Source organism: Alkalihalobacillus sp. MEB130 (genome assembly GCF_032335535.1).
Classification (GTDB): Bacteria; Bacillota; Bacilli; order Bacillales; family Bacillaceae_D; genus Halalkalibacter.
The window spans coordinates 1-55714 of sequence record NZ_JAOANA010000001.1 but is presented as its reverse complement, the minus strand read 5'-3'; the positions used below and the strand labels follow the sequence as shown (position 1 = coordinate 55714).

The following is a 55714-nucleotide window of genomic DNA, read 5'->3' as shown; positions in this document are numbered from 1 at the left end:
TTTGGCAGCGATTGGTTCTGCTGTTGGGCTTGGAAACATTTGGCGTTTTCCTTATGTCGCGTATGAAAATGGAGGAGGAGCTTTCTTTTTACCGTACTTATTTGCTCTTATAACTGCTGGTATTCCTCTTCTCATTATGGAGTTTACGCTTGGCCACAAATATCGTGGGTCTGCACCGTTATCGTACGCAAGAATGAATAAAAAAGCCGAATGGATTGGTTGGTGGCAAGTAGCCATTTCTTTTGTCATTGCCACGTATTATGCCGTTATAATTGCGTGGGCGGTGTCTTATACGTATTTTGCCTTCAATCAAAGATGGGGCGAAGATACTGGTGGGTTTTTAATGGGAGACTATTTGCAACGAATTGATGTTGTATCGGGTGGAGCACCTGGTGACATCGGGGCACTTGTTCCAGGAGTTTTTATTCCGCTTGTGCTCGTATGGATCATCACATTAGGTGTCTTATTTAAAGGGGTAAAACGAGGCATTGAAATAGCGAATCGAATCTTTATTCCGCTTCTTGTAGGGATGTTCTTGCTTATTGTTATTCGTGCAATTACGCTGGATGGTGCTTTAGCTGGGCTTGATGCTTTCTTCAAGCCGAACTGGAGTGAGATTATGTCGCCGGGCGTTTGGGTAGCGGCATACGGTCAAATATTCTTTAGTTTATCGATTGCTTTTGCGATTATGATTACGTACTCGAGTTACTTAAATCGGAAATCAGATATAACGAACAATGCGTTTATTACTGGATTTAGTAACTCGAGTTTTGAATTGTTAGCTGGGATTGGGGTTTTTGCAGCACTCGGATTCATGGCCAATGCTTCTGGCGTAGGTGTGGCCGATGTAGCCGATGCAGGAATCGGCTTAGCTTTTGTCGTGTTCCCTGAAATCATCAACACATTCCCTGGAATGAATGGTTTGTTTGGCGTGTTGTTCTTTGGATCGTTGGTTCTAGCGGGGCTCTCGTCACTGATTTCAATCGTGGAGACGTTTATAGCCGGAATCCAAGATAAATTTAAGTTTTCACGTGGTAAAGCCGTTGCGATCGGTGGCGGTTTGTCCGCGCTTATTTCTTTATTGTTTGCGACTCAAGGCGGGTTGTTCTTCTTAGATGCTGCAGATTACTTTATTAATCAATTCGGGGTTGCTTTTGCAGGTCTTGTTTCAGTCATTGCCGTTTCATGGTTCTTTAAGAAGCTACCAGAATTACAAACTCATGCAGACGGGGTGTCTGATTTTAGGTTAGGGTCATGGTGGAAAATTTGCTTAAGCATTGTAACTCCGATTGTTTTGGGTTTCATGTTTATTCAAAACTTAATTCAGAATTTGACAAATAACTACGAAGGATACTCAACCAGTTTCTTGGTTGGATCGGGATGGCTTGTAGCAGTGGGAGCCATTGTGGTTGGTTTTATCTTTGCAAAAGTAAAGTGGAAAAAAGGGGACTTAAACATTCCAAAATAAAAGGAGGAGGATAACATGAGTGGTGGAGCGGTAACGATGATGATTATTGGAATGCTTATTATTTGGGGAGGATTAGGATTAAGCATCGCAAATGCAGTGAAAGTTTCAAAAGCTAGGAAATAAAGGGTGAGGGTCTGTCATCTCGGGCAGACCCTTATTCCATTTCTGTTTGAGTAGCTGTCTTCTTTAGATGAATAAATACTTTCGTAATGATAATCGCCATTCCGACGATTACAATGTATGCTAGAAAAAGGAGAAAATAATTTGTACCTTTATGGAATTGAAACATTTTAAATACCACTAAATAAGGTTTGAAAATAAAAGAAAGACCTAAGCTCATTGCTAGTGCATAAAGATAGAAATTTTTCTTGTTATTTAATGTCCACTGATACAGTAACATGAAAATGACGGGAATAAGAGAGACATCAAGTCCAAAATTAACAGGCATAAACGGAATCAGTTGATGAGGATAACTCCAAAAACCGAACCTAACTCCGAATGTGTCGATGTAGGTGAACCAAACATGTATATTAAATCCAAAAAAACCGATATGAAATGCTTTTGTTCGGTCAATTTTAAAATATACGTAAATTAACGGAGCAACAAACATAAATAGGTTTATCCAAAAATAAATCACATCTGGGCCAGAATATTGTACCCAATAGTCAAGCCAGTCTTTTGCGACTTTCTCTTGTAGTTCTCTTAATGAATCTAATGCTTCTATCTGTTTCTTTGTCATGTCCAAATTCCTTTTTTAAGTTAATTAGTTAAATCGAAATTATTGCAAATGCTCAGGAGGAGATGTGGTATGAGATTCTTTATCGACTTCTTCGAACAGATCACCTTCTTTAGGTTTTTGCATTTTGGTGATTTGATCGTTTAAATTTGAAATTTGTTTCGTTAAATTTGAAATCATCTTTGAACTTTGATCCTGATTTAGGGGAGAGGATATTCCCACTGTTTGTACAGCGTCTGAGGGAAGCAATTGTTTCATTAACTGTTTCATCTCTTGTATATCCTTTTTCAGCTTATCAATATCTGCTTTTGTTGAGTTTTTTGCTTCTTCTTTTAAAAGAAATCCAAGTTGTCCATTTGGTTCAATTGTGGCCCATTTAACATCACTAATTTTTGATATTTTGTTCAAACGCAATTGCGTTTCTAATTGGTCGACAGTTAAGCGTACTTGTCTCAAGTTATCAAGATTCAAATTCCCATCTTCAATTAAAATTTTAGACGTTCCTGTAATCAATTTTTCTAATGGGTTGAACTTTAACTGACTGTATTCAATAACAATAAGTGTTATCACAAGCATAGATCCTACAAATAAGGTGGACCATATGTTTTCACCTGCAAGTGGTTGAATTAATAGGGAGCCAATTCCAATCATAATGACGGTTTGTGCGAGTGTCATTTGTGATATTGACTTTCTTCCTGCCACTCGTAATAAAACAGTACCAGCAATGACAATAATGATTGATTTCCAAATCCATTCTGTAACATCTATGCCGAAGATTTCCGTACCCATAATTGTGCTCCTTTTTTTGGAATCGTTTTTAGACTTTCCTAAAAAAAGAAAGATATCCTCTATAAGGAAAAGAACCTACACTAGTGTTTACACCTAGCATAGGTTCATCTTTATTATTTTTTCTTTCGATCTTGATACGCCTTTCGTTCCCATTGTTTTAATGATGGATAAGGATCAAACGACCATTCTGTAATACCGTTATCTCGGTACATTCCGTAATGCAAATGAGGTGGGAACTTACCTTGCGTGCCTGGTTTTCCGTATCCAGAACTTCCACAATACCCAATTACTTGTCCAGGCTCTACAATTGTCCCTTCTTCAATTCCCTTTTCAAATCCACTTAAATGGGCGTAATAATGGTAAATGTTATCCAAGTCACGTATACCAATACGCCAACCACCATACTTATTCCAGCCTTTAATTTCTACTCTCCCATAAGCGGTTGCACGTATAGGGACATTATATCCAGCAAAAATATCTGTTCCCTCATGGATTCTACGACCTCCCCAACCACGGCGATCTCCCCACGTATTTTTATAGCTATAGTTATAATTTAAAGGCATTGGAAACGCATGCTCTCCAAGGTCTAGCGTTTCATATTTCTCATAAACTTTCGCATGACCATGAACGATTCGAACCGATTGATCTCGTTTGTATTTCTCCCAAAGAGCAATACGAAAATCCTCTTCATCAAATCCATAGCCTTCAATATGATGAGCCAACGTATAGAGAACATCCTCATCATTCGTACGCTCAGCTCGTCCATCTCCATCCCCGTCTAACCCTTTTCCTCCAAACATTTGGATAGAAAGTGGGTGTGTATCTTCTTTATTTGGGTTTAGCTTTCCAGCCCATTCCTCTTCAGAGAAATAAATGGCTATAAAACCATCTTCTTTTGGGCGGTCTTTGCGAGCGCGACGTAACCCTCTTTCGTACGTGTCAACAGCAGCTAAATACTGCCAAGGTACATTTGTGAGTGTTTCTACTTTTTTGTAGAGATCCATTCTCTTTTCATAAATCTGTTCATTCGTTAAGTCGTCTTTCTCCGCTGCATGTGAGAGACAGGGAAGAGACACAAACATTGCAATAAGTGCTAAGATGATGATCCTTTGAAATCTCATGTCAGTCTCCTTTCTACCTTTGCCAAACCTGCTGGTAACTCGTCCGTGATTTCTCTTTATATAGTGTGGGAAAAAAAGCTTGAAAAATTGGAGAGAATGATTGGAAATTTTGTGTCTTCGTTTGGTTATTTTTCTAAAATCATGATAAAGTAGAGGAGGGAAAAGTATTTGAACGAGTGATAAATAGGAAGACTGGATGGAGTTGAAATAAATGGCAAAGAAAGAAGAACATTTACGTAAACCGGATTGGTTGAAAATAAAATTAAATACAAATGAATCTTATACAGGCTTAAAGAAGATGATGCGCGAGAACAAGTTAAACACCGTTTGTGAAGAAGCTCGTTGCCCGAACATTCATGAGTGTTGGGCTGTTCGAAAAACAGCAACGTTTATGATTCTTGGTGATATATGTACGAGAGCTTGTCGTTTCTGTGCAGTGAAAACAGGCTTGCCAAATGAACTTGATTTACAAGAGCCTGAACGCGTAGCTGAGTCAGTTGAAACGATGGGCTTAAAACATGTTGTTATTACAGCTGTTGCTAGGGATGACTTAAAGGACGGCGGATCGGCTGTTTTTGCTGAGACGGTTCGTGCGGTACGTAGACGAAATCCATTCTGTACGATTGAAGTTTTGCCTTCTGATATGTTAGGTAGCATGGAGAACTTACAAACATTGATGGATGCTCGTCCTAATATTATGAACCATAACATTGAAACAGTTCGCCGCTTAACACCGAGAGTTCGTGCGCGTGCTACATATGATCGTACGCTCGAGTTTTTACGTCGTGCCAAAGAGATGCATGCTGATATTCCAACAAAATCGAGTTTGATGATTGGACTAGGGGAAACGAAAGAGGAAATTATTGAAACGATGGATGATTTACGCGCAGCTGACGTAGATATTATGACAATCGGTCAATATTTACAGCCGACGAAAAAGCATCTAAAAGTTCAAAAATATTATCATCCTGATGAGTTTGCTGAGCTAAAAGAAATCGCACTAAGCAAAGGATTTAGCCATTGTGAAGCAGGTCCACTTGTTCGTTCTTCTTACCATGCTGATGAGCAAGTTAATGAAGCTCAAGTTCGAGCAGAAGCAAAAAAAGTAACGAATCAATAAGAGCAAAAGAGGCTGTTCCAAAGGTTAAAAATCAACCTTTAGGACAGCCCTTTTTATTAGTTTATCGGTCCATGAGACGTCTTTGTTTAGACTGCATAATGTTAATATTATCGTCAGTATTTTCGTTATATTGGCCCTGAGGTGACTCAAGTTGCATCATTTGAATTGTTTGCTCAATTGTTCTTTCAATATCAGAAGTAGCGGAAGTCAGATGTTGGAATCGTTCAATTTCATCAAAATGATCATGATTATCTGAAATGTAAACTTCATAATATCTAGGAACAATGGAGAGCGCACTACGTTTCACTTGGTCGGCAACATATTCACGATTATCTGCTTGAGCATCATACGCAACAAGAACATATTTATCTGTTACAAGAGTACCGGCTTCACTAATGACATCATTTGTTAAAACCATTCGTGTAACGGCATCGGATAAACGTTCACGATCAATGACTGGGATCACTTCTTGATTACCACGCATCACAAGCTCTCTTTCATAGCGTGAATAACCAAAATGATTATAATCGTCTGTTGCATTAACTTGGTTGATAGGAGAATAGCCTCCATTTGGTTGATGACTGTCATAATTAGAGGTGCGTTGCAATGTTTGACCTTGTTCAGGTAACTGACAACCTGTCACAAGCATCATCGTTGCAAGACCACCGACTAGTAACGATTTTTTTAACATAATCAAACCCCCTCTCTTTTCAGATTGACCAGAAAGAGGCTCTTTTAGAGCTAGTAAATGATGGTGCTTTTTAGGGAGATGGAAAAGCTCTTGCAAGAAGAGCGGCGTTCTATGCTATAATTAGGACAGTAAAAAATAAAGAGGTGAGCCACATGGTTCGCATACAAGGGATGCAATTTGAAATTGTTGAAGATGTAAAAAATGGCTGGAATGAAGAAGCTTTTAAAGCTCGATATGCTGACGTGTTAAATAAGTATGATTACATCGTTGGAGACTGGGGTTACAATCAGTTAAGACTAAGAGGCTTTTTTGAAGACAAACATAAGAAATCAACACATGATACAAAAATTAGTACATTGCCGGATTACTTATACGAATATTGCAATTTTGGTTGTGCTTACTTTGTGATTAAGAAAGTAAAAGAAGAAAAAAAAGAAAAGAATTAAAGAGGACACTGAAAAGGTTGGTTATGACCATCTCAGTGTCTTCTAGGCATTCGCTCTGTGAAAGAGAGGGCCTAAAAAGTCGCTTCGAATCCGCTACCGGGATGGGGGGCACGCTTTCCGCAGGCGGGCGTGGAACTAACCGGCTGCGCCGGTGGATTTCCACTTGCCCTTCCTCCTGCAGGAGTCGGCCCTCCCATCCCGTCCGCTTTGATGAGAGGGAGGAGAGGAATTTTCTTCTCTTCAACGATCAACAGAAAATTAGAATAGGCCATTTCTCCTCCAAGTAGCGGAGGGGAATGGCCTATTCTTTATTCAAATTTCCAAATCAGTTAGGCACTTTAGTTATTTGACAGCTTCGCACAACGTTGGAGCCATTATAAGCACTAAAAGGTTGATTTACCCTTTTCAGTGTTTTTTAGTCATTCGTTGTGTAAGGAGGTTCCTCATTTTTGTTGGGGTCATCATGAGTAGGGTGAGCCCCAGGGAATTGCCTCGGTAAATTTTGGTGTAATGATTTAAACTCATAGTTAAATGCACTATAGTAGCGTTGACCTGGTTCCCATGGTGTAGATTTATTGGAAACCGGTTTGTCCTTATTGATAGGTGAACCGTAGGGCCCCTCAGGAAAGTCTTCCGCAGCAAGGAAATTTCGCTGTGTTTCAACATTGGAAAAGTCGAAATACTGTTGTTCCTCTTTGTCTGTCATAAAAAAGACACCTCCTATTCATATCGTAACCGAAAGAGGTGTTTTTTATTTTCCTGTACTTTAAGACACAATTTCGTACAAAAACGAACGCAGTTCTGCTGCCTCTTCTTCAGATAAGTGAAAGGCATGCTCGATATATCCAGGCTCATCTAAGTCATCTGATCCGATAATGGCAAAGCGGTTGGACTGTACATCTAGAACAAGTTGTTTTCCGTAATATCGACTAGAGTTAATGATAGCAAGGTCAAAACGTTGTTGTTCTCCCATGAAACTAACAAAACGAGTACGTGTTTCTTCGACATCATCATATAAAAAAAAGCGTTCAGACATCCTTGGTTGCCCCCTTTAGTATGTATGTTAAACATCATATCATGAGTTGTCGATCTGTTGAACAAATCATTGCCTTAGGATTTTATGCCGTTGTCCTCCTGTTGTTGTATACTATGGGTAAGGATCAAGTAAACATCTAATGGAAAGCGGAGGGGTTACTATGTATTTTGTAGATCGAGATAAAATTGAACAAACGCTTGTTTATATGGAATCATTACAAGGTCAGTTGGCAACACTGACATCATATAGCAACTTGACTGAAAAGCTTGCGATCGAACGGATTGCATATGTTGTGATTGAATCAATAATTGATGTTGGAAATAGCATGATTGATGGATTTATCATGAGAGATCCTGGTGGGTATGAAGATATTATCGATATTCTAGAAGATGAAAAAGTTGTCAATTCGGACGATGCAAAAGCGTTAAAAGCAATTATTGGTATGCGTAAACAACTGATAGCTAATTATGACACTGTTAATCATGAGCAAGTCGTGAAGATTTTGCTACAACACGATTCTGCTTTGTCTCAATTTCCTCTAGAGGTTAGAAGGTATTTAACGGAAGAATTAGGACCAGTGAGTGCGTTTTTACCGGATAAGAAATAAGAGTACATAGGACTATGAAAACGGATTCAGGGAAGAGTGCAATGGCTCCGCACACCTTGCGCCAGTTAGGAGAAGAGCGCTCCTATTTGGCTTAAAAGAAAGCAGCGGGTTCACGTTGCTACGATCCTTGAGAGAGCGGGGAAGAAGCTTATTCGTTGGAGAGTGGCAATGGCTACGCACGCTGCGCGCCAGTTAGGAGAAGAGCGCTCCTAACTGGCTTAAAAGATGGCAGCGGCTTCGCTGTTGCTTCGAACCTTGAGAGAGCGGGGAAGAAGCGGATTCGAGGAAGAGTGGCAATGGCTACGCACGCTGCGCGCCCGTTAGGAGAAGAGCGCTCCTAACTGGCTTAAAAGATGGCAGCGGCTTCTCAGTTGCTCGATCGCTTAGAGAGCGGGGAAGAAGTCGATTCAGAGGAGAGTGGCAATGGCTGCGCACGCTGCGCGCCCGTTAGGGGAAGGGTGCTCCTAACTGGCTTAAAAGATGGCAGCGGCTACGCAGTTGCTCGATCGCTTAGAGAGCGGGGAAGAAGTCGATTCGGAGGAGAGTGGCAATGGCTGCGCACGCTGCGCGCCCGTTAGGGGAAGGGCGCTCCTAACAGGCTTAAAAGATGGCAGCGGCTTCGCTCAGCTCTGAATGTTGAGAGAGCGGGGAAGAAGTCGATTCGGAGGAAAGTGGCAATGGCTACGCACGCTGCGCGCCCGTTAGGAGAAGAGCGCTCCTAACAGGCTTAAAAGATGGCAGCGGCTTCGCTCATTGCTTCGATTGACATTAAAGGGGGAAGGGCGTCCCCTTTAAGGTCAATCTCTTGCTTTTTATTGTTCTTTGCATACAATGGGGGTAAGGATGGTGATCGTTGTGAGGAATGAGGCGAACTCTACACGTCAAGTCATCTTAACGTTGTTAAAACGAAATCAGGAGTTGACGGTTTCTAGTTTGGCTACGGAGTTAGAAGTGACAGAGATGGCTGTTCGCAGGCATTTACGTGAACTTGAAAAGGATGAGTTGATTGACTCTAGGCTAGTTAAACAAGCAATGGGGCGGCCTATACACAAATACTTTTTAACTGAAAAAGGAAGCGAGACGTTTCCACGTAATTACAGCGATCTTTCATTAGGAATTCTTCAAGATGTAGAGCAAGTAAGTGGAAGTCAAATGGTTGATCTCTTGTTTAAACAACGAAAAGACCGGCTTTTTGAAAAGTATGAATCCGTCATTAAAGGATCTTTCGCTGAACGAGTAGAAGCTCTTGCTCGTGTTCAAAGTGAAGGTGGATACATGGTTGAGTATAAAGAGCTTGAGGATGGGGAGTACGAATTTATTGAGTACAATTGCCCGATTGCTCAAGTGGCAAAAGAGTATCCGATTGCTTGTACATGCGAACAACAGTTGTTTAAACAATTGCTTAATACAGAGCACGTTGAACGAACTTCATGTATTGCAAAAGAAAATACGGCTTGTTGTGTTTATAAAGTGAAAAAGCCATAGGAGAGGGATCATGAAAGGATACAAAGGATTTTTAATAGACTTAGATGGAACGATGTACCGTGGAACTGAAAAAATTGATGAGGCCGTTACGTTTGTAAAGGAATTGGAAAAAAGAGGTCTTCCGTATTTATTTGTTACAAATAATTCCACGAAACGTCCAGACCAAGTTGCGGAGCATTTACGAGAATTCGATGTACCAGCAACAACGGAACATGTTTTTACGACAAGTATGGCAACGGCAACCTATATTTCTGAACAGAAAAAAAAGGCTCGTGTATGCATGATTGGAGAAGAAGGGTTAAAACATGCTCTTGAAGAAGAAGGACATCAGATTGTTGAGTCAGATGCTGACTTTGTTGTAATGGGGCTTGATCGTGCGATTACGTATGAAAAGTTAGCAACGGCTGCTCTTAATATTCGAGCGGGGGCAACGTTTATTGCGACGAATGGGGATGTAGCTCTTCCAACTGAACGAGGGTTGTTACCAGGTGCTGGTTCTCTTATTTCTGTTCTTTCTGTGACAACAGGGGTGACACCTAAATTTATTGGGAAACCAGAATCCATCATTGTTGAACAAGCCTTAGAAGTGATTGGCTTAACAAAGGAAGAGACAATTATGATTGGTGACAATTATCATACTGATATTTTAGCTGGAATTCGGGCGGGAATGGACACATTAATGGTTTACACAGGTGTTTCAACGAAAGATCAAGTTGAAGGTTTTGAAGACAAGCCTACTCATGCCATTGATACACTTGCTGAGTGGACGTTGGAGTAGTAGATAGAGTATGTAAAGACGAAAATCACATTGGTTTTCGTCTTTTTGCTGTACCTGCGGTTACAATTTTGTTTTTTTAGAGTTATCAAATAATGGGTGATAACAAATGTTGACATTTCGTATACAATTGTATACATTAAAGTGGTGGATGACTTGTATACATATGTATACGGAGGAGGATGCTTGATGAAAACGGAAAAATGGAAAGACTTTAAGAATGAAGGAGACTATCGAAGTGGACGTCATAAGGGCAAAGGTCATAGTCGACAACATGGACCAAAGACCTTTCGTAGAGGAAGAGCCATTGCCTTTTTAGAGATGATGAATCTTAAGCGTGCAACGATTAAAAAACAACTAGACGAACCAGAATTTCAATCGATTCATCAAATCTTAATTGGAGAATTAAAAGCGATAGACTTGGTGATTAATGAGTTTAGGCAATTATTTGAGATTCATGAAAATGAAATTCTAGATCCTTCTATGGTGGAGAGTAATGAGTCACAAATGGATGAGAAAGGGGAGGGAATGAATGAAGAAAATTAATCAATATATTGATTCGGTGTTTTATAGTGAAGATTCTCTCTTAGAAGAAGTCATTTCATCGATAAGAGAGAACGGAATGCCCTCTATATCTGTTTCTCCCTCATCAGGGAAATTTCTCACCATGTTAGTATCCATTTCAGGGGCTAAAGATGTGTTGGAAATAGGAGCTCTTGGAGGCTATAGTGGCATTTGCCTAGCTAGAGGATTTGGCAGTGAAGGAAGATTAACCTCTTTAGAATTAGAGGAAAGATACGCTAGCTTAGCAAAAAGCAATGTAACGAAAGCTGGATTTGGTGATCAAGTAACCTATATGACGGGGGAAGCGTTACTAAATCTTGAAACATTACTAAGCAATGAAAAACGATTTGATCTATTCTTTATTGATGCAGATAAAGAAAATTATGAAAATTACGTAGAATATTGCATTAAATTGGCGTTACCAGGTGCTTTAATTGTGATGGATAATGTACTTGCGAATGGTAGTGTAGCAGATGAGGAGATTAAACCGAAACGTTATACAGAATTAATGAAGAAATTTAATGAAACGGTAGCCAATCATCCTAAGTTAGAATCGTTACTAATCCCCATTGGTGATGGAATGACGATAGCGAAGGTGAAAATATAGAGGAATGCTAGCCATCTGAAATAAAAGAAAAGTGCTGTCCGAAAAGGTCAAACTCACCCTTTTTGGGACAGCACCTGTGCTAAGCAGCCTTTTTCTGATTTTGAAGAAACAGGCGAATATCGCGGTTTCCGATAAACTTATGGCTCTGATCATCCCACAGCTTAAATTGTAACGATTTCAAGCTAGTTCGTAACGTCAACGTTGGAACATCTTGAAGCTTTGGATCACTATAATGGGCTGCTTCAAGGTGATAATTGGGAACGCGTGAATTTAAATGATGAACATGATGATACCCAATATTACCTGAGAACCATTGTAGGATTTTCGGCAATTTATAATACGAACTTCCTTTTAATGCAGCTTCTACAAAATTCCAATTTTCATTATGTTCGAAGTAGCCATCTTCAAATTGGTGCTGTACATAAAATAACCAAACACCAGAAAATGTAGCAATGTAGAAAATCGGCAATTGTACAAGAAGATAGTTTGTCCATCCAAGAGTCGTTCCTAAAACAACAACAATAGAGGCTAAGACAATATTCGTTCCCCACACATGTCGACGTTCTTTATTAGAAGCCCCTTTTGTGTTAAAGCGATAATCGATTAAAAAGATATATAATGGCCCGATAAGAAACATCACAATTGGGTTACGGTATGTTCGATACATAAAACGTTTAAATGGAGATGCTTGAGCATACTCTTGTAAAGTCAGTGTCCAAACGTCACCGACACCACGTTTTTCTAAATTCCCATTTGATGCGTGGTGGGTCGTATGACTTCGCTTCCACTGTTCAAACGAACAGAATGTAAACAGTCCAGTGAAGATCCCAACCATTTCATTTGCTTTACGGCTCTTGAAAAAAGAGTAGTGTGTACAATCATGAAAAATAATAAAGGTTCGGACTAAAAAACCAGCTGCTGGAACAGCAAATAACAAAGTTAAAAGAAACGATATTTCTAAACTCAAATAGGCTACGATCCATAAACCTATAAATGGTACGACAGATGTAAGTAACTGACGCACACTAATGGAAAGACGTGAATGTTCAAATGGAGCTAATTTTTTCTTCCATTCACGAATATCATGATTTGCTTTTTCACTCATTATTTCAATCACCTCAGGCTAATTTTATCAGATAACTAGAAAAAAACTATGTTAATTTACTGGAAGTTACCGTGTGACATGATTAAGGAAAAGGAGACCTCTGAAAAATTAACTCCAGATGAAGGACAAAAGAGAGAGAAGGAAGCATGAGAAATGTCCTTCATAAAGGTGATGAAGGACAAAGAAGAGCAGAAAAATATAAGAAATGTTCTTCATGAAGCGAATCTCTCTATACTAAACCTTTGTTACGAATTCAAAACAGGAAGACGAATCGTGACCTGGGTTCCTTCGTTTACCTTACTGCTAAAGTGAATATGGCCTTGGTGAGCTTCGATAATTCGGTAACTTACGGTTAACCCTAAGCCTGTCCCTTTTTCTTTCGATGAATAAAAAGGTTCACCTAAATTAGCCAGACGCTCCGCTTCAATACCATTACCATCATCATCAATTAAAATGTGAAGCATGTTTTCCTTAACTCCAACATGAATCGTAATGTGTCTTGATTCCGCTTCAATGGAATTTTTAATGATATTAATAAATAATTGCTTCAACTGATTTGGCTCACAGTTAATGAAAGGCAAGGCGGCATCATTGCTATAATGAATTTGAACATTATAGAGATTGGCTTGAGATTCTAATAACCATTTTACGCTAGCCATAATTTCGTTAATATCACATTGTTCAAATTGGACTTCCCGTGGTTTCCCTAAAGCTAATAGTTCACTTGAAATTTGATTAATTCTTTCTAGTTCATCGAGCATAATGGGGTAGTACGCTTGATTTTTATCGTCCTTTGATTGCATAAATTGAATAAAGCCTTTTATCGATGTTAAAGGATTTCGAATTTCGTGAGCCACACTTGCCGCCAGCTCACCAACAACGGATAATTTCTCTGTTTTTCGCAAACGCTTCTCTGTTTCTATTTCCTTTGTCACATCCATTGCATATCCAATGGCCCCTAATACCTCATCATCAATCACAGTTGGAACAGCAGTGCAGCGGAAGATCCGTTTCGTCCCATCTTTGTGGTTAATCGTTAGTTCTTCATTTACCCAATTTTTCTTGTTTTTTAATATGTTTTTAAAAGCGTCGATTGCTTTCGCTTTGCTGTCTTGATTAATGAGTGGTAACAGAGAGTTTCCTAAGAATTCGTCTTGAGAAAAGCCTGTCATTTCCTCAAATTTAGGGTTTAATTCCAACACGTCGCCTTGACGGTTGACGATGAAGACCAATTCAGGATTAAATTCTACAAGGGATTTGTAATTTTGACGGCTTTTCTTTAATTTTCTTTCTGCTTTCACTTGTTCGGAAATGTCCCTTCCCATGACGACTAACTCTTTACGAGAACCATTTTCGTGAAAAATAGGAATTTTTATTGTATCAAATGTTTTGGTTGTACCATCAGGAACAGGGACTTGCTCAATACACCGAGAAACTTTACCATATCTCCAAGCTTCTTCATCAGACTGTTCACAATAATAAAAGGCTTCTCGGTAAAATTCACTGTACTCAGCTAGTTCTCTATCCTTTTTCCCGATATAATCCACATGTTCAATTTTAAATAGTTTCAAAGCAAAGTCATTCGCTTGTGTCCATCGACCTTGTCCATCTTTAAAATTGACAAAATCAACCATTGAGTTAATAAGAACTTCTAGTTTTTCTTTTTCCGCTTTGACATTTTCACTTTCTTCTTTTTTATTAAAAGCATAATAAATGAAACAGCCAGATAATAAAACAAAAATCATTCCTTTAATTTGTTGAAGCATTATATAAACATTCACATTAATGGCGAATAATTGACTGACGATATAGTCTGTACTAAAAATCCAAATCATACCTAAAGTCAAATAAAGCAAGACTTTTCTTTTTTTATTTATCATTATAATCCCCCGACATAACAGTCTATCCTTATTTTATCATCAACAGGTAGTTTGTGGGTTAACAATTTATTCCCATTTTTCAATGTTATAGCGAGGTAAAAAAATAATGCCCCAGAAGGTTTCCATGAACCTTCGGGACATCATTTGAAATAAAATAGATGCGATATTACTCTGTGTTGGCAGCACGGTGGGCAAGTCGGCTTGAGGCAGCTGCCGCAATTGCACCAACAATATCATCTAAAAACGTGTGACAACTTCCTGATTGTTTGTCATTTAATTTTTCTAAAATTCCAGGTTTTTGTTTGTCGATGTAACCATAATTAGTAAAACCTATCGAACCATAGACGTTTACGATCGATAAGGCAACAATTTCATCAACGCCATACAAGCTTTCATCACGATCAATAATTCCTTGCAATGGTTCATCCAGTAATTTTTTCTCAGCAAGAACATCAAGTTGGATCCCCGTAATAATCGCGTTTTGTACTTCACGCTTACGAAGTACTTTATCCACATTATCTAAACAAACATCCAATTGTAGATCTGGGTGGTATTTTACTTGCAGAAAATAGACAAGCTCGGCGATGTCGTCCAGTGTTACTCCTCGTTCGACTAACCAATTCCTTGCTTTCGTTTCTACTTCGTCCATTACTCTTTTTGTCATCGAAACACCTCCGTCGGCATTGCCTGAATCTGACTTTAGGCTACTACTAGTCTACTGTCCTTATACACATTTTATTCATTTGGGTCATAGACTAGGTAAAGGAATATGGTTAGGGAGGGAAATCGATGTTTGAGAGAAATCTCTATGATGGTTATGGGATCTACTGTGAGAGACGGTTCTCCATTGGGCCATACGAAGGGTTTGAGGCCAACGGGAAATCGTATATTCTTTTGCCAAAAGAAGAATGTATGTCACAAGAAGATGAGATGACGGCATTTACCGATTACATGCGTTCTGTAGGAGATTTATCTGTACTAGAACCTCTATTTACGTTACAGAGAAGAAGGGCGGCATTGATTGATGGCCAAGAGGTGTATGTGTGTCCATTGCCTAGCACAGCAGAGCACAGTGAACGTGGCTTTCGTTTTCAAACACCAGAGGAAAAAGGGGCTCACTTAGCTGCAGTCCATCATTACGGAAAACAATTCTCGTATCAGAGGAAAGGGTTTGATTTCTTTGGGCAATGGCCTAAGTTGTGGGAAATGAGATTAGAGCAATTAGAAGGATGGTATCAGCAAGTGTTATTTGAGCGACCGCAGTCTTATGTTGATGAGGCCTTTTTGTTTTCCTATCCATATTATATGGGGCTAACGGAAAATGCGATACAATATGCTGTTGATGCGACACTAGATGATCCTTCGCGTGATCAGGAAAAGCCTACAATTTGTCACAGGCGCTTTAGTGACCGGTCGTGGATTGTGTTATCTGAAGCTGGCGATATTGTCAAAAGACCAACTGAATTTGTCTATGACCATCCATGTCGCGATTTGGCCGAATGGACACGTGACCAGCATTGGAATGAAACCGAATTTCCTTGGGAAAAGCTACAAGCTTTTTTAAGTGGGTATGAACAATATGAGCCACTTTCTACGTATTCTTGGAAGCTTTTATACTCTAGATTAGTGTTTCCTCTTCATTATTTTGAGGCGATTGAATCGTATTATCGGAGTCAGATGAAGGAAGAAAAAATGCAACTTGGGCAATCTTTTTTTACCATGCTTGATGCGGAACATAAAAATGAACGCTTTTTAAAAGAGTTTGCTTCGTCTGTACTTACTACTAAAGGAATTGGAACGAAACAAGTGCCACCAATTGATTGGTTATAACGACAATTAAACATGCTGAAAGCCATCTTGGAGGTGTTCTATAGGGCTTTGAAGAAGGAAGAACGACCTTTTTCAGTACCCCTTTTAGAACACCTCTTATTTTTCTGAATTTTATCAAATTTCCTATTGTACTTCATGAAAAAGAGGTCTATAATGTCCATTATAGATAAACAAATGTACTTTTTAGGTAAACGTGAATAGAGTATGGAAGAAGGAGTGGAGAGAGTATGTCAGCAGCGGAAGTTCGCGTCGGATTACTGGGGTTAGGAACAGTGGGAACAGGAGTTGTTTCCATTATTAGCCGCCACCAAGATGAATTGCGTCACCAAGTCGGCTGTCCCGTTACGGTGAAAAAAGTTCTTGTTCGTGATAAAGAAAAGCAACGTCCGGTGGATCTAGATGATTCGCTTGTGACGGATCAAATAGAAGATGTTCTTTTTGACCAAGAGATTGATGTGATCATTGAAGTAATGGGAGGGGTCGAATCTACTCGCGAGCACTTACTAACTGCTCTTCGAAACGGAAAACATGTTGTAACAGCAAATAAAGATTTAATGGCGTTATATGGGGCAGAACTATTACAAGTTGCGGCTGAAAATGGATGCGATTTGTATTATGAAGCAAGTGTAGCAGGTGGAATTCCGATTTTACGCAGTTTAAGCGATGGTTTATCTGCGGATCGTATTACAAAAATGATGGGTATTGTAAATGGAACGACCAATTACATTTTAACGAAAATGACGCAAAATGGGAGTTCTTATGAAGAAGTACTAAAAGTAGCACAAGAATTAGGATTTGCTGAAAGTGACCCAACTGCAGATGTAGAAGGTTTAGATGCAGCAAGGAAAATGGCGATCCTAGCAACACTAGGGTTTTCGATGAATGTTAGCTTAGATGATGTCTCGGTAAAAGGGATTTCATCTGTGACGAAAGCAGATCTAGATTACTGTGACCAACTTGGTTATACTATGAAGTTAATAGGACTTGCAAAGCGTGATGAAGGTCGTGTTGAAGTAAGTGTAGAGCCAACCTTGCTTCCAAAAGAGCATCCGTTAGCATCGGTCCATAATGAATACAATGCTGTTTATGTATACGGAGAAGCAGTAGGAGAGACTATGTTCTATGGTCCAGGTGCTGGATCCTTGCCAACAGCAACTGCTGTTGTCTCTGATTTAGTTTCTGTGATGAAGAACATGCGCTTAGGTGTGTGTGGCAGAGCGGTCCAAAAGCCTTTACACGAGCGAGTGCTAAAGAAAGACTCTGAGATTGATTCAAAGTATTTCTTACGGTTACGTGTAGTCGATAAGGCGGGGACGTTCCAAGCTGTTACGAGTTTGTTTGCTACTCACGAAGTAAGTTTTGAAAAGCTTTTGCAGCTTCCAGTTGAAGGTCAAGAAGTAGCGGAAGTGATTGTGATTACACATCATACTACAAAAGAAAATTATAACCAGTTATATAAAAAATTATCTGAGCTTGATGTCATTGAATCGATTGAAAGCTGTTATCGTGTTGAAGGAGGACGCTAGAAATGAGTCGTTGGAAAGGGTTAATTCAAGAATACAAAGAATTTTTGCCGGTTACAGAGGAGACACCTCTTCTTACATTACATGAAGGAAATACACCACTTATCGAGCTTGAGCAATTATCGAAAGAGTGGGGCGTAAAGGTTTATGTAAAATATGAGGGATTAAATCCGACTGGTTCGTTCAAAGACCGTGGGATGGTGATGGCTGTTGCGAAAGCAAAAGAAGAAGGTAGCAAAGCGATTATTTGTGCTTCGACTGGAAACACATCAGCTGCTGCTGCGGCATACGGAGCAAGAGCAGGACTAAGATGTATTGTGGTTATTCCAGAAGGAAAAATCGCGTTAGGAAAGCTTGCTCAAGCTGTTATGTACGGAGCAGAAGTGCTAGAGATTAAAGGGAACTTTGATAATGCACTTGATATTGTTCGTGAAATTAGCAAACAAGAGCCAATTACGCTCGTGAACTCAGTAAACCCATACCGTATTGAAGGTCAAAAAACAGCAGCTTTTGAAATTGTTGATGCGCTTGGAAAAGCACCAGATGTGTTAGCAATCCCAGTCGGTAACGCAGGAAACATTACAGCTTACTGGAAAGGATTCAAAGAATACCACGAGAAAAAAGGAACAGGGCTTCCTGAAATGCGTGGATTCGAGGCAGAAGGTGCAGCTGCAATTGTTCAAGGGAAAGTCATTGAAGAACCTGAAACCATTGCAACAGCGATTCGAATTGGAAATCCTGCAAGCTGGGATAAAGCTGTAGCAGCGAAAGAAGAATCGAACGGTGCGATTGATTTTGTAACAGATGAAGAAATTTTAGAAGCGTATCAATTGCTTGCAAAAACAGAGGGAGTTTTTGCTGAACCGGCATCTTGTGCGTCAATTGCTGGCTTGAAAAAACAACTTGCTTCTGGAGAAATTAAAAAAGGATCGACGGTTGTTTGTGTCTTAACAGGAAATGGACTAAAAGATCCAAATACTGCGATTGATACAGTGTCGGTGAAACCAACGGTCTTACCTAATGATAAAGAAGCATTTCTTGCCCACCTTAAAGGTGGTGTAACATCATGAGCCAAGAACCATTTGTCATAACGGTTCCTGGTAGCTCAGCCAACTTAGGACCCGGCTTTGATTCTGTCGGGCTCGCTGTGAATCGTTACTTGACTCTTGAAGTTCACCCTTCAGATAAATGGTTTTTCGAATCTTCTTCTGTTGAATTACAAGGAATTGAAGAGGGGGAGGATAATTTAATTTACCTTGTGGCAGCACATGTTGCCAAAGAACTTGGTAAAGACCTTTCCCCATGTCATGTTGTTATGACAAGTGATATTCCGCTAGCTCGCGGACTCGGAAGCAGTGCAGCGGCGATTGTCGCTGGAATTGAGCTAGCCAATCAACTAATCGGAGAACCACTCTCTGTCGTTGAAAAAGTAAGATTTGCTAGCTTATGGGAAGGGCACCCCGATAATGTCGCAGCATCTGTATATGGGGGGCTTGTGATTGGGACTCATACAGAAAACAGTACCCATGTATTATATGGGGGAGTTCCTGAAGTCGATCTTGTTCTGCTAGTTCCTTCAGAAGAATTAAAAACAAAAAAAGCACGTGGTGTGTTGCCATCAGAACTGTCCTATAAGCAAGCTGTTCGCGCAAGTAGCGTAGCTAATGTTCTTGTAGCTGGTTTGTTGCAAGGGGATTTTGAATCTGTTGGGAAGATGATGAGTGAAGATTTATTTCACCATCCATATAGAAAAGAGCTTGTTCCTCACCTTGAAGAAGTGATCCGTGTAGTACAAGAAGAAACGTCGGCTTTTGGTGCGGCTCTAAGTGGTGCCGGTCCGACGATGCTTTGTTTAGCACCTTTGCATCAAGGTGAGGAAATTCAAAAGAAGTTGCAACGTCATTTCCCTAGTTTTGAAGTAGCTGTTTTAAGACCAGCGAAAGAAGGAATCCAAGTTAAAAAAGGAATCCAAAACAAGGAAACGTCGGCTCAAATTAGTTGAATAATCGATAATCATGGCGGGCAAACCAACAAAAAAAGAGGCCCGCCATGATTGATATTCAGCAACTAGAAGAAGGACAGCAAGTCTATATTATTTATCGCAATCCTCATACCCAAACCGTATCGAACGTTCAAGAAGCAACCATTGCGAGAGATCCCATGGATCCAAGTCGCTTATCGTTGTTGCTTTTTGACTTTTATCATCCAATTGAAGAAGATGATGCGATTTTTGCTTCTTATGATGAAGCGGAATCGATGTTTGAGGAATTTTATTTGTAAGGTTAGTTAGTGCCCATCCTAAAAAAAACCGCCCGACTTTATTTAGCCGGGCGGTTTCCTATTAAAAGACTTGCTCGATTTCCTTTACTCCAGGTACTTCCTCAAGAAGAGCACGCTCAATACCTGCTTTTAGTGTGATTGTTGAACTTGGGCATGAGCCACAAGCTCCAAGAAGACGTACTTTTACAATTCCATCTTCTACTTCTACGAGCTCAACGTCTCCACCATCACGTAGCAAGAAAGGACGGAGCTTATCTAATACTTCACTAACTTGTTCAACCATTTCAGTACTTGTTGACATTCAAAACAACTCCTTTCTACTATCTATTATAATGGTGTTGAGAAAAAAAATCCACGTTTCTGCTTGATTTTACGCATATGTACTAATGAAATATTGGAATGTAAAGAAAAAAGAGAGAAGCCAAAAACGTACCGTTCGTGTCCTGTTTGTTTTATAATAATGTTATGGAAAGTGGAGCGTGAAAGGCGGGGGATTTATGAAAATAAGTGTTTATGGGGCAGAAGAAAAATGCGCAAGTTGCATTCATCTTCCAAGTGCAAAAGAGACGATGGAATGGCTAGAGGCAGCGATAACGAGAAAATTTCCGTTAGTATCGTTTGATTTTGAATACGTGGATATAGAAGAGCCGCCTAATGATAAGACTCACATTCATTATTCTGATGCAATTAAGGATGAGGAGTATTTTTACCCTTTAGTCGTATTAGAAGGGGAAGTTGTTGCAGAAGGAAATCCGAATTTAAAAGAAATTTACGGGAAGATTGAGGAGTTAACGGAAAAGGATAAATAAAAATGAGTCAGATCTTTTATGGAGATCTGACTCATTTTTATATTACGATCCAGAATGGTATTTATACATCCAAAGAACACCGCTTTTTAATACACGAGGAACTCGACCGAGAAGGGTACGTTCACCCATTAACCCAAAGCCGTGTTTTTTTCCTAATGAACCTAACACGCCTTTTAGCTTAATGCGAGGTAACTCTTCAGGAAGTGGCTCGCCATTCCATTGTTTTTTTAGGATCATGACAATTTGTTCTGCTTGACCCTCTGCTAATTGAGCGCTTGGAGCATGAGGGAGGCTAGCACAGTCACCTACAATAAAAACATCTTCATCATTTGGTAAGAAGTGCTGTGGTGTTAAAATGACTCTCCCTTGTTTGTCTTTTTCGACATCCAAGTTTCGAACAACTTCAACAGGTTGAACTCCTGCCGTCCAAATAATGGCATCACAATGAATAGCTTCGTCATGATTATATAAAATGCCTTCTTCGACTTTTGTAATGTTAGCCTTATTAATCACATCAACTCCATGGTCGATGAACCAGTTTTGAACATACGTACTAAGTTTGCGTGGGAACATAGAAAGAATAATCTCGCCACGGTCAAACAATTTGATCGTTAAGTCAGGACGGCTTTCTCTGAGTTCACTTGCTAGTTCGACACCGCTTAATCCAGCACCAACAATTGAAACGACACCATTAGGACGAATATTGTTTAACGTTTCATAAGTCCTACGTGTTTTATCCATTGTTTGAATGCTATGAGTGAATTCTGGAGCACCTGGAACATTATGATATTTATCTTCGCAACCTAACCCGATAATTAATTTATCGTATGCAACAAAGTCACCATCTTCTAGCTCGACGACTTTCTCCACTAAGTTCACGTTTGTAATCGTTCCGTATTTGACTTTCAGTCGTGCGTCTTCTGGAAAACTAACACGTAAATGATGATCAGCTGCCGTTCCTGCTGCTAGCGCATAATATTCTGTTTTTAAACAGTGATATGGAAGACGGTCGACTAGCGTAATTTCAACATCTTCAGGCAAACCTTCTGGTAACAGACGTTGAAGTACACGCATTCCACCATAACCGGCGCCTAAAATAACGAGTTTTTTCATAAATGAATGTCCCCTTTTTTCGATAATTGCTTCAAGACTGGTTTCGACCAAAGTCATTACGTTTTCGAGCAAACGGGCTTTCGTAGGTTCTGATGCAAAATTTTGAATTCCATGTGTGATTAGGCTATGAATTATATGAGTCCATGTTTCAATGGAGGTAGTTGGAACAACTTCCCCTCTTTTTTTTGCATCTTGTAAAAGTTCATTCCAATGTGCAAAAAGAAGCGTTTGTTCTTTAAGAACATGATTCCACATTTCAATGGTTAATGCTGGATATTGATCAAAATCTGTTAAAATAAACTGCAAATACGATCGCAATCGAATTGAAAGTGGTCGGTTTCTTAAATGAGATTGCTTAACATATGGCATAACCGCTTGTAACAAGTCATTTGCAAGCGACTGCATAATGGAATCTTTAGTTGGAAAATGATTAAAGAAAGTTCCTTTTGCGACTTTTGCTCTGTTGGTAATCTCTTGTACCGTCGTACGGGAATAGCCTTTCTCTCGAAACAAAGCTAATGCAGCTTCCTCAATTCGTGCTTTTGTTTTGGCTTTCTTCGCTCGTTCGTTCATTTGTCTGCTCCTCACTAAAAGTGACCCTGGTCAGTTTTGATTATAACGAGAAACAACTAAAATAACAACAAATTTGTGAATTTTATTATAAGCGTTTTCAAAAAATGAGAATGGATGATAAATGAATCGAGAAAATGTTTTTAATCGACATAAATAGAGGTTGCTAATTGACTTCTTTCTTATGCGAGAGTAGCATAAAGAGGTAGATTAAAGAGGTGAGAGCAAATGCGTCCAATTATTGAATTTTGTCTTAGTAATTTAGCTAGTGGTGCCCAAAAAGCGATGGAAGAATTAGAAAAAGACCCAAACTTAGATATTATAGAATATGGTTGTCTAAGTAGTTGTGGAAATTGCGCAAGAGAACTCTTTGCTCTTGTCAATGGAGAATATGTCTCAGGTGAAACAGCTGAAGAATTAGTTGATCATATATATGCTTTTATGGACGAGAATCCAATGTTTTAATTTAGAAAGGATGTGAAGCAGATGGATGTCATTCCTTTTGTGAATACGTGGCCTTATGAACGAGTTTATGATGATATTTATCTGCAAACTTGTCCTTTTTGTAAGACGGATAATGTCTTAACGAATATGAAAAAGTCAGAATTTAAACGAGCTCAAGAAGGAATTAAGACTATCGTGATTTTGCCATGCTGTAACGGAAAGTTAACAATTTTAGAAGTAGACGACGATTATTTTTGGACGGATCAGCAGTTGAGAAGGGATTGAATGGACATGCATTTTACAAAGATGCACGGTTTAGGAAATAGCTATATTTATGTAGATTTATTTAAACAAACGCTTGATGAAGACAAACTCGCTTCTCTTGCGATTGAAGTAGCTGATAAAAATAAGGGGATTGGCTCAGATGGAATGATTCTCGTCTGTCCTTCTGATATAGCACCGGTCAAGATGCGTGTGTTTAACAACGATGGTTCCGAAGCGAAGAATTGTGGCAATGGCTTACGTTGTGTTGCTAAGTTTGCTTATGAGCATGGTTATGTGAAAGAGAAGACGTTTCAAATTGAAACATTAGGTGGTCTAGTTGAGGCGACTGTTCATGTCACAGATGAAGTCGTTCGTACCGTCACGGTGGATATGGGCAAACCGATTTTATCCAGACGAGAAATCCCTATGCTTGGAGATGAACAAGATCAAGTAGTAGCAGAAGCATTTGAAATAGATGATGATGTATGTCATGTAACGGCTGTTTCAATGGGGAATCCACATGCAGTGATGTTTGTCGATGATATTAACGAGGCGCCTGTTGACTTGATTGGGCCGAAGATGGAGAAGGATGAACGTTTTCCAGAATGGGTGAATGTTGAATTCGTCGAAGTCGTCTCTGAAACCGAAATTCATTTTCGTGTGTGGGAACGTGGATCGGGCATTACACAAGCTTGCGGAACAGGTGCATGTGCAGCAGTTGTTGCTTCCATATTAAACGGTTATTCTAAGCGAGGAAAAGAAGTAACGGTTCACCTCCTTGGCGGTGACTTAGGAATTACATGGCTTGATAACGGTCATGTGTTAATGACAGGAGCAGCGGAAGTCATATGTGAAGGTGTATTTGAGCGAAAGTGAAATTAAATAAATGTTTGTTTAAGTAAGCTAAAGGCCGCGGTGGCCTTAGCTTGCTTTTTTCTCGTCTTTAGGTGGAGGGTGATGAAAAGCGGTAAAGTAATAGCAGAGACAAAAAGGATATGACTGTCTTGGGGGAAAGGGTAACAGATGAAGTGAGAAGGAAAAAGTAACGTTGTCGGGGTGATGAAAAAGAGAAATGATGACGTTAGAGGGGGCAAGTAACGTTGTCGGAGTGATGAAAAAGAGAAAATGATGACGTTAGAGGGGGCAAGTAACGTTGTCGGAGTGATGAAAAAGAGAAAATGATGACGTTAGAGGGGGCAAGTAACGTCGTCGGAGTGATGGAAAAGAGAAATGATGACGTTAGAAGGAAGAAGTAACGTTGTCGAAGTGATGACAAAGAGAAATGGCGTCGCTAGAAGGAGAAAGTAACGTTGTCGAAGTGATGAAAAAGAGAAGGGATGACGTTAGAGGGAGATAGTAACGTTGTGAAAAAAGAGAGAAGGAGAAATGAGGACGTTATATGAGGGTATGAGTAGAGTAATGTCCTTATCCTTAGAGTGAAAAAAGAAATTGTTAAATGTTAAAAATGTGGAAAAGTAACAAAAAAGACTTTCCCAAACTAAACAGAGAAAGTCTTTTGTTACAATTTTAGTAAGTCTTAATAATATTGTAAAAAGTATCGCGCTCAACTGGGATTTTCCCTGCGCTCTTAATCAAATAAACAAGCTCCTCGCGTGTAATTCCTTGAGAAGTTAAAGCTCCAACTGCGTGAGAGATACGCTCTTCAATTAATGTTCCATGAATATCACTTGAACCAAACGTTAAAGCCATTTGTGTTAACTGAACACCAATGTTAATCCAATAAGCTTTAATATGGTCAAAGTTGTCCAACATTAAGCGACTGATGGCTAGGGTACGCATATCATCATAAGCTGTTGTACGGCGCTTAATACCAGCATTAACACTACGAGGCTGCATCGCAAGTGGGATAAATACCATATAGCCGTTTGTGCGGTCTTGTAGTTGACGTAGGCGATCCATGTGAATTAGGCGCTCTTCTTTCGATTCAATTGAACCATAAAGCATTGTTGCATGGGTCTTTAGTCCAAGGCTATGAGCAGTTTCATGTGCCTCAAGCCATTGGTCTGTTGATGCCTTGTCAGGACTCATTTTTAAGCGGTAACGCTCTGTTAAAATTTCTGCACCTCCACCAGGAAGTGTATCTAAGCCTGCTTTAATCAGTTCTTGAAGCACTTCTTTCATGGATAGTCCAGAAATGCGTGAGAAAAATTCAATTTCAGCTCCTGTATAGGCTTTTACTGTAACTTGAGGATAGTGCTTCTTCAAAGTACGAATTGTATCTAAATAGTAGTCGAATGGTACTTCGTGGTTATGACCACCTACAATATGAAATTCACGAATGTTATCATTCCATCTTTTTTCTACGTATTCTAATAATGCCTCACTATCCATTGTATAGGCGCCTTCATCACCTGGTTTGCGTTTAAATCCGCAGAAACCGCAGTTTGCTTCACAAACGTTTGTTGGATTAATGTACATATTCTCAATGAAATACACATTGTCTCCGTTTTTCTTATAATTCACTTGGTTCGCAAGTTGAGCAATTCCTAACAAGTCTGGACTATCGAACAAATAAAGTCCGTCCTCAATTGTTAGACGTTCATTATGATTCACTTTTTCTGCAATCGCTTGTAACTTTGTGTCTGTTAGTATTGTTCCCATCGTAAGTTTCCTCCGTTTCTAAAATAACCGTAACATATTTCCTATTTTCATTCGATTTTTTGAAGGATTATGAGTGTTTTTATAGAAATATATTTATAAGCCTCATATATTTTGCATTTTCTTGATTGCCTACTATTATACTATCAGAATAGGTTTAATGAAAGAAATAGAGTCAAGATGGTAAATGCGGTATACTTCTAAATATGGAAATATAGTGAAAAAGACTAGGAACGCTTGCATGCATTTCCACTTACTTGGTAAAATGGTACATAATGTGTGGTGGGTAAAGAGAACTGTAAATGGGGGGATGGTGGAGATGAGCAAAGTATTGAACAATGACGCTAGTATGGAAAAAATTGAAGAACTCCGTAAGAAAATGGTTGCCGCTGCTGGACAATACGGATTGAGTCATCCTATCGTTCTGCATTATAGTCAAGAACTAGATCGTGCACACAACAAAATTATTTTATTAGAAATGACCAGATCTAAAAACTGGGAACGTTCCCTGACTGTTTAAAATGGGTGAGCAACTCCCTTGAGGTTCAAATGATAACCGGTTATACTAATCGTAACAGCGATTAGGAGGGGTGTCATGATTACATTAACAGATGCAGCAGTAAGCCAAATTAAAGACATGATGGAAGCTGAAGGTGATCAAAGCTTAATGCTTCGTATCGGTGTAAAAGGTGGCGGCTGTAGTGGTCTTTCGTATGGAATGGGATTTGACTCAGAAAAGCATGAAGAAGATATTTTACTTGAGATAAACGGGCTTTCTGTCTTAGTCGATAAAGAAAGCGAACCAATCATAAAAGGGCTTGTAATTGATTATAAGCAAAACATGATGGGCGGAGGTTTTACAATCGACAATCCTAATGCTATTGCATCATGTGGATGTGGTTCATCATTCCGTACAGCATCGAATGCTGGTACACCAGAAGATTGTTAATAATGGAAAAGTTCGACCTTTCTACCTGTGTAGAAAGGTCTTTTTGTCGTTAATAAAAAGGTTAAAACGTTATTAGGAAGAAAGTTAGGAATTGCTGACTGGCTTATGCATAAGTTATTTCGGTTTCGTTTACATTAAGATTGTGTAGAAGAGAAGGAAAAGAAATAAATTTTTAAAAAAGTAATTGAAAATCATAACGAAAAGCCATATCATTATAGATGGGTTTTGTGACTTTTTTACGAAATTATTATGATAACTTGCTATTATTCTATATTTGTTCGTGAAAAGAATCACAATGTTGTTTTTCGGGGGAGAGTATAGTAAAGGTATAAAATAAATTAGAAGATGGAAGTGATGAACTTGAAGAAGCCAAATATCGTTCTTTTAGGCGCTGGTTATGCAGGTATGATTACTGCGGCTCGTCTTACAAAGCAGTTAGGCCACAATGAAGCAAACATTACATTAGTAAACAAGCATGATTATCACTATCAAACAACGTGGTTACACGAGCCAGCAGCTGGTACGTTGTCACCAGAACGCACTCGTATGCCAATCAACAGTGTACTTGATTTAAATAAAATTAAGTTTGTTAAGGACAGCGTTGTTGAAATTAAGCGTGAAGAAAAGAAAGTCGTTTTAGAAAACGGCGAACTTGAATTCGATTATCTTGTCGTTGGCTTAGGTTCTGAAGCTGAGACATTTGGTGTACCAGGGGTTCATGAATACGCATTTAGTAAATGGACAGTAAATGGTGCTCGTGAAGTGAAAGAGCATATTGAATATCAGTTTGCAAAATACAATAATACAGCTGAAAAGCAGGACGAGCTATTAACGTTTATCGTTGCAGGTGCCGGTTTTACAGGAATTGAGTTCATTGGTGAATTATCAGAGCGCTTACCTGAGTTATGTGCACATTATGATGTACCAAAAGAGAAAGTGAAAATGTATGTCATCGAAGCAGCTCCAACTGCATTGCCAGGATTTGATCCTGAATTAGTTGAATATGCAATGAACCTTCTTGAGAGTCGCGGTGTTGAGTTCAAGATCAATTGCCCGATTAAAGAAGTGACAGAATCAGGAGTTACGCTAGCGAGTGGTGATGAAATTAAATCAGCAACTGTTGTTTGGGCTACGGGTGTTCGTGGAAGTTCTGTCATTGAAAAGTCTGGCTTCGAAAACATGCGTGGACGTATTAAAGTAGATTTAGACTTACGTGCTCCGGGCCACGAGAACATTTTTGTTATCGGTGACTGTGCACTAATGATAAATGAAGAGATTAATCGTCCATATCCACCAACAGCTCAAATTGCAATGCAAATGGCTGAAGTTTGTGCGAACAACATTAAAGCACTAATGAAAGGCGATTCGCTTAAGCAATTTAAGCCAGACATTAAAGGAACTGTTGCATCACTTGGTGGAAAAGAGGCTATTGGTGTAGTTGGTACTAGAAAACTATTTGGTACTTCTGCAAACTTTATGAAGAAGATGATCGATAACCGTTATCTATTCTTATTGGGTGGACCTGCTCTCGTTGTAAAACGTGGAAAGAACCCAATGTAATAAAATCTAATATGAAATACAGAAAGCGGATGCAAAAAGCATCTGCTTTTTTGTGGTTAAAAAAGTGAGAAAAATTGAAAAATAAATAGTGGGAGTGTAATGTTTGCGCTTACATTAGTCGGTCAGATTATATGACTGAGTTTTAATTATGTAAAGATTCTGATAATATAATAGAAAAGAACAGAACTTGGAGGGAAAAGAGATGAAGCATCTATATACAGAAACAGTGACGGATCAATGTCCTTATTGTAAAGGTACAGGATATTTTCAACTTCTTCTTGGGGGAAGCGAAACGTGTAATCAATGTGATGGAGATGGAAAAGATGTGGGGAAAGAGTAAGAGAGTGACTGTTGTTTTCATTTCACCATTGTGAAATTGAACAAACGTCTCTCTCTTCTTTTTTAGGTTTTTTTACTGTTTTGCGAAAATGTTTTTGAAATTGCCACAAAGAATTCAAAGCATTGAGTTGACTTGAAACGTCCGTGTTCAGTAAACTTAATAAGAATACGGGGGTGCAAGATGTGAGTTTGCCGCAATTATTAATTTCGATGGTCCTGTTCCTTATTTTATTTTTTGGAATCGGATTTTTGTTAAATATGGTATTACGTTCCACATGGGTAATGGCTTTTGTATATCCAATAATTGTCATCTTGATTGTGGATAATGTTGGGTTTTTCGAGTACTTCACAGCGCCAGGAACATCCTTTTCCATGTTAGCTGCAGATTTACTCTCGCTTCAACTTGTTGATATTTTAGTGTTAACAAGTGGATTTATTGGAGCAATCATTGCTGGAATAGTCATTAAAATGCTCCGAGTAAGAGGATATCAAATGTTTTAATAAAGAGCTGACTCAAACAAAGAGTCAGCTCTTTTTATTTCCTGATTATTTCCGGGGGTCAGACCCCTCTTTAACACTGCACTTTGGTAAAGTTTTCTGTTTTCTGAAAGTTTCCGGCAATTAATTTGTATAATTTACTTTTTCTCTGGGGATGCTGAATTCAAGAGAGGAGTGAATTTTTGTGCTAAGCATGAAAGTTGTAATTGGTCGTCGGATTCTTATGAGCGGCCTGTTTATAGCGGCATTTTTTACTACATTTCAGACGTTTTCGGGTGTGAGTGCTGCTGAACTTCAACAATGGATGATGGGAAACTTTGAACAAGAACGTGAAGAGATCTTACATACAGCTAGGGACAATGCGCACAAAGGAACTTCATTTCGAGCACGATCATTGCCAGCTGTGAAAACAGAGGAAATGTCGATGTCACAGGAAATTGTTGCGTCTGAACCTGTTTCATTGGAGGAGGCAATTGATTGGTCTAAGTACCCGTCAGAGAAAGTGGTTGCGACAGGATATACAGCTGGATATGAATCAACAGGAAAAAATCCAGGAGATCCAAGTTATGGAATTACATTTTCGGGAGTACAAGTAAAGCGTGATGTGTATTCTACAATTGCGGCTGACCCGGATGTGTATCCAATCGGAACCGTTTTGTTCATTCCAGGCTATGGCTATGGAGTTGTAGCGGATACAGGCTCTGCGATTAAAGGGAAAAAAATTGACTTATATTATGAGACGGTAAGTGATGTCTTTAACAAATGGGGCAAGCAAGAAGTGGAAGTATTTGTGGTTAAAAAAGGCGACGGGAGCTTATCTGAAGAAGAGTTCAACAGCTTAAATGAAGATGAAGCCGTACAAGTATTTCGAAATCAAATGTTTGATTAAAATGAACGAAATGTATGACGTGTTAACTGGTTTACAGAGTAACACGTCATTTTTTTTCACAAACGTCTATTGTTTGAAGTCTAACGGGTCATGTCCGTCATCTGCAGGCATAACAGAAGGGTGTAAGAGATACGCCAATTTCTTTAAACCTAAAAGGAGACGAGGAGAAGGGCGGCAATAAAGTGGTTCTTCGAGAATATGTACTTGATTGGATTTCATCGCTTTCAAGTTCAACCAATTTGGTCGTTTCATAAGCAACTCAGGTTTTACTTTACTTGTTTGTACGCCTACCCAAGCTAAACAAATATGATCTGGGTTGTGCTGATACACATCTTCCCAATCCGTCTGAATGCTAGCTTTGTCCACATCACTGTAGATGTTTTTTCCTCCAGCAAGTGTGCTTATTTCTGTAAGCCAATTTCGCCCTCCTGGGGTGAAAACGGGTTTTGGCCACCATTCCCAGTAAAGAGTTTTTGCTTCAACCTTTTGTGCACATTGTTGATATGTATGTATAAAATGATCGTACTTCTCGGCTATTTGATTTGCCTGTTCCGTTTGTCCGGTCCGATTTCCTAAATCGAGAAGGTCATTTTTAATATCTGCTAATGATTGAGGATTGTAGACGACGTGAGGAATTCCTCGTTGCTCCAATTGCTCAATATTGCGTTCCATGCCGGGTACGCTAAGTGATGCGATTACCAGATCAGGCTTTAACGCCTCTACCTCATCCATTCGAATAGAAAGGTCCGGTCCTAATCTTGGAATAGTTGCTACGTTGGTTGGCCAATCAGAATAATCATCAACTCCAACCAAAGAGGATGATAGACCTAAGTAAGCAATGAGTTCTGTATTGCTTGGACATAATGACACGAGTCTCATTTAACTACCTCCCTAATTTTAAGTAACAAGTGCTTAGTGAATAATCACATGCAAAGTTAACGTAAGAATAATTCCGAGCAAGGCTCCAAAAAACACTTCAATCGGTTGATGACCAAGTAATTCCTTTAACTCTTTTCTTTTCTCTGTTTCTTCTTTTTTCGGCCATGATTTTACTTCTTCAACTAGTTTATTAAAATCGGTTACGAGTTGATTCAATACCGTTGCATGATACCCTGCGTGACGTCGAACACCTGTGGCATCGAACATAACAATGATTCCAAAGACAGCAGCGATGGCAAACACTGAGGAGTCTAGTCCAAATTCAAGAGCGATAGCAGTAGATAATGCGGTAACGGCAGCTGAGTGAGAACTTGGCATTCCTCCTGTACTAGTAAGCAATGACCATTCAACTTTTCTTGTCGCGATAAAATTGAGTGGTACTTTTACGAATTGAGCAAATCCAATAGCAAATAATGCTGCCCAAAGAGGGAAGTTGTGAAATAATTCCATAGTTACGTCCTTTCCTTACAAAACAATGATATTCTACTTACTTATTCCTCAAATATGTATATTTAAAACGCCATGAATGAAAAACATAGACATTGATTTTTTCAGGATCATCGAGTATATAAAAAATGAAATGAAACAAAAAATGATGGGAATCCTTAGCAAGATTGCGCTCTCCATTATATCATAAATTAGGCTTTTTATAGCATTAGTGTTCGTTAAGTCCCGACAATTTATCGATTGAATTTTCGTTTCGGATGTCGAAACAAGTAGAAAAGAAATGTATAATAAGGGTGTTAGAACAAAAAAGAAGGAGTGAAATCATGTTTAAGACTGCCGTTTTTAATACTAAAAACGAACATGACGTATTAGTTGTGGGAATTTTTGAGGGAGATGCTTTTTCCTCTGATGTAGAAACGTTGAATCAATCACTTCAACAGCAAATTTCCAAACTGAAAAAAACGAAAAAAATAGCGAAACAAGGGAAATGTACAAGCATTTATACGTTAAATCAAATTCAGTCAGACGTAGTGTATGTTATCGGATTAGGAAAAAAGAATGAAGCGACGACAGAATCGATCCGAGTAGCGCTAGCAAGTGCGAGTCAGCAGCTGACAAAAGAGAAGATGAGCAAAGTCGCGTTTCTTGTTGAAAGCTTTGCTAATGAATCAGTTGATCAACAAGATGTAGCTGTATTAATAGGAGAAGGACTAGCACTTGGTACTTATACCGTTGTCGACTATAAAGAGAAAAACAATGAAGTAGATGTAAGCATCGAGGAAGTCGTATTATACGGATCTGGTGAGCAATTGGACGAAGCCGCTACTGTTGGTTATACATATGGGCAAGGAACAAATTTGGCGCGGAAATTAGTCAATACACCAGGGAACCTAATGACTCCAACTGATCTAGCCGAGGAGGCTGTTGAAGTAGCGAAAAAGCACGGATTTGAATATGAAGTGCTAGAGCGAGAAGAGATGGAGAAGCTCGGAATGGGAGCATTATTAGCTGTCGCGGCAGGAAGTGATCAGCCCCCTAAAATGATTGTTTTAAAATATACGGGCAACCCAGAATCCGAAGAAGTAATCGGGCTAGTTGGAAAAGGGTTAACGTTTGATTCAGGTGGAATTTCGATCAAACCACGTGAGAACATGCATGAAATGAAAATGGATATGGGAGGAGCAGCTGCAGTTTTAGGAGCAATGGACATTCTTGGTTCTATTAAACCAAACGTAAACGTGTTAGCTGTTATTCCTTCATCTGAAAATCTTCTAAATGGTTCCGCTCTTAAACCAGGTGATGTCATTACTTCGTTAAGTGGAAAAACGATTGAAGTACGTAATACCGATGCAGAGGGCCGTTTAATTCTTGCTGATGGAATAACGTATGCCAAACAATTAGGGGCAACCAAGCTAATCGATGTGGCAACGTTAACAGGGGCTGTTATTATTGCACTTGGCGACTGTACAACCGGTGCGATTACAAATAATGAAGAATTTATGGAGGATGTGTTAGAAGCATCTGTTGAAACAGGAGAATGGATTTGGCGTTTGCCAAACTACGAGCCATATAAAAAAATGTTAAAAACAAGTGATGTAGCTGATCTGAACAATGCTCCAGGTCGAGCGGCCGGAAGTATTACAGCTGGATTGTTTGTTGGAGAATTTGCTGGCGATACTCCGTGGGTTCATTTAGATATTGCTGGAACTGCTTGGCAATCTAAAGCGACTGATCTTGGCCCATTAGGTGGGACCGGTGCAATGGCAAGAACGTTAGCACAAGTTGTGATTAATAAAGAAGAATAGGTTTACTCATTCAATTATTTTTGAAAACCTAAAGAATCTAGCTTAAAAAGACCAATCTCTGTCTCAATTTTCACATGTCAAACGTCCTGTAAAAGCACGTTTGACCAGGTGAAAGGGGACAAGAGTTGGTCTTTTTTGGAATGTCAAAAACGAGCATTTAAGAAGATACAAGCGTTGTGAAGAGGATTAGGCTAGATTTGAATTGTTAGCTAAGCTGAGGAGTAAATATCCATATTTAGGAGGAAACGAGCGTGGATATCACGTTTGAACTGGGAACGCTCTTCCAGTATCATTGAATTACTTGGTGTTTTTGAACTATTAAATGTAATGTGAAAATTCAGTTAAAAAGGAGGGAGACCACTCATTGAAAGCATTGCGAACGCTAGACCGATGGATTGTAAAACTCGAAGAACATATCCTGAGTTATTCTATTATTTTAATAGCTGTGATGGTTGTTGGGAACGTTATTAGTCGTGCTGTAGTAGGCTCGAGTTGGGCCTTTCACCAAGAGGTGAGTCGGTTTGCAGTGACGGTAGCGACCTTTATGGGAATAAGCTACGCTGCGAGAAAAGGTAGACATATAAGCATGTCGGCATTTTATGATTTGGCGCCTTTTCCGATTCGAAAAGCACTTGCGATCTTTATTCCAGCGTTAACATCTATCGTTCTCTTTACGTTGTCTGTGTTTGCATATGGCTATTTTATGTCTCTTGTTGAGTCAGGACGAGTTACGACAGCGATGCAAGTACCTGTGTATTTGTTTGCGATGTTTATTCCGGTTGGACTCATTCTTGGAGGTATTCAATTTTTACGAAATATGTGGGTGAATATTAAAGAGAAAGAAGTGTATTTGGCTCAAGAGAAAAAAGACTATTCATAAAGAACGAATATGATCAAGCTATGAAATTAAATAAAGACTGCGAGGAAACTGAGAATGATAGCAACTATGTTAACGATTATGATCGTTTTGCTTATATTAGGGTTCCCGATGATGATTCCAATGATTGCAGCATCGATTGTCGTAGTACTTTTCTTTATGCCAAACGTTGATCCAATGTTTCTTGTACAACAGATGATGGAAGGAATATCATCTTACGTTCTACTAGCGGTTCCGCTGTTTATCTTTGCAGCAGATATTATGTCTACGGGAAAAACATCGAAACGGCTATTAGACTTTGTTGGTGCGTTTGTAGGGCATTTGCGTGGTGGGTATGCGATCACAACAGCTGCAGCTTGTACATTATTTGGGTCGATTTCTGGATCGACACAAGCGACGGTTGTTGCGATTGGAACACCGATGCGCAAAAGACTTTTATCAGTAGGATATAAGGATTCTAGTGCGATTGCGCTTATTATTAATGCAAGTGATATTGCACTACTGATCCCGCCAAGTATTGGAATGATCATTTATGCTTTGGCAGCACCTCGTGTGTCTGTCGGAGATTTATTTATTGCGGGGATTGGACCAGGCTTACTTATTTTTGGAATGTTTGCTATTTATAGTTACATTCACGCCAAAATTTATAACATACCGAAAGCGAAAAAATATACGTGGAAAGAGCGTTGGGAAGTGACGGTTAAGGCTCTGTTTCCATTAGGATTCCCTGTTATTATTGTCGGGGGGATCTACTTTGGAATTTTTAGTCCAACAGAAGCTGCGGGGATTTCTGTTCTTTATGCATTAATTCTAGAATTAGTTATTTTTCGAACGATTAAGATTCCAGATGTACCACGAATTGCGTTATCTACTGGATTAGTAACGTCAGCGGTCTTCATTTTAGTAGCAGCAGGTCAAGCCTTCTCATGGCTAATCTCTTATGCTCGTATTCCGCAAATGTTAACAGAAACTGTATTAGGATCGGATCCAACGGCTCTGCAAGTGTTACTTATTGTAGCGATCTTTTTCTTCATAGGCTGTATGTTTGTGGATCCAATCGTTGTCATTTTAATACTAACACCGATTTTTTATCCAGCGGCAATGGCAGCTGGTGTAGATCCGATTCACTTAGGTATTGTGATCGTATTCCAAGCGGCGTTAGGTTCTGCTACTCCGCCATTTGGAGTCGATATATTTACCGCTAGTGCGGTGTTTAACAAGTCATATTTGGATGTTATTAAAGGTACACCACCGTATATTGTGATGCTTCTCATCGCATCGGTGCTTATTATACTATTTGAGGAAATCTCGCTTTTCTTATTATAGCTAGGTTCATAGTGACTTAGTTAGAGACCATTCCTATTAATAGACTATTTAAAAACACAGGGGGTATTTGATGTTTTTTAAAAAAAGAGGTTGGAAGTCATTTGCAGTAGCAGGAGCGTTGACGTTAGCACTCGCTGCTTGTGGAAGTGAAGAGGCAGGAACAGATGAAGGCGGAACAGATGATGGTTCTGATGTGGAAACAGGAGAAACGTATAACTGGCAATTCGTAACAGAAGAAGTACAAGGTCAAGTTCAGTACGAATATGCAGCAGAATTTGCTGAGTTAATTCATGAAAAATCAGATGGTCAAATCAATATTGACGTATTTGAGTTTGGTCAACTTGGAAGTGAAGTCGATCAAGTTGAGCAGTTACAAGCTGGGATTGTAGAATTTGCAATCGTATCTCCAGGCTTTACAGGTGGAATGGTTGCTGAAGGTCAAGTATTTGCTCTTCAATTCCTTTTCCCTGATGATCAAGAAGTAACTCAAGAAATTCTAAACACAAGTGAAGCTTTAAATACACAGTTAGCTGGAATGTACGAAGCACATAACATTAAGCCATTAGCATTTTTCACAGAAGGTGCGATGCAGTGGACTGGAAGCAACGAATTGCGTACACCTGCAGATTTTGAAGGATTCAAAATGCGTACTCAAGAATCTCCTTTAATTATGGAATCGTATCGTGCATATGGGGCAGATCCTTCTCCATTAAGTTGGTCTGAGTTGTATACATCACTTGATCGTGGTGTAGTTGATGGACAAGAAAATCCAATCTTCTTTATCGAAGATGCATCATTCCACGAAGTTCAAGATTATATGACCATTTCAAACCACAATAACTATGTAGCGATGACAACAGTAAATCCTGACTTCTATAATGGTTTACCAGAGGATATTCGTGCACTAGTTGATGAAACAGTAGAAGAGATGCAACCAAGAGTATTTGAGATGCAAGCTGAAATGAACGAAGCGCTTCTTGACTCCATTATTGAAAACACAGATAATCCTACAGAAGTAATTGAATTAACTGAAGCGGAGCGTGAAGAGTTCCGTGAGCTAGCATTGCCAGTTCGTGACTTCTTCCGTGATGAAGTAGTTGGTGACGAAGGTCGTGCGATGTTGGAATTGCTTGAAGAAGAAATTGCGGCACATCAATAACATGTAAAACGAAGGCTGTTGAGAGAGATCTCAACAGTCTTTTTGTAATGGTGAAATGGGTTAAAGTACAGATTGTAAAAGGTTGGAAAATAATCATTGACTGTATGAGTGTATAGGTGTACTATGTAATTAATACACTAATACATTGGAAAAAGGAGGAATTACCATGAATGCATGGGTTCATTTATTGAAAAAAGAATTAAGACTAGGGATGTCTGCTTTTCTTGTTCCTGTTCTGACGTTTTTATTGCTAACAGGTGTAGCAGCATACTTCGGATCACGTCATGGGTTTGCTTGGGAAGTCGTGTTTGGTGTCGCTTTATTTGCTACTGGTTTTCAAGTTTTTTACTTAGTCTATTATCTATTGCATAGTTTACATGCTGAAAAAAGAAAGATGCATCTCTGGCTTCACAGTACCATGCCGGCTTACGGTCTTCTTTTAGCGAAGGTAGCCGCAGGAATCATCTCGTTATTGGTGACGTTATTAATTACAGGGACAGTGCTCTGGATTTCTCTTTATCAAGCTGAACACATATCCGAACAGTTGCAAATGGTTAACGTAACAAATTTAGGGATATTTGGTGGAACGCATCTGCTACTAGCTGCAATAAGTTTTGCAGGCTTTACGATTTTTTATTGGATGGTTTATTTATTGTTTAACAGGTACTTAGGTTCTTTTTTAAGTCTACTAGCTACACTAGCGATATTTGTAATAGGGTCTAGTGCCTTAAGTGCATTTAAAAATACAGCTGTGTATGAATGGGTAACAACCTGGGGGGAAATTCACCTAACAGGCATTACAGAAAGCATTAACTTTGAAACGAGTCTAGAAGCAGGGACGGAAGTAACGACTCAAGTAGGAAATCTTAGCCTTTATTTTGGCTTTTATGTATTTGAGGCTATGATCGTCATTGCCTTATTTGTGACTGCTTGCTGGATGTTAGATCGAAAAGTAGAGGTGTAATGTATGACAGACATGTTCCAATCATCACAGCCTATATATAGTCAATTAGCTGATCGCATAAAAAAACAAATCTTACGCGGAGAATTAAAACCAGGTGATAAACTTCCTTCTGTTCGTGAGATGGGGATGCAAGCAAGTGTGAATCCGAATACGGTACAACGAACCTACCGAGAGTTAGAAGGGATGAGAATCGTGGAGACAAAGCGGGGGCAAGGAACGTTTGTTACGGAAAATGAAGAAAGCCTACTATTGATGAGAGAGAAGCTAAAAGAGGAGGAGATTTCAGAGTTTGTGAGAAGTATGCATGAATTGGGATACGCCGATGCGGAGATAGAAACGGGATTACAAGCTTACTTGAATAACAGTGGGGAGGTAGGAAAGGAATGATTCAACTTGAACAAGTCACTAAGAAGTTTATGAATAAAGCAGCGTTAAAAAATGTTGACATTGAACTTACAAAAGGGAAAATAATTGGTTTAGTAGGTGAAAATGGAAGCGGGAAATCGACAACATTAAAATTAATTGCGGGTTTAACAAAACCAACAAAGGGTACGATCACGATTAATGGGGTACAAGTGAGCAGGCTTGCTAACCAAGTTTCGTATCTTTCAGAACTTGACGAGTATTATCGTTTTTACAATGTTGGTCAGACGATTGATTTTTATGCGTCACAGTTTGCTGATTTTAACCATGAAAAAGCCGAGGAAATTCGAGCGTTTATGAATCTAGATCGATCAGCTAAACTGAAGCATCTATCAAAAGGAAATCGTGGACGGCTAAAAATGGTTTTAACCCTATCAAGGAATGTACCGGTTATTTTGATGGATGAACCTCTTTCAGGTCTTGATCCAATGGTGCGTGAATCCATCGTAAAAGGTCTCATTTCCTTCATTGACTTAGAACACCAAGTTGTCCTTATTACGACACATGAGATAAAAGAATTAGAGGCAATTCTTGATGAAGTTGTATTAATACAAGGAGGAAACATTCTTGGACATAAGAATGTAGAACAACTTAGACTCGAGGAGAATATGGGGATTGTTGAATGGATGACAAAGGTTTCAGGGTGAGCTCACGAGGTAGTGAGTTCTTTTTTTGTTGGTCTTCATTTGTGACTCATAATCTTGTAGACGAAATCCTATTGACAATATAGTAAGATAATGATAGGTTAGTTGAGTGCTTTAATATATTAGTGATTTAATACAGTAAAGGATTTGAGAGAGATGAATGCAGTTTTAATAGCAGTTCTTGTTATGTTAATTCTTAGTTTAGTACGCGTCCATGTAGTTATTGCACTGGCAATCGGAGCCATTACAGGAGGCTTACTAGCAGGTTTAGGGTTTGAACAAACAATAGACGTTTTCACTGGTGGATTAGGTGGCAGTGCAACCGTCGCTCTTAGCTATGCCCTACTTGGAGCATTCGCAGTTGCCATCGCACGAACAGGTTTACCTGATGTGATGGTAAAAGGAGTTATTTCTTTAGTGGGTAGGAAGGGAGATTCAAGAAGAAAAGCTCTTTCTAAAGCACTTATTTTCTTTTTACTTATCATTGTTTCTTGTTTTTCTCAAAATGTAGTTCCGATTCACATTGCGTTTATTCCTATTTTAATTCCGCCAATCTTAAAAATATTAAACGAGCTTGGAGTTGACCGTCGTGCAATTGCAACGATATTAACGTTTGGTTTAACAGCACCATATATTTTCTTGCCATACGGATTTGGTTTAATGTTTCATAATATTATTGCGGGAAACATGGAGGAAAATGGTTTAACGATAGCCCTTTCTGACATCCCTACAGCGATGGCATTGCCAACTTTAGGTCTTGTTGTTGGTCTGCTGATTGCATTGTTCATCACGTATCGAAAAAGTAGGCACTATGAAGATCGTAATATTGTAGGAGCACCTACTAATGAGCAAGTATACACACAGTGGTCTGTCATAGCAGCAATCATTGCGATTGTGGCAACATTGATTGTTCAGCAAACATCTGAATCCATGATTTTAGCTGCACTAGCTGGATTGATTGTTCTTCTTGCTAGTGGTTCACTTAAATGGAAAGAAGCAGACGGAGTTGTGACTGAAGGAATGAAGATGATGGCCTTTATCTCGTTTGTCATGCTTGCAGCTTCAGGATTTGCTGCAGTTATTCGAGAAACAGGTCACGTGGATTTACTTGTTACCCAAACAGCTAATATTGTAGGAGAAAGTCAAGCAGCAGCGGCCCTTCTCATGCTAGTGATCGGCTTGTTTATTACAATGGGAATTGGATCTTCATTTGCAACGATTCCGATTATTGCAACTTTGTTTGTTCCACTAGGCATGGCCGCAGGATTTTCACCACTGGCGATTATCGCCTTAATCGGAACAGCCGGAGCACTAGGGGACGCCGGAGCACCTGCCTCAGACAGTACACTTGGCCCAACAGCCGGACTAAACGCTGACGGCCAACACAACCACATCTGGGACACATGCGTACCAACATTCCTACACTTCAACATCCCGCTCTTTATCTTCGGCTGGATTGCAGCAATGGTTTTATAGAGTAAAAGAAAAAGGGCGGTTTTCCCTTTTTCTTTTACTCGAAGCGTTGAGCGAAGCCGTCGTAAATGTTTTAAGCCCTAAGGAGTGATCTTCTCCTTAGGGCGCACGACGAGCGGAGCCAACGCACACCATGTCCGCACAAATAAGGAAAAAGGGCGGTTTTCCCTTTTTCTTTTACTCGAAGCTACTAATTTAGTAGCTTCTTTTTCTATTAATAAACAACTATTTTCTCAAGAAATAAGGTTTTAGTATTTCATAAAAAAGAAAGCCAGATCAAACAAATCATAATAAAACAAAAATTTCATTTTATTAGAAAAAAATGAAACTTTTCACCTAGTTAACTCGTCTAATTAGTAGAGAAAAAAAGGCGGGGAAAAAAGTGAAGAAGAAGTCAATTGCGATCATTTTGATTTGTTTTTTTGTGACGGGGTGCCACAATGAAACGGTACAAGAAGAAGAAGTTTTGTCTATATACAATGAATTCCTAGCGAATGTTCAAGAACTTTTTGCTTATCATACTTATGACGAGAATGTGTATTATAACGAAAAATATCATTCGAAAGATGAGATTCGTTCCCTATTAGGTCAATATATGACGGAAGAGGGAATGGATCAATTGTTGAATGATCTTTATGTTCAAGAAAATGAGCGTTTCGTCTATCAAGAAGAGTTTCAATCTTATTTAAAGGGGAACGATCATGAAGGGTTCTCTTATTATGAGATCACTAAAAAAACGGTGTTTAATCCAGGCCTGCGTATGATGATGGGGGACGATCTCCATATATATGAATCAGACGGGAAGATTAGAATGGAAGCAGAACGAGTACCAGTTCAATTTTATTCAGAAGACAGTATGTATGGACAGAGCCAATTTGGAGAGTTAGGTTATCCCTCTGTTGATTACCTAACATTAGACATTTCGTTCGTAAAGGAAAAAGATCAGTATCGAATTAAACGTGTTGATGTAACATCATAGGTTTACAATACAAAAACACTAGAGACAATCATCTCTAGTGTTTTTGTGTTTATTTACTTATGCAACTCGATTTGGAGAAGATGGGTGTCCACGGCGTTTGCTCACTGTATGATAAATGCGTGAAGATAATAATGCAGCAAATATGGTCAATATAATATCTTTTACTGCTGGTGCAGCCATCCACGCCCATACAACTTGATAACTTACGGCTTCTAAGCCAGCTAAAAACTGAAAAGCAAAATACATATAATGAGTCCCGACAACATAGTTAATAATAAGGCCAACAAAACAAGCTACCATGAATGTAGAAATCGTTTTATTTCTGCTTTTTTCAATAATAAGACCCGTTACAAATGCCACGATAATAAAGGAAAGTAAAAAGCCAAACGTTGGACTAACAAATGTTCGTAAGCCTCCAGAAAATTGTGCGAACACAGGAAAGCCAACCAGACCAACTAGTAAATAAACTGTCATTGCTAATGATCCCATTCGACTTCCGAGAAGGGCACCAGCTAAAATAGCAAATAACGTTTGCATTGTTATCGGTACAGAACCAATGACTAAGAACGATGTTAAGTTGGCTCCAATGGCCATTAATGATGCAAACATTGCCACAAGAACAAGATCAATAGTACGAAACGTACGCTTTTGGACAGACATTTGTTCACCTCTTTTGTAAAGTAGTTAACAATAGCATAATAAGGAAAAACTCTATTGTCAACAATTTTAATAATTGAGTTAACAATGGATGGAGGTGTGCATTCCTAGTAGAAAAAGTCTATAATATATAAAGGTATGGAGTAGAAGGAGGTTTTTTTATGGTAGAACGTCCTGCAGGTTTTTGGGTTCGTGTTGGGGCGAGTATTCTTGACGTAATTGTTGTTTCAGGTACAATTTTTATTCTGGCAGCTTTGTTTGGGATAGGCGGAGATACAAGAGAGATTTTAGATGCAGTAGGGAACTTAGTGTATACGCTGCTTCTTCCTGTTTTATGGTTTGGGTATACAGTTGGAAAGCGTCTACTTGGAATTCGTATCGTTAAAATGGATGGAAGTGATGTTGGTTTTGGTACCATGTTGCTTCGTGTTGTTGTGGCTGGATTTGTTTATGCCATCACATTAATGATTGCCTATATTGTAAGTGTATTTATGGTTGCTTTCAGAAAAGACAAAAGAAGTATTCACGACATGATTGCCAAAACGTATGTTACGTATAACAAGCCTGATGAAGTCAACCCTTATCAGGAATCATAATAAAAAAGGTCTGATTCCATTATAAACGTAATGGATCAGACCTTTTGGCTTTTGAGTCAACCTCAACAACCATGTTTATTTCACAGATTCTTTTAATTGCTTACCTGCTTTGAATGCAGGTGTTTTTGTTGCGGCAATATCAATCTCTTCACCTGTTTGTGGGTTGCGTCCTTTTCTAGCCGCTCGTTCACGGACCTCAAAGTTACCAAAACCAATGAGTTGGACTGTTTCCCCTTTTGACAAAGATTCCTCAATTAATTCAAATACAGCGTTGACGGCACTACCAGCATCTTTTTTCGAAAGTTGCGTACGTTCAGCAACGGCTTGAACAAGTTCTGTTTTATTCATTTTCCTGTCATCTCCTCATTCATTTTAAATTCACCATGCATTCTGATACCATCATCTCCACTAATGAAAATAATATACATTTTTTTTGAAATAAAATACGTGAAAGTCATGATACGACAAGGTTTATTCTATTTCGTCAGCATGATTTTGCTTTTGTAAATAAAGACTTGCGTTTATTTCTCCTCCGATGACAAGAATGACACCCGTTAAGAAAAACCAGAGCATCAGAATAATGACCCCTCCGAGACTACCATATGTGGCAGTGAAATTGCCGAAGTTGCTAACATAGGTTGAAAATAATGCTGAAATGACTTGCCATCCCACTGTGGCTGTAACGGCTCCAATAATCACTTGCTTTGCTGTTAGTTTGACGTTTGGGGCTAGCGAGTACAAAAGCATCAACACAATGGTCATAAGCCCAATTCCGATAATCCAGCGTAATGAGTTCAGAATTTGAGCAGTTTCGTGTGGGAGAAAGAAATAATTTTCTAGTGCCTGTATAATCACATTCCCGAACACAGGCAAGAGAAGGGTGACAATAATGACAGCAATCATCCCAAATGTAAGCAAAATAGATAGCAGGCGAAGCTTTACAAAATTTCTTGTTTCTTCTATGTTGTAGGAGCGATTCACGGCACGGACTAATGCATTCACCCCGTTAGAGGCAGACCAAATTGTGGCTAATACCCCGAAGGAAAGAAGTCCTCCTTGTGGTTCGCTGATGACTTCTAATATCGTGGTAGAGAGTAGGTCGGCGAGATCCTCTGGTACATAATCATTAATAAATGAATAAATTGTATCAAGATCAAATTGGAAATAAGGGATTAGAGCTAGTAAAAAAATAAGCAATGGAAAAATAGAAAGCATAAAATAATACGCCAATGTTGCTGCCCAATCAGGTATCGGATCGGTTTTTAATTTATGCCAAAAAATACGATAAAACGATTGACTCTGCATTGCGTCCTCCTTTTTTGTTACAGTTTTTATACTATGTGTATCCCCCGCTTTCCGCTTCGTGAAACTCGTGTATAATAAGTGAGGCATAAATGAAAGAAAGGCTGTGATTCACATGATTTACCGGGCCAAAGAGCCGAAGTTTTTATGGATCCTTTTATTTGTATTAACAATTACCTATGCGTACGCGCTTGAATCAACTACGTTAACGTACGTAGCTTACGGAATTTCCTTTATCTTCTTTGCAGCGATGACGATGAGTTATCAAGTTGAAGTGCTAGAAGAGAAATTGATTCATGTTGTACAAGTATTTGGGTTTTCACTTTTAAAGCGGACGATCCCTGCTAGTACAATTGATAAGGTTACTGTTATTTATTTAAGAGAAAGAGCGATTATCCTTCTTACGTTCAAAAGAAAAATGAGAATGAAGCTACAGCGGTTCACGCCAGAAGGATTGGAATCTACATTAATCGAATTTGCTAATTCAAATAATATTGAAGTCATTAATAGAGATCCACTGAAAGAAAACAAACGCTCTAATTAATCAAGATTACGTTTTATCATTTTTTCAACAAGCTTGGAAGAAGGAGAAATATCGGCTTTTAGCACTTCTTCCATAAAGGATAGAGCATGTTCATTTGTTAGTTTGCTATTGGACGCGACACAATCTGACGGGATGTAAAGCTGATAGTCACGCATATAAGCATCGTTTGCCGTAAATTGTACACACATATTCCCAGCCACACCCGTAAGGATTAGTGTATTAATATTTAAATGATTGAGCAACAAATCCAAAGGAGTGGCAAAAAAACCAGAGTATTTAGGTTTTAAAACAAAATAATCTTCTGTGTCTGGTTTCATGATTTCAGCAATGGGTTTGCCTCTTACATTTTCTTCGAGGCAATGAGAGACAAGGTGTCTGAAATCAGATTGCCACTTTCCATAATTATCATTTACATAAATGATGGGCACGCCTTGATTTTTTAGGACATGCTTTAATTCAGCGATTTTTTTCGCGGATTCCAAGGCATGAGGTAGTAACTTGTAGCCGCTATTGAATTCTAGATCATTAATCATATCTATAATGAGTAATGCATAACGTGGTTCAGATGAGGTCATATAATCTAAACTCCTCCTACTAAAAGGTAATAAACGATTGTTCCTCTGCGAAAAATAGAAAAGAACCAATCGATAGGGAGAGAACGTACAACGCGCAACAAAAAGTTTGAATAATAAGAAAAAAAGGTGATTCGTTACAGTAGCTCGGTATGTTATGATAAACCAAAAGATTAGATAACATACGCTTATACATGCAGGAGGAATTAGAGATGAACGAAAAAGCTTTGGAAGTTTTACAAATCATTGAAGGAGACGGCCGTGTAACGATTCAAACACTGGCTAAAATGGTTGATTTAACAGAAGAAGAAGTAAAAAATATATTAAAGAAATTAGAAGATGAAAAAGTTATTTTGAGTTACTCAGCAGTTATTGATTGGAGCAAAGTAGAAACACAAGAAGGCGTGACAGCTGTCATTGATGTCAAAGTAACACCGCAGCGTGGAGTGGGGTTCGATGAAGTAGCTGAGCGTATTTATCGTTTTCCCGAAGTGAAAGCATTGTACTTAATGTCTGGTGCATATGACTTGTCTGTTGTGATTGAAGGGAACTCCATGTCTCAAATTGCGCGTTTTGTTTCTGAAAAACTTTCAACGATTGATACTGTCATTTCAACAACAACTCATTTTCAGCTAAAAAAATACAAACATGATGGGGTTGTCTTTGATCAAGGCGAAGAAGACCATCGAATTGTGGTGACGCCGTAATGTCTAATATTAAAACAAATTCACGACTTTCTCATCGTGTTCAAACGATAAAACCGTCAGGAATTAGGCGGTTCTTTGATTTGGCATCAAAAATGGACAATATTATCTCATTAGGTGTAGGTGAACCTGACTTTATTACACCATGGAACGTCCGTGAAGCAAGTATCTCATCCCTTGAGCGAGGATTTACGGCTTATTCGGCAAATGCGGGAATTATCGAGTTGAGAAGAGAAATTTCAGCTTATATGAGCAAGCGATTTTCTGTTCAATATGATCCCGAACAGGAAGTACTTGTAACGGTTGGAGCAAGTGAAGCCATTGACATTGGTATGCGCGCGATTCTTGATGAAGGCGACGAAGTAATTATAGTTGAACCAAGCTTTGTTTCCTATGTTCCGCTTGTACAAATGGCGGGCGGGGTCCCTGTTTCAGTTGGGACTAATAATCAAGATAATTTTAAAGTTTCAGCACAGCAAATAGAAGCGGCTATAACCGATCGGACGAAGGCTCTCATGTTATGCTTTCCGAATAACCCTACAGGGGCAACGATGAACCGAGAAGAGATGATAGAAATTGCTCAACTGGCAGAACGGCATGACCTTCTCGTGTTCTCAGATGAAATCTATGCAGAACTAAGTTACGACGAACAGCATGTAAGTTTTGCCTCGTTGCCTAATATGAAAGACCGGACGATTCTAATTTCAGGTTTCTCCAAATCTTTTGCTATGACCGGGTGGAGACTAGGCTTCGTATTGGCTCCTCCAGATTTGCTTGCAGCCATGCTAAAACTTCATCAATACAGTTTAATGTGTGCGCCAACGATGGCACAGTACGGAGCGTTAGAAGCATTACAGAGTGGAATGGATGACATCGAAAGAATGAAGCAATCTTATAAACAACGTCGTAATTATGTTGTAAAATCTTTTAAGGAAATAGGGTTGGACTGTCATATACCTGGTGGAGCTTTTTACGCGTTCCCTTCAATCGAAAAAACAGGTCTCTCCTCTGAGGAATTTGCTGAAAAGCTTTTATTAGAAGAAAGAGTCGCAGTTGTACCTGGCCATGTGTTTGGTAAGGGGGGAGAAGGTCATATTCGCTGTTCTTACGCGACTTCAATGGATAATTTAGAACAGTCAGTTGAGAGGATTCAGAGATTATTAAGCAGAGTGTTATAACCCACCTATAGAGCTAAATGGTGAGTGAACGGTCCTTCATAGAGCTAATGAAGGACAAAGCAGAGCAGAATCGTGAGTGAACGGTCCTTCATATTTTCAAAACGCATTGGTTAAAACCAATGCGTTTGTTAATTCTTAGAGAAATTTATTCCTTAAATAACCCCGTCATTTCGAAGCATCCCCTTTTACTGTGCTCTACAAAAAAATAGACAAGAGCTAAGCTCTTGCCTTAATTCGTAGGGGGAATACGATTGTAATAACCATTATGGACAGGGATATGAAATATATTCATATTTCATAAAAAAATGTTACGTTTGTTTTTACTAGGGAAAAAAGGTAAGATTTTCTCAAGATCTTAAATTTAAAAAGAGGTGCGCTAATTCATGTTAGAACGTATTCGAAAAGAGAACCCGCTTGTTCATTGTATGACCAATGTAGTCGTAACGAATTTTACCGCAAATGGTTTGTTGGCACTTGGAGCTTCGCCTGTCATGGCGTATGCGAAAGAAGAAGTAGCCGATTTGGCCAGCATAGCGGGAGCGTTATTACTAAATATAGGGACGCTTTCTCAAGATCAAGTGGATCAAATGATTGTAGCAGGACAAGCCGCCAACCGAGCTGGAGTACCTGTTATACTAGACCCTGTTGGAGCGGGAGCAACAGCCTTTCGGACTGAAAGTAGTATGAGAATCTTACGTGAAGTAAATATTACGGTGTTGAGAGGGAACGCTGGAGAAATTGCTTCTCTTGTTGGAGTGAAAGCCGAAGTCAAAGGTGTAGATGGGAATATGGAAGGCGATAAAGTTCAGTTAGCCATGCAAGCAGCCACACAATTTAAGTGCGTATGTGTCGTAACAGGTGAAGTCGATGTGGTAACGGACGGGACCCATGGTCGAATCATTCATAATGGCCATCCATGGATGACGAAAGTGGTAGGAACAGGGTGTCTTTTAGGTGGAGTGATTGCCTCCTTTGTGGCGATCAATGGTGACGATTTGATCGAGGCGATTACCGGTGCACTAACGTATTATGGCATTGCAGGAGAACAAGCCTATGAAGAAACGAGCGAGCTTGGAATTGGATCATATCAGCAAGTATTTGTAAATAAACTTCATCTCCTAGAAGATCAGGAAATAAAAGCATTGCAGCGAACAGAAACGTTTTAATAATAGAAAGAGGGACATATATGAGCGAGACATTTTCATTTAATAAATTACCAAACTTTTTGGTCAGTGCTTTGGAAAAACAAGGTGTAACCGAACCGACTGATATTCAAGCTAAAATGATTCCAGAAGCTCTTGAAGGCCAAAGCTTAATTGCCAGGTCGCAAACAGGAACGGGAAAGACATTGGCATTTTTACTACCGGCATTGGCAAAGGTGGAGAAAGAAAAGAAGGGACTTCAAGTTGTAGTTCTAGCGCCAACACAGGAGCTTGCTATGCAAGTTCATGAAGTAGCAAAGAGTTTAACGGAAGAAGAATCGATTGAGATAGGTTCCTTTATTGGGGGCGCCAATATTAAACGTCAAGTTGAAAAACTTAAGAAACAAAAGCCTCAACTCGCAATTGGTACGCCAGGAAGACTGTTAGAACTCATTGAAATGAAGAAATTAAAACTTCATGAAGTAAAAATTGTTGCCGTCGATGAAGCGGATCGTATGATGGCTGAGCGACCATCGTGGGAAGCAACAATGCAAATTGCCAAACGTGCGGGCAGAGAGACACAATTTTTATTCGTTTCTGCAACGATTCCAAAAGACTTTTCGGAACAAGTAGCGGACGCAGCGCCGTTTGTTGTGCAATTAGAAGCTGAAGGTGGATTGTTGCATACTGAAAATGTAGAACATCTTTACCTTCGAGTCGATACAAGAGACAAAATTGATACGGCTAGAAAATTAATTCATGCTGAAAACATTGAAAAAGGAATAGTGTTTGTTAACCAATTAGATAAGGTTGCAGAAACGGCAGAAAAGTTTTCCTACAAAGGCATTAAGGCATTAGCGTTATCTTCTGATCAAGGGAAACAAGAACGAGAACATGCTCTCCAGTCTTTCCGAAAGGGAGATACCCATATCTTAGTAGCAACCGACATTGCAGCACGAGGATTAGACGTTAATGATGTTACGCATATTATTCAAATAGACCCACCGGCTAGCCCTGATAGCTACCTGCACCGAGCAGGACGTACAGGAAGAATGGGCAAGAATGGAACGGTCATTACACTCATTGATCGACCAAATGAGTACAAATTAGAAAAGTACAAACGTGACTTAAAAATTCAGTTAGAGGAACGCTTCTTAGCAAGGGGCGCATTACAAACAAAATAGGGTTCAGTTCAGTGCGCTTGGGTGAGATTCCTAGCGCACTTTTTTATGCGGATGTTGCTGAATTCAGATATGGAATAAACTTTTCTCTTTTCCATGTTTCAAATAGTGGTTTTAAGGGAATGACAGTGTTATTGTGAAAGGTAAGAAACCATTTTTGCTTTCACGCTCTAGTTGTGTTAAAATTAAAAGGTTAAAAATTATCTAGGAGATGTATGTATATGTCAAATTATGAAGTAGGCAATATTGTTGAAGGAAAAGTTACAGGTATCAAACCATTTGGTGCTTTCGTAGCTCTTGATGAAAAAAAGCAAGGACTTGTTCATATTTCAGAAGTAGCGCACGGTTTCGTTAAGGATATTAATGATGTTCTTAAAGTTGGAGACGAAGTGAAAGTGAAAATCATGAATGTAGAAGAGGGGTCTGGAAAAATCTCACTTTCTATCCGTGCTACACAAGAAGCTCCTGAGCGTCCAGCTCGTCCGGCTAAGCCACGTCCACAAGGAAATGCGGGTGGTGCTCGTAAGCCACAAGTACAAAAACAACAGCAACAACAAGGTTTCAACACGTTAGAAGATAAGCTTAAAGAATGGTTAAAGCAATCTAACGAGATCCAAGCAGATTTAAACAAGCGCGCGAAGAAATAATATAGTGAGAAAAGGCATCCGATTGTTTCGGGTGCTTTTTTTTGGGGGGGAAATTAAAGAGGCTTTGATGCACCGCAACAAAAAAAAAATCTCAAACGGCGGCTCCGCACAGGGCTTCAGTGAAAGTAAAAAAGGGAAAGCGCACCTTTCTCTTAGAAAGAGCTAAGTCAAAAAGTTTGGCCCTGGCTCCGCACGCCGTACGCCTTTTAAGAAGGGCACTTAAAAGGCTAAAGAGATAACGGCGGCTCCGCACAGGGCTTCAGTGAAAGTAAAAAGGAAAGCGCACCTTTCTCTTAGAAAGAGCTAAGTCAAAAAGTTTGGCCCTGGCTCCGCACGCCGTACGCCTTTTAAGAAGGGCGCTTAAAAGGCTAAAGAGATAACGGCGGCTCCGCACAGGGCTTCAGTGAAAGTAAAAAAGGGAAAAAGCGTACCTTTCTCTTAGAAAGCGGAAAGTCAAAGAGTTTGGCCCTGGCTCCGCACGCCGTACGCCTTTTAAGAAGGGCGCTTAAAAGGCTAAAGAAATTACGGCGGCTCCGCACAGGGCTTCAGTGAAAGTAAAAAAGGGAAAAAGCGTACCTTTTTTACTTTCACTGAAAAGGGTCTGACTTTGAATAAAGTCAGACCCTTATCTATTAACGTTGTGTTTCTGGAACACGTTCTAGTTCCTCATCTGGTTTAAATAGAATGGAAATACAATATAGACCTGCTAAACCAACTAGGGCATAGATAACACGTGAGAAAGCTGCTGCCTGACCACCGAAAATGGCTGCTACAAGGTCGAAACGGAAGAACCCGATTAGTCCCCAGTTAATCGCACCAATAATCGCTAATACTAATGCTGTACGTTGAATACCGCTCACATTATTCACCTCCAGTAATGGTTATCGATGTCACAATTTCTAAATGAAATTGTCTTACACAACGCCATGTGTTGTGTCTCATCATATATAGTGAGGTAAAAACACGTATTTTATGCAAAACATCAAGTGCCAATCGTTTACAATTTCACCTGACTTGGTAATAATGAAAGAAGAAATTAAAGGAGGAGATATAATGGATCCATTTGTTTTTCATAACCCAACAAAATTAATTTTTGGTAAAGGCCAAAATGAATCATTAGTGAATGAGGTCAAAAATTTCGGCAACCATGTTCTTCTTGTTTACGGTGGCGGAAGTATCAAACAAAATGGTTTGTATGATTATGTTATAACTCAATTGAAAGAAGCTGACATAAAAATTACCGAATTAGCCGGTGTGGAACCGAATCCAAGGCTAACAACCGTAAGAAAAGGAATTGAACTTTGTCGCTCAAACGATATAGACTTAGTGTTAGCTGTCGGTGGTGGTAGCGTTATAGATGCCTCAAAAGCGATTGTAGTAGGAGCGAAATCTGAGGCAGATATTTGGGATATTATTAAGAAAAAAGCTCAACCGACAGATGCTTTGCCACTTGGAACGATATTAACACTAGCTGCAACTGGTTCTGAAATGAATGCAGGATCTGTTATTACTAATTGGGAAACAAATGAAAAATTAGGATGGGGTAGTCCGTTCTCTTTCCCTAAATTTTCTATACTAGACCCGAAAAATACCATCTCAGTTCCGGAAGATCAAACCGTCTATGGCATCGTCGATATGATGAGTCATGTTATTGAAGCGTATTTTCATAAAGCGGAAAATACCATTCTTCAAGATAAGATTATGGAGTCAATTTTGTTAACTGTAATGGAAACAGCTCCAAAATTACTTGAAGACCTGACAAATGAAGAACATCGTGAAACCATTCTTTATTGCGGAACCATGGCTTTAAATGGCATTACGCAAATGGGGCTACGAGGAGATTGGGCTACTCATAATATGGAGCATGCTGTATCAGCTGTTTATGATATTCCGCACGCTGGGGGTCTAGCTATTTTGTTCCCACATTGGTTACGTTATACGTTAGACGAAAAAATCAGTCGCCATGTCCAGCTGGCTACTCGTGTACTTGGAGTAGAGCCGACTGGAAAAACAGATGAGGACATTGCTCTTGAAGGAATAGAAAAACTTTCTGCTTTCTGGACATCACTAGGTGCACCTAATCGATTAGCCGATTACAAAATTGATGAGTCTCAAATCGATAAAATGGCGTCCCTTGCTTCAAATCGTGGGGCATTTGGAAACTTCAAACCACTTGAAAAAGAAGATGTTACAAAAATTTTGACCGCTGCTCTATAAAAAAGTTTGCTTTCGCTCGTAATATGAGCGAGAGCTAACTATGTTTATTGTTCAATTATGAACAAGCTAAGTTTTCTTACGTTAGATGCTTGATTCTTAGCCAAGCTTTAGATAAAGTGAAAGAGTATTGATATATGAGATGGAGGCTGACTAAATGGAAAAAGTTCGTTTCGACTATACAAAAGCATTAACGTTTTTTAATCAACATGAAGTGGATTACATGCAAGATGCTGTAACAGCAGCTCACAACGCCCTACATAATAAAACAGGTGCTGGAAGCGATTATTTAGGATGGATTGATCTTCCTAAAAATTATGACCGTGAAGAGTTTTCACGTATTCAAGCAGCTGCAGAAAAAATTCAAAATGATTCAGATGTTTTATTAGTAATTGGAATTGGTGGTTCGTACTTAGGTGCTCGTGCAGCAATCGAAGCGTTAAACCACTCTTTCTACAATAACTTATCAAAAGAAGAGCGCAAAACGCCACAAGTTTTCTTTGTTGGACAAAACATAAGCTCGACGTACGTTAAAGACTTATTAGCTCTAATTGAAGGAAAAGATGTTTCTGTTAATGTTATTTCAAAGTCAGGAACAACAACAGAACCAGCAATTGCGTTCCGTATTTTCCGTGACTACTTAGAGAAGAAATATGGAGTGGAAGAAGCTCGTAAACGTATTTATGCGACAACTGACCGTGCGAAAGGTGCGTTAAAAACGCTTGCTACGGAAGAAGGATATGAAACATTTGTTGTTCCAGATGATGTAGGAGGACGCTTCTCGGTGTTAACGGCTGTTGGTTTGCTTCCAATTGCGGTAAGTGGACTGGACATTGACGCAATGATGAAAGGGGCAGAAGCTGCAAGTGAAGACTTCTCTAACCCAAATCTAGCTGAGAATGAGTCGTACCAATATGCAGTTGTTCGTAATGCTCTTTATAATAAAGGGAAGACAATTGAACTTATGGTAAATTACGAGCCATCACTTCATTTCGTATCAGAATGGTGGAAGCAACTATTTGGCGAAAGTGAAGGAAAAGATGGCAAAGGAATCTATCCTGCATCTGTTGACTTCTCGACTGATCTTCATTCAATGGGACAATATGTCCAAGATGGCCGTCGTGATCTATTTGAGACGATCATTAACGTTGAGAAAGTTCGCGAGCATGTAACCATTGAAGAAGCTACTAGTGATTTAGATGGTCTTAACTATCTTGCAGGCCAAACGATGGACTTTGTAAACAAAAAAGCATTCCAAGGTACAATGCTTGCACATACGGATGGAGGCGTACCAAACTTAATTGTGAACGTTCCAGAATTAAACGAATATTATTTCGGTTACCTTGTATACTTCTTTGAAAAAGCAGTTGGAATTAGTGGTTACTTATTAGGAGTAAATCCATTCGACCAAGAAGGAGTAGAAGCATACAAGAAGAACATGTTCGCTCTTTTAGGTAAGCCAGGATTTGAAAAAGAAAAAGCAGAGCTTGAAGCTCGTTTAAAATAAGGAAAGAAACTGCTGAAGTTCAATCTTCAGCAGTTTTTTTTATAAACAAACGTTTAATTTAATCAAACATTTATTTAAAACAAACATTTGTTTAAAACAGATCTCTCTGGTCAAACTAACGGTAGAATAAGAACGTTTTGAAAGGGTGAGTATCTTGATAGCTCTTCAATCAACCGTTGAAGGAAAACAAATGAAGCTTAAGGAACTAGAAAATAAGTTAAAGCCTCTAGGATATGATGTTGGTGGTGGTTGGGAATATGACCACGGGTATTTTGACTATAAAATTGACGATGAGGAAGGGTACACATTTTTGCGTCTTCCTTTCCGAGCGCTAGATGGTGATTTGGAACAACGAGGCGTAACCGTGCAATTAGGAACACCTTTTTTACTAAATCATAAATATCAAGACGGACTAGATGATAACCCGGATGTATTTAATGGTCTATTTCGAATGGCGTATAACAGTGCTATTAACCAATTCCAAGAGCCGGTCGATAAAGACTCAAACGTCGACCAAAAATATATCCCTACAGCAAACAGTTTAATTGAAGAATTAGAACTTACGTTGCTTCAGGGAATGTGATCATAATCAGTTCATCGCTCGGTTGAAAAAGTAATGTTGAAGGCGGGTGAAGTACCATTTCCCCGCTTCTTACTAAACCGATGAGGTGTTTTCCATTTTGATAAGATGTAGTATACGTTTCTAGAAATGACTTTCCAACTAGCTCCTCATCAATGGGATGGACACCTATTAACCCCTTTTCGCTATATTCTAGTAACCTTTGTACAATCGAACTCGTTTGCTGATGAAGAAGGGTAGAGGTTAATACTGCCCCCGTTAAAGTAGTGGATTCCACACATTGGTCAGCGCCTGCTCGTTTGGCATTTTCTAATTGTTCCTTTGTAAGTACCTCAACCGTAGTATAAATATCTGGATTCAGTCCTTTAACAGCAAGAATGGTTAAAATGGATCTGGCATCAGCTGTAAATTCACTTCCTTGATGCTTGGCTGTAATCAAAACAGATCGAGCGAGAGCAATATTCGCTTGCTTCAAAACAGCATCTTCACTGCTGTTTCCTTTGACAAAATGAATGTGTTTCAGTGTTTTTGGTAGCTCTGGCAACGATTCATCAATTAGGACAATTCTGATCTGTGGCTGTCTTCGTTGAATATTTTCGATCGATTGTTTGGAACGCTCATTCCAACCAATGATAATAATATGATTCTCACCTATAAAAGAGATTGTTCCTTCTTTTGTAGACTGGTTTATAGAAATAGCCGCCCCTGCAAAAGACGTAACAAGAAGCGTCATAAAACCAACCCCAGCAAAAATCAATAAAATCGCGACGACTCGTGTTATCGTCGATTCCGGAACAAAATCACCATAACCTACCGTAGATACCGTAACCAACGCCCACCATATCCCCTCAAACCAAGTTGGAAACTTATTTGGTTCCAACAAATGGACAATTCCTCCTGCTATCAATCCAGAAAAAACAACAGCAAATAGAAGTTTCAATACAAGTGGGACATGACCAAGAAGGGTTCGAATAAAAAACCACTGTTGCATGATGCACGCTCCTCTTATTGAATAATTAGTTACAGTATAGCCAATGGCTTGCCGGGTCAATCGCTTGTCTGCTATGATTACGTTACATATTTTAATTTCTGGGAGAGAAAAGCATGTCAACGATTATTTTTGCCTTCTCAATCTTTTGTGGTTGGCTTATTTTTGATGTAGTGAAGCACAAGAAAGTAACGTTAGAAAGTGTTGTAAGCTCACTTGTTATTGCTGTAGTAGCCGGGGTTTTTTGGTGGCTATTGGATTTGGTTTTTTAATATATTTTAGCTTGTTTTTATGCTGAGAACCTTTTATAATGAAGAAGTATTTAATAGGGGGGCATTAGCTCAGCTGGGAGAGCGCTTCGCTGGCAGCGAAGAGGTCATCGGTTCGATCCCGTTATGCTCCATTGAATAAGGCAACTCATTTCTGTTTGGCTAAATAGAAATGGGTTGTTTTTTTGTTGAAGAGTTTCGGGATTGCGTAAGGTGCATGTGGACTCAGGTTCCTCTATTTGAAAAAATAGCCGGGATGTAGACTGTAAAAGGACAGAGGGTGCGCTATTGGGCCAAAAAAGAGAGGATTACACCAAGTTTTGAGAGAATAGGAGCAACTGAGTCCGCCTAGAGTAAAAAGGTCTGCGATTTGTGTAAATAAGGTCTTCTGTGTCCGCAGAGGCGAGGCAGGATAGGAAAAAAACACTAAGAGGACTCAGGTTCCTCTATTTGAAAAAATAGCCGGGATGTAGACTGTAA

65 protein-coding genes, 1 tRNA gene and 1 pseudogene (1 of these 67 cut by a window edge) are annotated in these 55714 nt (G+C 39.3%); 46 read left to right on the top strand and 21 right to left on the bottom strand.

Features of this window, described 5'->3' with window-relative positions:
- Together N0O92_RS00335 and N0O92_RS00330 are read left to right on the top strand one after the other, a co-directional pair.
- On the top strand, positions 1-1468 hold the 3' portion of the coding sequence (locus N0O92_RS00335) for a sodium-dependent transporter (RefSeq protein WP_315612610.1). 41 nt of this gene lie to the left of the window's left edge; the window shows 1468 of its 1509 coding nt (coding positions 42-1509); its start codon lies off the left edge, out of view; the stop codon is at positions 1466-1468.
- Between the two features lie 15 nt (positions 1469-1483).
- A complete protein-coding gene (locus N0O92_RS00330; RefSeq protein WP_315612609.1) occupies positions 1484-1591 on the top strand; it encodes a MetS family NSS transporter small subunit in 108 nt (35 codons plus the stop codon).
- A 31-nt stretch (positions 1592-1622) separates the two neighbouring features.
- Here N0O92_RS00330 and N0O92_RS00325 read toward each other — a convergent pair whose 3' ends face one another.
- The 3 genes from N0O92_RS00325 to N0O92_RS00315 all read right to left on the bottom strand — a co-directional run bounded on the left by N0O92_RS00325 (position 1623) and on the right by N0O92_RS00315 (position 4114).
- The gene (locus tag N0O92_RS00325) at positions 1623-2207 is read right to left on the bottom strand and encodes a CBO0543 family protein (RefSeq protein WP_315612608.1); all 585 of its coding nucleotides are present in this window, start codon (positions 2205-2207) and stop codon (positions 1623-1625) included.
- Positions 2208-2246: 39 nt separating this feature from the next.
- Complete coding sequence (locus N0O92_RS00320) at positions 2247-2993, bottom strand: DUF421 domain-containing protein (RefSeq protein WP_315612607.1); 747 nt, start codon at positions 2991-2993, stop codon at positions 2247-2249.
- A gap of 113 nt (positions 2994-3106) precedes the next feature.
- Positions 3107-4114 carry a M23 family metallopeptidase gene (locus tag N0O92_RS00315; RefSeq protein ID WP_315612606.1) on the bottom strand — a complete coding sequence of 336 codons (1008 nt, stop codon included), beginning with the start codon at positions 4112-4114 and terminating at the stop codon, positions 3107-3109.
- Between the two features lie 211 nt (positions 4115-4325).
- On the opposite strand from N0O92_RS00315, the gene lipA reads away from it, so the two are divergent.
- Positions 4326-5234 carry a lipoyl synthase gene (gene lipA / locus N0O92_RS00310; RefSeq protein WP_315612605.1) on the top strand — a complete coding sequence of 303 codons (909 nt, stop codon included), beginning with the start codon at positions 4326-4328 and terminating at the stop codon, positions 5232-5234.
- A gap of 61 nt (positions 5235-5295) precedes the next feature.
- Here the strand turns inward: lipA and N0O92_RS00305 are convergent, their stop codons facing one another.
- Positions 5296-5925, bottom strand: coding sequence for a YhcN/YlaJ family sporulation lipoprotein (locus tag N0O92_RS00305; protein ID WP_315612604.1), 630 nt, complete (start codon positions 5923-5925; stop codon positions 5296-5298).
- Positions 5926-6077: 152 nt separating this feature from the next.
- Here N0O92_RS00305 and N0O92_RS00300 point away from each other — a divergent pair, with 152 nt between their 5' ends.
- Entirely contained in the window at positions 6078-6371 is a 294-nt protein-coding gene (locus tag N0O92_RS00300) for a YutD family protein (protein WP_315612603.1), read from the top strand.
- Between the two features lie 415 nt (positions 6372-6786).
- On the opposite strand, the gene N0O92_RS00295 is transcribed toward N0O92_RS00300, so the two are convergent.
- Both N0O92_RS00295 and N0O92_RS00290 read right to left on the bottom strand, forming a co-directional pair.
- The gene (locus N0O92_RS00295) at positions 6787-7077 is read right to left on the bottom strand and encodes a cytosolic protein (RefSeq protein ID WP_315612602.1); all 291 of its coding nucleotides are present in this window, start codon (positions 7075-7077) and stop codon (positions 6787-6789) included.
- Between the two features lie 60 nt (positions 7078-7137).
- Positions 7138-7407: a DUF3055 domain-containing protein gene (locus N0O92_RS00290; protein ID WP_315612601.1), complete on the bottom strand. Its 270-nt coding sequence runs from the start codon at positions 7405-7407 to the stop codon at positions 7138-7140.
- A gap of 160 nt (positions 7408-7567) precedes the next feature.
- On the opposite strand from N0O92_RS00290, the gene N0O92_RS00285 reads away from it, so the two are divergent.
- The 6 genes from N0O92_RS00285 to N0O92_RS00260 all read left to right on the top strand — a co-directional run bounded on the left by N0O92_RS00285 (position 7568) and on the right by N0O92_RS00260 (position 11445).
- Complete coding sequence (locus N0O92_RS00285) at positions 7568-8014, top strand: DUF86 domain-containing protein (protein ID WP_315612600.1); 447 nt, start codon at positions 7568-7570, stop codon at positions 8012-8014.
- 155 nt (positions 8015-8169) lie between these two features.
- The gene (locus N0O92_RS00280) at positions 8170-8355 is read left to right on the top strand and encodes a hypothetical protein (protein ID WP_315612599.1); all 186 of its coding nucleotides are present in this window, start codon (positions 8170-8172) and stop codon (positions 8353-8355) included.
- A gap of 502 nt (positions 8356-8857) precedes the next feature.
- Positions 8858-9499, top strand: coding sequence for a helix-turn-helix transcriptional regulator (locus tag N0O92_RS00275; RefSeq protein WP_315612598.1), 642 nt, complete (start codon positions 8858-8860; stop codon positions 9497-9499).
- A 10-nt stretch (positions 9500-9509) separates the two neighbouring features.
- A complete protein-coding gene (locus N0O92_RS00270) occupies positions 9510-10277 on the top strand; it encodes a TIGR01457 family HAD-type hydrolase (RefSeq protein WP_315612597.1) in 768 nt (255 codons plus the stop codon).
- Positions 10278-10463: 186 nt separating this feature from the next.
- Entirely contained in the window at positions 10464-10820 is a 357-nt protein-coding gene (locus tag N0O92_RS00265) for a hypothetical protein (protein WP_315612596.1), read from the top strand.
- Positions 10807-11445 (top strand): O-methyltransferase, encoded by a 639-nt coding sequence (locus tag N0O92_RS00260; protein ID WP_315612595.1) that lies wholly within the window; start codon positions 10807-10809, stop codon positions 11443-11445. The genes N0O92_RS00265 and N0O92_RS00260 overlap by 14 nt, the downstream gene beginning before the upstream one ends.
- Positions 11446-11524: 79 nt before the next feature.
- Here the strand turns inward: N0O92_RS00260 and desA are convergent, their stop codons facing one another.
- The 3 genes from desA to N0O92_RS00245 all read right to left on the bottom strand — a co-directional run bounded on the left by desA (position 11525) and on the right by N0O92_RS00245 (position 15094).
- On the bottom strand, positions 11525-12550 hold the full coding sequence (gene desA, locus N0O92_RS00255; protein ID WP_315612594.1) for a Delta(5) desaturase DesA: 1026 nt from the start codon (positions 12548-12550) through the stop codon (positions 11525-11527).
- Positions 12551-12795: 245 nt separating this feature from the next.
- Positions 12796-14430, bottom strand: coding sequence for a PAS domain S-box protein (locus tag N0O92_RS00250; RefSeq protein WP_315612593.1), 1635 nt, complete (start codon positions 14428-14430; stop codon positions 12796-12798).
- A 166-nt stretch (positions 14431-14596) separates the two neighbouring features.
- Entirely contained in the window at positions 14597-15094 is a 498-nt protein-coding gene (locus N0O92_RS00245; protein WP_315612592.1) for a phosphatidylglycerophosphatase A family protein, read from the bottom strand.
- A 125-nt stretch (positions 15095-15219) separates the two neighbouring features.
- Between N0O92_RS00245 and yutH the strand changes: the two genes are divergently transcribed.
- The 5 genes from yutH (at position 15220) to N0O92_RS00220 (ending at position 20063) form a co-directional block, all read left to right on the top strand.
- Positions 15220-16260 carry a spore coat putative kinase YutH gene (gene yutH / locus N0O92_RS00240; RefSeq protein ID WP_315612591.1) on the top strand — a complete coding sequence of 347 codons (1041 nt, stop codon included), beginning with the start codon at positions 15220-15222 and terminating at the stop codon, positions 16258-16260.
- Positions 16261-16487: 227 nt separating this feature from the next.
- Positions 16488-17786, top strand: a complete 1299-nt coding sequence (locus tag N0O92_RS00235; RefSeq protein ID WP_315612590.1) for a homoserine dehydrogenase — start codon at positions 16488-16490, stop codon at positions 17784-17786.
- A gap of 2 nt (positions 17787-17788) precedes the next feature.
- The gene (gene thrC, locus N0O92_RS00230; RefSeq protein ID WP_315612589.1) at positions 17789-18853 is read left to right on the top strand and encodes a threonine synthase; all 1065 of its coding nucleotides are present in this window, start codon (positions 17789-17791) and stop codon (positions 18851-18853) included.
- Entirely contained in the window at positions 18850-19785 is a 936-nt protein-coding gene (thrB, locus tag N0O92_RS00225; RefSeq protein WP_315612588.1) for a homoserine kinase, read from the top strand. Before thrC ends, thrB begins: the two co-directional genes overlap by 4 nt.
- A gap of 47 nt (positions 19786-19832) precedes the next feature.
- Positions 19833-20063, top strand: a complete 231-nt coding sequence (locus N0O92_RS00220) for a transcriptional regulator SplA domain-containing protein (protein ID WP_315612587.1) — start codon at positions 19833-19835, stop codon at positions 20061-20063.
- Positions 20064-20124: 61 nt separating this feature from the next.
- Here N0O92_RS00220 and N0O92_RS00215 read toward each other — a convergent pair whose 3' ends face one another.
- The gene (locus tag N0O92_RS00215) at positions 20125-20364 is read right to left on the bottom strand and encodes a NifU family protein (RefSeq protein ID WP_034751854.1); all 240 of its coding nucleotides are present in this window, start codon (positions 20362-20364) and stop codon (positions 20125-20127) included.
- A 196-nt stretch (positions 20365-20560) separates the two neighbouring features.
- On the opposite strand from N0O92_RS00215, the gene N0O92_RS00210 reads away from it, so the two are divergent.
- Entirely contained in the window at positions 20561-20872 is a 312-nt protein-coding gene (locus tag N0O92_RS00210) for a YuzD family protein (RefSeq protein WP_315612586.1), read from the top strand.
- Positions 20873-20914: 42 nt separating this feature from the next.
- Here the strand turns inward: N0O92_RS00210 and N0O92_RS00205 are convergent, their stop codons facing one another.
- Both N0O92_RS00205 and N0O92_RS00200 read right to left on the bottom strand, forming a co-directional pair.
- Positions 20915-21985 (bottom strand): NAD(P)/FAD-dependent oxidoreductase, encoded by a 1071-nt coding sequence (locus N0O92_RS00205; protein WP_315612894.1) that lies wholly within the window; start codon positions 21983-21985, stop codon positions 20915-20917.
- 411 nt (positions 21986-22396) lie between these two features.
- Positions 22397-22558 (bottom strand): annotated as a pseudogene (locus tag N0O92_RS00200) (TetR/AcrR family transcriptional regulator); the annotation flags it as partial.
- 225 nt (positions 22559-22783) lie between these two features.
- Between N0O92_RS00200 and N0O92_RS00195 the strand changes: the two are divergent.
- Genes N0O92_RS00195 through dapF form a run of 3 tightly spaced genes read left to right on the top strand, consistent with a single transcriptional unit; the run spans position 22784 to position 24139 of the window.
- The gene (locus N0O92_RS00195) at positions 22784-23020 is read left to right on the top strand and encodes a YuzB family protein (RefSeq protein ID WP_315612585.1); all 237 of its coding nucleotides are present in this window, start codon (positions 22784-22786) and stop codon (positions 23018-23020) included.
- A gap of 21 nt (positions 23021-23041) precedes the next feature.
- Positions 23042-23284: a hypothetical protein gene (locus tag N0O92_RS00190; protein WP_315612584.1), complete on the top strand. Its 243-nt coding sequence runs from the start codon at positions 23042-23044 to the stop codon at positions 23282-23284.
- Positions 23285-23290: 6 nt separating this feature from the next.
- A complete protein-coding gene (gene dapF, locus N0O92_RS00185; protein WP_315612893.1) occupies positions 23291-24139 on the top strand; it encodes a diaminopimelate epimerase in 849 nt (282 codons plus the stop codon).
- A gap of 651 nt (positions 24140-24790) precedes the next feature.
- Here the strand turns inward: dapF and mqnE are convergent.
- Entirely contained in the window at positions 24791-25885 is a 1095-nt protein-coding gene (gene mqnE, locus N0O92_RS00180) for an aminofutalosine synthase MqnE (RefSeq protein WP_315612583.1), read from the bottom strand.
- Between the two features lie 238 nt (positions 25886-26123).
- On the opposite strand from mqnE, the gene N0O92_RS00175 reads away from it, so the two are divergent.
- The 6 genes from N0O92_RS00175 to N0O92_RS00150 all read left to right on the top strand — a co-directional run bounded on the left by N0O92_RS00175 (position 26124) and on the right by N0O92_RS00150 (position 30117).
- Positions 26124-26402, top strand: a complete 279-nt coding sequence (locus N0O92_RS00175; protein ID WP_315612582.1) for an aspartyl-phosphate phosphatase Spo0E family protein — start codon at positions 26124-26126, stop codon at positions 26400-26402.
- Between the two features lie 75 nt (positions 26403-26477).
- A complete protein-coding gene (locus N0O92_RS00170) occupies positions 26478-26831 on the top strand; it encodes a HesB/IscA family protein (protein WP_315612581.1) in 354 nt (117 codons plus the stop codon).
- Positions 26832-27191: 360 nt separating this feature from the next.
- Positions 27192-28391 (top strand): NAD(P)/FAD-dependent oxidoreductase, encoded by a 1200-nt coding sequence (locus N0O92_RS00165; RefSeq protein ID WP_315612580.1) that lies wholly within the window; start codon positions 27192-27194, stop codon positions 28389-28391.
- 202 nt (positions 28392-28593) lie between these two features.
- Positions 28594-28731 (top strand): YuiA family protein, encoded by a 138-nt coding sequence (locus tag N0O92_RS00160; protein ID WP_315612579.1) that lies wholly within the window; start codon positions 28594-28596, stop codon positions 28729-28731.
- Positions 28732-28913: 182 nt separating this feature from the next.
- Complete coding sequence (locus N0O92_RS00155; protein WP_315612578.1) at positions 28914-29231, top strand: YuiB family protein; 318 nt, start codon at positions 28914-28916, stop codon at positions 29229-29231.
- A 190-nt stretch (positions 29232-29421) separates the two neighbouring features.
- Positions 29422-30117 carry a 3D domain-containing protein gene (locus N0O92_RS00150; RefSeq protein ID WP_315612892.1) on the top strand — a complete coding sequence of 232 codons (696 nt, stop codon included), beginning with the start codon at positions 29422-29424 and terminating at the stop codon, positions 30115-30117.
- Positions 30118-30183: 66 nt separating this feature from the next.
- Here the strand turns inward: N0O92_RS00150 and N0O92_RS00145 are convergent, their stop codons facing one another.
- On the bottom strand, positions 30184-30996 hold the full coding sequence (locus N0O92_RS00145) for a cobalamin-binding protein (RefSeq protein ID WP_315612577.1): 813 nt from the start codon (positions 30994-30996) through the stop codon (positions 30184-30186).
- A 33-nt stretch (positions 30997-31029) separates the two neighbouring features.
- Entirely contained in the window at positions 31030-31506 is a 477-nt protein-coding gene (locus tag N0O92_RS00140) for a divergent PAP2 family protein (protein ID WP_315612576.1), read from the bottom strand.
- A gap of 320 nt (positions 31507-31826) precedes the next feature.
- Between N0O92_RS00140 and N0O92_RS00135 the strand changes: the two genes are divergently transcribed.
- The 9 genes from N0O92_RS00135 (at position 31827) to N0O92_RS00095 (ending at position 41153) form a co-directional block, all read left to right on the top strand.
- A complete protein-coding gene (locus N0O92_RS00135; protein WP_315612575.1) occupies positions 31827-33308 on the top strand; it encodes a leucyl aminopeptidase in 1482 nt (493 codons plus the stop codon).
- A 364-nt stretch (positions 33309-33672) separates the two neighbouring features.
- On the top strand, positions 33673-34188 hold the full coding sequence (locus N0O92_RS00130; protein WP_315612574.1) for a TRAP transporter small permease: 516 nt from the start codon (positions 33673-33675) through the stop codon (positions 34186-34188).
- Positions 34189-34242: 54 nt separating this feature from the next.
- Positions 34243-35511 carry a TRAP transporter large permease gene (locus N0O92_RS00125; RefSeq protein ID WP_315612573.1) on the top strand — a complete coding sequence of 423 codons (1269 nt, stop codon included), beginning with the start codon at positions 34243-34245 and terminating at the stop codon, positions 35509-35511.
- A gap of 70 nt (positions 35512-35581) precedes the next feature.
- Positions 35582-36670 carry a TRAP transporter substrate-binding protein gene (locus tag N0O92_RS00120; RefSeq protein WP_315612572.1) on the top strand — a complete coding sequence of 363 codons (1089 nt, stop codon included), beginning with the start codon at positions 35582-35584 and terminating at the stop codon, positions 36668-36670.
- A 166-nt stretch (positions 36671-36836) separates the two neighbouring features.
- Complete coding sequence (locus tag N0O92_RS00115; RefSeq protein WP_315612571.1) at positions 36837-37634, top strand: hypothetical protein; 798 nt, start codon at positions 36837-36839, stop codon at positions 37632-37634.
- A gap of 3 nt (positions 37635-37637) precedes the next feature.
- Positions 37638-38021, top strand: a complete 384-nt coding sequence (locus N0O92_RS00110; protein WP_315612570.1) for a GntR family transcriptional regulator — start codon at positions 37638-37640, stop codon at positions 38019-38021.
- Positions 38018-38704, top strand: a complete 687-nt coding sequence (locus N0O92_RS00105) for an ABC transporter ATP-binding protein (protein WP_315612569.1) — start codon at positions 38018-38020, stop codon at positions 38702-38704. The genes N0O92_RS00110 and N0O92_RS00105 overlap by 4 nt, the downstream gene beginning before the upstream one ends.
- 153 nt (positions 38705-38857) lie before the next feature.
- Complete coding sequence (locus N0O92_RS00100; protein ID WP_315612568.1) at positions 38858-40177, top strand: Na+/H+ antiporter family protein; 1320 nt, start codon at positions 38858-38860, stop codon at positions 40175-40177.
- Positions 40178-40556: 379 nt separating this feature from the next.
- Positions 40557-41153: a hypothetical protein gene (locus tag N0O92_RS00095; RefSeq protein WP_315612567.1), complete on the top strand. Its 597-nt coding sequence runs from the start codon at positions 40557-40559 to the stop codon at positions 41151-41153.
- A 57-nt stretch (positions 41154-41210) separates the two neighbouring features.
- On the opposite strand, the gene N0O92_RS00090 is transcribed toward N0O92_RS00095, so the two are convergent.
- Entirely contained in the window at positions 41211-41813 is a 603-nt protein-coding gene (locus tag N0O92_RS00090; RefSeq protein WP_315612566.1) for a biotin transporter BioY, read from the bottom strand.
- 158 nt (positions 41814-41971) lie between these two features.
- Here N0O92_RS00090 and N0O92_RS00085 point away from each other — a divergent pair, with 158 nt between their 5' ends.
- Complete coding sequence (locus N0O92_RS00085; RefSeq protein WP_315612565.1) at positions 41972-42406, top strand: RDD family protein; 435 nt, start codon at positions 41972-41974, stop codon at positions 42404-42406.
- A 75-nt stretch (positions 42407-42481) separates the two neighbouring features.
- On the opposite strand, the gene N0O92_RS00080 is transcribed toward N0O92_RS00085, so the two are convergent.
- Both N0O92_RS00080 and N0O92_RS00075 read right to left on the bottom strand, forming a co-directional pair.
- The gene (locus N0O92_RS00080; RefSeq protein WP_034626555.1) at positions 42482-42754 is read right to left on the bottom strand and encodes an HU family DNA-binding protein; all 273 of its coding nucleotides are present in this window, start codon (positions 42752-42754) and stop codon (positions 42482-42484) included.
- Positions 42755-42877: 123 nt separating this feature from the next.
- A complete protein-coding gene (locus N0O92_RS00075; RefSeq protein WP_315612564.1) occupies positions 42878-43711 on the bottom strand; it encodes a YihY/virulence factor BrkB family protein in 834 nt (277 codons plus the stop codon).
- Between the two features lie 112 nt (positions 43712-43823).
- On the opposite strand from N0O92_RS00075, the gene N0O92_RS00070 reads away from it, so the two are divergent.
- Positions 43824-44252, top strand: a complete 429-nt coding sequence (locus N0O92_RS00070) for a hypothetical protein (RefSeq protein ID WP_315612563.1) — start codon at positions 43824-43826, stop codon at positions 44250-44252.
- On the opposite strand, the gene N0O92_RS00065 is transcribed toward N0O92_RS00070, so the two are convergent.
- Entirely contained in the window at positions 44249-44827 is a 579-nt protein-coding gene (locus tag N0O92_RS00065) for a cysteine hydrolase family protein (RefSeq protein ID WP_315612562.1), read from the bottom strand. The two genes, N0O92_RS00070 and N0O92_RS00065, sit on opposite strands and share 4 nt — an antisense overlap.
- Positions 44828-45036: 209 nt before the next feature.
- On the opposite strand from N0O92_RS00065, the gene N0O92_RS00060 reads away from it, so the two are divergent.
- From N0O92_RS00060 to yugI, 5 genes are all read left to right on the top strand, one after another.
- Positions 45037-45531, top strand: a complete 495-nt coding sequence (locus tag N0O92_RS00060) for an Lrp/AsnC family transcriptional regulator (RefSeq protein WP_315612561.1) — start codon at positions 45037-45039, stop codon at positions 45529-45531.
- Positions 45531-46706: an aminotransferase gene (locus tag N0O92_RS00055; RefSeq protein WP_315612560.1), complete on the top strand. Its 1176-nt coding sequence runs from the start codon at positions 45531-45533 to the stop codon at positions 46704-46706. The genes N0O92_RS00060 and N0O92_RS00055 overlap by 1 nt, the downstream gene beginning before the upstream one ends.
- Before the next feature lie 383 nt (positions 46707-47089).
- On the top strand, positions 47090-47872 hold the full coding sequence (gene thiM, locus N0O92_RS00050) for a hydroxyethylthiazole kinase (protein WP_315612559.1): 783 nt from the start codon (positions 47090-47092) through the stop codon (positions 47870-47872).
- A 20-nt stretch (positions 47873-47892) separates the two neighbouring features.
- Positions 47893-49032 (top strand): DEAD/DEAH box helicase, encoded by a 1140-nt coding sequence (locus tag N0O92_RS00045; RefSeq protein ID WP_315612558.1) that lies wholly within the window; start codon positions 47893-47895, stop codon positions 49030-49032.
- Positions 49033-49250: 218 nt separating this feature from the next.
- Positions 49251-49676 carry a S1 domain-containing post-transcriptional regulator GSP13 gene (yugI, locus tag N0O92_RS00040; protein WP_034626544.1) on the top strand — a complete coding sequence of 142 codons (426 nt, stop codon included), beginning with the start codon at positions 49251-49253 and terminating at the stop codon, positions 49674-49676.
- A 632-nt stretch (positions 49677-50308) separates the two neighbouring features.
- Here yugI and N0O92_RS00035 read toward each other — a convergent pair.
- The gene (locus N0O92_RS00035) at positions 50309-50536 is read right to left on the bottom strand and encodes a DUF378 domain-containing protein (RefSeq protein WP_034626543.1); all 228 of its coding nucleotides are present in this window, start codon (positions 50534-50536) and stop codon (positions 50309-50311) included.
- Positions 50537-50729: 193 nt separating this feature from the next.
- On the opposite strand from N0O92_RS00035, the gene N0O92_RS00030 reads away from it, so the two are divergent.
- From N0O92_RS00030 to N0O92_RS00020, 3 genes are all read left to right on the top strand, one after another.
- Positions 50730-51893, top strand: coding sequence for an iron-containing alcohol dehydrogenase (locus tag N0O92_RS00030; protein WP_315612551.1), 1164 nt, complete (start codon positions 50730-50732; stop codon positions 51891-51893).
- Positions 51894-52047: 154 nt separating this feature from the next.
- Positions 52048-53397: a glucose-6-phosphate isomerase gene (locus N0O92_RS00025; protein WP_315612550.1), complete on the top strand. Its 1350-nt coding sequence runs from the start codon at positions 52048-52050 to the stop codon at positions 53395-53397.
- Between the two features lie 154 nt (positions 53398-53551).
- Positions 53552-53980, top strand: a complete 429-nt coding sequence (locus N0O92_RS00020) for a YugN-like family protein (protein ID WP_315612548.1) — start codon at positions 53552-53554, stop codon at positions 53978-53980.
- Here the strand turns inward: N0O92_RS00020 and N0O92_RS00015 are convergent.
- Positions 53958-54968: a potassium channel family protein gene (locus N0O92_RS00015; protein WP_315612547.1), complete on the bottom strand. Its 1011-nt coding sequence runs from the start codon at positions 54966-54968 to the stop codon at positions 53958-53960. The genes N0O92_RS00020 and N0O92_RS00015 overlap by 23 nt on opposite strands.
- A 113-nt stretch (positions 54969-55081) precedes the next feature.
- On the opposite strand from N0O92_RS00015, the gene N0O92_RS00010 reads away from it, so the two are divergent.
- Positions 55082-55237 (top strand): hypothetical protein, encoded by a 156-nt coding sequence (locus tag N0O92_RS00010; protein ID WP_315612545.1) that lies wholly within the window; start codon positions 55082-55084, stop codon positions 55235-55237.
- Positions 55238-55295: 58 nt separating this feature from the next.
- Positions 55296-55368, top strand: a tRNA-Ala gene (locus N0O92_RS00005).
- The last annotated feature ends 346 nt before the right edge of the window (positions 55369-55714 follow it).

Bases quoted from the DNA above. Each gene is read 5' to 3' on its own strand.
- N0O92_RS00330 (WP_315612609.1), top strand. From the start codon at position 1,484: ATGAGTGGTGGAGCGGTAACGATGATGATTATTGGAATGCTTATTATT.
- N0O92_RS00325 (WP_315612608.1), bottom strand. From the start codon at position 2,207: ATGACAAAGAAACAGATAGAAGCATTAGATTCATTAAGAGAACTACAA.
- N0O92_RS00320 (WP_315612607.1), bottom strand. From the start codon at position 2,993: ATGGGTACGGAAATCTTCGGCATAGATGTTACAGAATGGATTTGGAAA.
- N0O92_RS00315 (WP_315612606.1), bottom strand. From the start codon at position 4,114: ATGAGATTTCAAAGGATCATCATCTTAGCACTTATTGCAATGTTTGTG.
- lipA (WP_315612605.1), top strand. From the start codon at position 4,326: ATGGCAAAGAAAGAAGAACATTTACGTAAACCGGATTGGTTGAAAATA.
- N0O92_RS00305 (WP_315612604.1), bottom strand. From the start codon at position 5,925: ATGTTAAAAAAATCGTTACTAGTCGGTGGTCTTGCAACGATGATGCTT.
- N0O92_RS00300 (WP_315612603.1), top strand. From the start codon at position 6,078: ATGGTTCGCATACAAGGGATGCAATTTGAAATTGTTGAAGATGTAAAA.
- N0O92_RS00295 (WP_315612602.1), bottom strand. From the start codon at position 7,077: ATGACAGACAAAGAGGAACAACAGTATTTCGACTTTTCCAATGTTGAA.
- N0O92_RS00290 (WP_315612601.1), bottom strand. From the start codon at position 7,407: ATGTCTGAACGCTTTTTTTTATATGATGATGTCGAAGAAACACGTACT.
- N0O92_RS00285 (WP_315612600.1), top strand. From the start codon at position 7,568: ATGTATTTTGTAGATCGAGATAAAATTGAACAAACGCTTGTTTATATG.
- N0O92_RS00275 (WP_315612598.1), top strand. From the start codon at position 8,858: ATGGTGATCGTTGTGAGGAATGAGGCGAACTCTACACGTCAAGTCATC.
- N0O92_RS00270 (WP_315612597.1), top strand. From the start codon at position 9,510: ATGAAAGGATACAAAGGATTTTTAATAGACTTAGATGGAACGATGTAC.
- N0O92_RS00265 (WP_315612596.1), top strand. From the start codon at position 10,464: ATGAAAACGGAAAAATGGAAAGACTTTAAGAATGAAGGAGACTATCGA.
- N0O92_RS00260 (WP_315612595.1), top strand. From the start codon at position 10,807: ATGAAGAAAATTAATCAATATATTGATTCGGTGTTTTATAGTGAAGAT.
- desA (WP_315612594.1), bottom strand. From the start codon at position 12,550: ATGAGTGAAAAAGCAAATCATGATATTCGTGAATGGAAGAAAAAATTA.
- N0O92_RS00250 (WP_315612593.1), bottom strand. From the start codon at position 14,430: ATGATAAATAAAAAAAGAAAAGTCTTGCTTTATTTGACTTTAGGTATG.
- N0O92_RS00245 (WP_315612592.1), bottom strand. From the start codon at position 15,094: ATGACAAAAAGAGTAATGGACGAAGTAGAAACGAAAGCAAGGAATTGG.
- yutH (WP_315612591.1), top strand. From the start codon at position 15,220: ATGTTTGAGAGAAATCTCTATGATGGTTATGGGATCTACTGTGAGAGA.
- N0O92_RS00235 (WP_315612590.1), top strand. From the start codon at position 16,488: ATGTCAGCAGCGGAAGTTCGCGTCGGATTACTGGGGTTAGGAACAGTG.
- thrC (WP_315612589.1), top strand. From the start codon at position 17,789: ATGAGTCGTTGGAAAGGGTTAATTCAAGAATACAAAGAATTTTTGCCG.
- thrB (WP_315612588.1), top strand. From the start codon at position 18,850: ATGAGCCAAGAACCATTTGTCATAACGGTTCCTGGTAGCTCAGCCAAC.
- N0O92_RS00220 (WP_315612587.1), top strand. From the start codon at position 19,833: ATGATTGATATTCAGCAACTAGAAGAAGGACAGCAAGTCTATATTATT.
- N0O92_RS00215 (WP_034751854.1), bottom strand. From the start codon at position 20,364: ATGTCAACAAGTACTGAAATGGTTGAACAAGTTAGTGAAGTATTAGAT.
- N0O92_RS00210 (WP_315612586.1), top strand. From the start codon at position 20,561: ATGAAAATAAGTGTTTATGGGGCAGAAGAAAAATGCGCAAGTTGCATT.
- N0O92_RS00205 (WP_315612894.1), bottom strand. From the start codon at position 21,985: ATGAAAAAACTCGTTATTTTAGGCGCCGGTTATGGTGGAATGCGTGTA.
- N0O92_RS00195 (WP_315612585.1), top strand. From the start codon at position 22,784: ATGCGTCCAATTATTGAATTTTGTCTTAGTAATTTAGCTAGTGGTGCC.
- N0O92_RS00190 (WP_315612584.1), top strand. From the start codon at position 23,042: ATGGATGTCATTCCTTTTGTGAATACGTGGCCTTATGAACGAGTTTAT.
- dapF (WP_315612893.1), top strand. From the start codon at position 23,291: ATGCATTTTACAAAGATGCACGGTTTAGGAAATAGCTATATTTATGTA.
- mqnE (WP_315612583.1), bottom strand. From the start codon at position 25,885: ATGGGAACAATACTAACAGACACAAAGTTACAAGCGATTGCAGAAAAA.
- N0O92_RS00175 (WP_315612582.1), top strand. From the start codon at position 26,124: ATGCATTTCCACTTACTTGGTAAAATGGTACATAATGTGTGGTGGGTA.
- N0O92_RS00170 (WP_315612581.1), top strand. From the start codon at position 26,478: ATGATTACATTAACAGATGCAGCAGTAAGCCAAATTAAAGACATGATG.
- N0O92_RS00160 (WP_315612579.1), top strand. From the start codon at position 28,594: ATGAAGCATCTATATACAGAAACAGTGACGGATCAATGTCCTTATTGT.
- N0O92_RS00150 (WP_315612892.1), top strand. From the start codon at position 29,422: ATGAAAGTTGTAATTGGTCGTCGGATTCTTATGAGCGGCCTGTTTATA.
- N0O92_RS00145 (WP_315612577.1), bottom strand. From the start codon at position 30,996: ATGAGACTCGTGTCATTATGTCCAAGCAATACAGAACTCATTGCTTAC.
- N0O92_RS00140 (WP_315612576.1), bottom strand. From the start codon at position 31,506: ATGGAATTATTTCACAACTTCCCTCTTTGGGCAGCATTATTTGCTATT.
- N0O92_RS00135 (WP_315612575.1), top strand. From the start codon at position 31,827: ATGTTTAAGACTGCCGTTTTTAATACTAAAAACGAACATGACGTATTA.
- N0O92_RS00125 (WP_315612573.1), top strand. From the start codon at position 34,243: ATGATAGCAACTATGTTAACGATTATGATCGTTTTGCTTATATTAGGG.
- N0O92_RS00120 (WP_315612572.1), top strand. From the start codon at position 35,582: ATGTTTTTTAAAAAAAGAGGTTGGAAGTCATTTGCAGTAGCAGGAGCG.
- N0O92_RS00115 (WP_315612571.1), top strand. From the start codon at position 36,837: ATGAATGCATGGGTTCATTTATTGAAAAAAGAATTAAGACTAGGGATG.
- N0O92_RS00110 (WP_315612570.1), top strand. From the start codon at position 37,638: ATGACAGACATGTTCCAATCATCACAGCCTATATATAGTCAATTAGCT.
- N0O92_RS00105 (WP_315612569.1), top strand. From the start codon at position 38,018: ATGATTCAACTTGAACAAGTCACTAAGAAGTTTATGAATAAAGCAGCG.
- N0O92_RS00100 (WP_315612568.1), top strand. From the start codon at position 38,858: ATGAATGCAGTTTTAATAGCAGTTCTTGTTATGTTAATTCTTAGTTTA.
- N0O92_RS00090 (WP_315612566.1), bottom strand. From the start codon at position 41,813: ATGTCTGTCCAAAAGCGTACGTTTCGTACTATTGATCTTGTTCTTGTG.
- N0O92_RS00085 (WP_315612565.1), top strand. From the start codon at position 41,972: ATGGTAGAACGTCCTGCAGGTTTTTGGGTTCGTGTTGGGGCGAGTATT.
- N0O92_RS00080 (WP_034626555.1), bottom strand. From the start codon at position 42,754: ATGAATAAAACAGAACTTGTTCAAGCCGTTGCTGAACGTACGCAACTT.
- N0O92_RS00075 (WP_315612564.1), bottom strand. From the start codon at position 43,711: ATGCAGAGTCAATCGTTTTATCGTATTTTTTGGCATAAATTAAAAACC.
- N0O92_RS00070 (WP_315612563.1), top strand. From the start codon at position 43,824: ATGATTTACCGGGCCAAAGAGCCGAAGTTTTTATGGATCCTTTTATTT.
- N0O92_RS00065 (WP_315612562.1), bottom strand. From the start codon at position 44,827: ATGACCTCATCTGAACCACGTTATGCATTACTCATTATAGATATGATT.
- N0O92_RS00060 (WP_315612561.1), top strand. From the start codon at position 45,037: ATGAACGAAAAAGCTTTGGAAGTTTTACAAATCATTGAAGGAGACGGC.
- N0O92_RS00055 (WP_315612560.1), top strand. From the start codon at position 45,531: ATGTCTAATATTAAAACAAATTCACGACTTTCTCATCGTGTTCAAACG.
- thiM (WP_315612559.1), top strand. From the start codon at position 47,090: ATGTTAGAACGTATTCGAAAAGAGAACCCGCTTGTTCATTGTATGACC.
- N0O92_RS00045 (WP_315612558.1), top strand. From the start codon at position 47,893: ATGAGCGAGACATTTTCATTTAATAAATTACCAAACTTTTTGGTCAGT.
- yugI (WP_034626544.1), top strand. From the start codon at position 49,251: ATGTCAAATTATGAAGTAGGCAATATTGTTGAAGGAAAAGTTACAGGT.
- N0O92_RS00030 (WP_315612551.1), top strand. From the start codon at position 50,730: ATGGATCCATTTGTTTTTCATAACCCAACAAAATTAATTTTTGGTAAA.
- N0O92_RS00025 (WP_315612550.1), top strand. From the start codon at position 52,048: ATGGAAAAAGTTCGTTTCGACTATACAAAAGCATTAACGTTTTTTAAT.
- N0O92_RS00015 (WP_315612547.1), bottom strand. From the start codon at position 54,968: ATGCAACAGTGGTTTTTTATTCGAACCCTTCTTGGTCATGTCCCACTT.
- N0O92_RS00010 (WP_315612545.1), top strand. From the start codon at position 55,082: ATGTCAACGATTATTTTTGCCTTCTCAATCTTTTGTGGTTGGCTTATT.